48 protein-coding genes and 2 pseudogenes (1 of these 50 only partly in view) are annotated in these 57,671 nt (G+C 55.9%); 39 read left to right on the plus strand and 11 right to left on the minus strand.

Features of this window, described 5'->3' with window-relative positions; translation table 11 throughout:
* Nucleotides 1-386 precede the first annotated feature (386 nt).
* Nucleotides 387-1,154 carry a class I SAM-dependent methyltransferase gene (locus tag ACOBR2_RS16075; protein WP_420236166.1) on the minus strand — a complete coding sequence of 256 codons (768 nt, stop codon included), beginning with the start codon at nucleotides 1,152-1,154 and terminating at the stop codon, nucleotides 387-389.
* Between the two features lie 60 nt (nucleotides 1,155-1,214).
* On the opposite strand from ACOBR2_RS16075, the gene ACOBR2_RS16080 reads away from it, so the two are divergent.
* The 20 genes from ACOBR2_RS16080 (at nucleotide 1,215) to ACOBR2_RS16175 (ending at nucleotide 23,702) form a co-directional block, all read left to right on the plus strand.
* Nucleotides 1,215-2,024 (plus strand): helix-turn-helix transcriptional regulator, encoded by an 810-nt coding sequence (locus ACOBR2_RS16080; RefSeq protein ID WP_420237122.1) that lies wholly within the window; start codon nucleotides 1,215-1,217, stop codon nucleotides 2,022-2,024.
* Nucleotides 2,025-2,297: 273 nt separating this feature from the next.
* Nucleotides 2,298-2,597: a hypothetical protein gene (locus tag ACOBR2_RS16085; RefSeq protein WP_420240024.1), complete on the plus strand. Its 300-nt coding sequence runs from the start codon at nucleotides 2,298-2,300 to the stop codon at nucleotides 2,595-2,597.
* A gap of 9 nt (nucleotides 2,598-2,606) precedes the next feature.
* The gene (locus tag ACOBR2_RS16090) at nucleotides 2,607-2,870 is read left to right on the plus strand and encodes a VirB3 family type IV secretion system protein (RefSeq protein WP_420237123.1); all 264 of its coding nucleotides are present in this window, start codon (nucleotides 2,607-2,609) and stop codon (nucleotides 2,868-2,870) included.
* Entirely contained in the window at nucleotides 2,851-5,220 is a 2,370-nt protein-coding gene (locus ACOBR2_RS16095; RefSeq protein WP_420237124.1) for a VirB4 family type IV secretion system protein, read from the plus strand. Before ACOBR2_RS16090 ends, ACOBR2_RS16095 begins: the two co-directional genes overlap by 20 nt.
* Before the next feature lie 33 nt (nucleotides 5,221-5,253).
* Nucleotides 5,254-6,087 (plus strand): TrbG/VirB9 family P-type conjugative transfer protein, encoded by an 834-nt coding sequence (locus ACOBR2_RS16100; RefSeq protein WP_420237125.1) that lies wholly within the window; start codon nucleotides 5,254-5,256, stop codon nucleotides 6,085-6,087.
* Between the two features lie 2 nt (nucleotides 6,088-6,089).
* A complete protein-coding gene (locus tag ACOBR2_RS16105) occupies nucleotides 6,090-7,418 on the plus strand; it encodes a TrbI/VirB10 family protein (protein ID WP_420237126.1) in 1,329 nt (442 codons plus the stop codon).
* Nucleotides 7,419-7,433: 15 nt separating this feature from the next.
* On the plus strand, nucleotides 7,434-7,694 hold the full coding sequence (locus tag ACOBR2_RS16110) for a hypothetical protein (protein WP_420237127.1): 261 nt from the start codon (nucleotides 7,434-7,436) through the stop codon (nucleotides 7,692-7,694).
* A gap of 62 nt (nucleotides 7,695-7,756) precedes the next feature.
* Nucleotides 7,757-8,542, plus strand: a complete 786-nt coding sequence (locus ACOBR2_RS16115; RefSeq protein ID WP_420237128.1) for a hypothetical protein — start codon at nucleotides 7,757-7,759, stop codon at nucleotides 8,540-8,542.
* 63 nt (nucleotides 8,543-8,605) lie between these two features.
* On the plus strand, nucleotides 8,606-9,520 hold the full coding sequence (locus ACOBR2_RS16120; RefSeq protein ID WP_420237129.1) for a type IV secretion system protein: 915 nt from the start codon (nucleotides 8,606-8,608) through the stop codon (nucleotides 9,518-9,520).
* Between the two features lie 170 nt (nucleotides 9,521-9,690).
* Nucleotides 9,691-10,464 (plus strand): VirB8/TrbF family protein, encoded by a 774-nt coding sequence (locus ACOBR2_RS16125; RefSeq protein WP_420237130.1) that lies wholly within the window; start codon nucleotides 9,691-9,693, stop codon nucleotides 10,462-10,464.
* Nucleotides 10,461-11,438, plus strand: coding sequence for a CpaF family protein (locus ACOBR2_RS16130; RefSeq protein WP_420237131.1), 978 nt, complete (start codon nucleotides 10,461-10,463; stop codon nucleotides 11,436-11,438). The genes ACOBR2_RS16125 and ACOBR2_RS16130 overlap by 4 nt, the downstream gene beginning before the upstream one ends.
* Before the next feature lie 502 nt (nucleotides 11,439-11,940).
* Entirely contained in the window at nucleotides 11,941-13,134 is a 1,194-nt protein-coding gene (locus ACOBR2_RS16135) for a tyrosine-type recombinase/integrase (RefSeq protein ID WP_420236292.1), read from the plus strand.
* Entirely contained in the window at nucleotides 13,131-15,344 is a 2,214-nt protein-coding gene (locus tag ACOBR2_RS16140) for a tyrosine-type recombinase/integrase (protein WP_420236291.1), read from the plus strand. Before ACOBR2_RS16135 ends, ACOBR2_RS16140 begins: the two co-directional genes overlap by 4 nt.
* The gene (locus ACOBR2_RS16145) at nucleotides 15,338-15,838 is read left to right on the plus strand and encodes a single-stranded DNA-binding protein (RefSeq protein WP_420237132.1); all 501 of its coding nucleotides are present in this window, start codon (nucleotides 15,338-15,340) and stop codon (nucleotides 15,836-15,838) included. The genes ACOBR2_RS16140 and ACOBR2_RS16145 overlap by 7 nt, the downstream gene beginning before the upstream one ends.
* Before the next feature lie 88 nt (nucleotides 15,839-15,926).
* Complete coding sequence (locus ACOBR2_RS16150) at nucleotides 15,927-16,886, plus strand: DNA-primase RepB domain-containing protein (RefSeq protein WP_420237133.1); 960 nt, start codon at nucleotides 15,927-15,929, stop codon at nucleotides 16,884-16,886.
* A 23-nt stretch (nucleotides 16,887-16,909) separates the two neighbouring features.
* Nucleotides 16,910-17,236: a hypothetical protein gene (locus ACOBR2_RS16155; protein WP_420237134.1), complete on the plus strand. Its 327-nt coding sequence runs from the start codon at nucleotides 16,910-16,912 to the stop codon at nucleotides 17,234-17,236.
* A 169-nt stretch (nucleotides 17,237-17,405) separates the two neighbouring features.
* Complete coding sequence (locus ACOBR2_RS16160) at nucleotides 17,406-17,771, plus strand: hypothetical protein (RefSeq protein ID WP_420237135.1); 366 nt, start codon at nucleotides 17,406-17,408, stop codon at nucleotides 17,769-17,771.
* Between the two features lie 4 nt (nucleotides 17,772-17,775).
* Nucleotides 17,776-19,773 carry a type IV secretion system DNA-binding domain-containing protein gene (locus tag ACOBR2_RS16165; RefSeq protein WP_420237136.1) on the plus strand — a complete coding sequence of 666 codons (1,998 nt, stop codon included), beginning with the start codon at nucleotides 17,776-17,778 and terminating at the stop codon, nucleotides 19,771-19,773.
* Between the two features lie 9 nt (nucleotides 19,774-19,782).
* A complete protein-coding gene (gene mobF / locus ACOBR2_RS16170) occupies nucleotides 19,783-22,518 on the plus strand; it encodes a MobF family relaxase (RefSeq protein WP_420237137.1) in 2,736 nt (911 codons plus the stop codon).
* A gap of 80 nt (nucleotides 22,519-22,598) precedes the next feature.
* Entirely contained in the window at nucleotides 22,599-23,702 is a 1,104-nt protein-coding gene (locus ACOBR2_RS16175) for a PDDEXK nuclease domain-containing protein (protein ID WP_420237138.1), read from the plus strand.
* Nucleotides 23,703-23,777: 75 nt separating this feature from the next.
* Here the strand turns inward: ACOBR2_RS16175 and ACOBR2_RS16180 are convergent, their stop codons facing one another.
* Together ACOBR2_RS16180 and ACOBR2_RS16185 are read right to left on the minus strand one after the other, a co-directional pair.
* Complete coding sequence (locus tag ACOBR2_RS16180) at nucleotides 23,778-24,986, minus strand: XRE family transcriptional regulator (protein WP_420237139.1); 1,209 nt, start codon at nucleotides 24,984-24,986, stop codon at nucleotides 23,778-23,780.
* Nucleotides 24,983-25,636, minus strand: coding sequence for a hypothetical protein (locus ACOBR2_RS16185; RefSeq protein WP_420237140.1), 654 nt, complete (start codon nucleotides 25,634-25,636; stop codon nucleotides 24,983-24,985). The genes ACOBR2_RS16180 and ACOBR2_RS16185 overlap by 4 nt, the downstream gene beginning before the upstream one ends.
* A gap of 518 nt (nucleotides 25,637-26,154) precedes the next feature.
* Here ACOBR2_RS16185 and ACOBR2_RS16190 point away from each other — a divergent pair.
* The 8 genes from ACOBR2_RS16190 (at nucleotide 26,155) to nikR (ending at nucleotide 39,625) form a co-directional block, all read left to right on the plus strand.
* Nucleotides 26,155-29,073, plus strand: a complete 2,919-nt coding sequence (locus ACOBR2_RS16190; protein WP_420237141.1) for an SNF2-related protein — start codon at nucleotides 26,155-26,157, stop codon at nucleotides 29,071-29,073.
* Nucleotides 29,074-29,174: 101 nt separating this feature from the next.
* Entirely contained in the window at nucleotides 29,175-30,890 is a 1,716-nt protein-coding gene (locus tag ACOBR2_RS16195) for a DUF262 domain-containing protein (RefSeq protein ID WP_420237142.1), read from the plus strand.
* 13 nt (nucleotides 30,891-30,903) lie between these two features.
* Nucleotides 30,904-32,739 (plus strand): site-specific DNA-methyltransferase, encoded by a 1,836-nt coding sequence (locus ACOBR2_RS16200; RefSeq protein ID WP_420237143.1) that lies wholly within the window; start codon nucleotides 30,904-30,906, stop codon nucleotides 32,737-32,739.
* On the plus strand, nucleotides 32,736-35,420 hold the full coding sequence (locus ACOBR2_RS16205) for a DEAD/DEAH box helicase family protein (protein ID WP_420237144.1): 2,685 nt from the start codon (nucleotides 32,736-32,738) through the stop codon (nucleotides 35,418-35,420). Before ACOBR2_RS16200 ends, ACOBR2_RS16205 begins: the two co-directional genes overlap by 4 nt.
* A gap of 439 nt (nucleotides 35,421-35,859) precedes the next feature.
* The gene (locus ACOBR2_RS16210) at nucleotides 35,860-36,846 is read left to right on the plus strand and encodes an ArdC family protein (protein ID WP_420237145.1); all 987 of its coding nucleotides are present in this window, start codon (nucleotides 35,860-35,862) and stop codon (nucleotides 36,844-36,846) included.
* A complete protein-coding gene (locus tag ACOBR2_RS16215) occupies nucleotides 36,846-37,265 on the plus strand; it encodes a DUF6908 domain-containing protein (protein ID WP_420237146.1) in 420 nt (139 codons plus the stop codon). Before ACOBR2_RS16210 ends, ACOBR2_RS16215 begins: the two co-directional genes overlap by 1 nt.
* Before the next feature lie 87 nt (nucleotides 37,266-37,352).
* Nucleotides 37,353-38,975: a ParB/RepB/Spo0J family partition protein gene (locus ACOBR2_RS16220; RefSeq protein WP_420237147.1), complete on the plus strand. Its 1,623-nt coding sequence runs from the start codon at nucleotides 37,353-37,355 to the stop codon at nucleotides 38,973-38,975.
* 185 nt (nucleotides 38,976-39,160) lie between these two features.
* On the plus strand, nucleotides 39,161-39,625 hold the full coding sequence (gene nikR, locus ACOBR2_RS16225) for a nickel-responsive transcriptional regulator NikR (RefSeq protein WP_420237148.1): 465 nt from the start codon (nucleotides 39,161-39,163) through the stop codon (nucleotides 39,623-39,625).
* A gap of 60 nt (nucleotides 39,626-39,685) precedes the next feature.
* Here nikR and ACOBR2_RS16230 read toward each other — a convergent pair whose 3' ends face one another.
* Both ACOBR2_RS16230 and ACOBR2_RS16235 read right to left on the minus strand, forming a co-directional pair.
* Nucleotides 39,686-42,172, minus strand: coding sequence for a TonB-dependent receptor (locus ACOBR2_RS16230; protein ID WP_420237149.1), 2,487 nt, complete (start codon nucleotides 42,170-42,172; stop codon nucleotides 39,686-39,688).
* A 226-nt stretch (nucleotides 42,173-42,398) separates the two neighbouring features.
* Nucleotides 42,399-43,331: a LysR family transcriptional regulator gene (locus ACOBR2_RS16235; protein WP_420237150.1), complete on the minus strand. Its 933-nt coding sequence runs from the start codon at nucleotides 43,329-43,331 to the stop codon at nucleotides 42,399-42,401.
* Nucleotides 43,332-43,795: 464 nt separating this feature from the next.
* Between ACOBR2_RS16235 and ACOBR2_RS16240 the strand changes: the two genes are divergently transcribed.
* From ACOBR2_RS16240 to ACOBR2_RS16250, 3 genes are all read left to right on the plus strand, one after another.
* Nucleotides 43,796-44,035: a helix-turn-helix transcriptional regulator gene (locus ACOBR2_RS16240; protein WP_420237151.1), complete on the plus strand. Its 240-nt coding sequence runs from the start codon at nucleotides 43,796-43,798 to the stop codon at nucleotides 44,033-44,035.
* Between the two features lie 45 nt (nucleotides 44,036-44,080).
* Nucleotides 44,081-45,454, plus strand: coding sequence for a site-specific integrase (locus tag ACOBR2_RS16245; protein ID WP_420237152.1), 1,374 nt, complete (start codon nucleotides 44,081-44,083; stop codon nucleotides 45,452-45,454).
* A gap of 300 nt (nucleotides 45,455-45,754) precedes the next feature.
* Complete coding sequence (locus tag ACOBR2_RS16250) at nucleotides 45,755-46,138, plus strand: hypothetical protein (protein WP_420237153.1); 384 nt, start codon at nucleotides 45,755-45,757, stop codon at nucleotides 46,136-46,138.
* Nucleotides 46,139-46,142: 4 nt separating this feature from the next.
* Here the strand turns inward: ACOBR2_RS16250 and ACOBR2_RS16255 are convergent.
* A pseudogene (locus ACOBR2_RS16255) lies at nucleotides 46,143-46,405 on the minus strand (type VI secretion protein); the annotation flags it as partial.
* A gap of 233 nt (nucleotides 46,406-46,638) precedes the next feature.
* Between ACOBR2_RS16255 and ACOBR2_RS16260 the strand changes: the two are divergent.
* Both ACOBR2_RS16260 and ACOBR2_RS16265 read left to right on the plus strand, forming a co-directional pair.
* Nucleotides 46,639-47,238, plus strand: a complete 600-nt coding sequence (locus ACOBR2_RS16260) for a DUF6088 family protein (protein ID WP_420240025.1) — start codon at nucleotides 46,639-46,641, stop codon at nucleotides 47,236-47,238.
* A complete protein-coding gene (locus ACOBR2_RS16265) occupies nucleotides 47,235-48,248 on the plus strand; it encodes a nucleotidyl transferase AbiEii/AbiGii toxin family protein (protein WP_420237154.1) in 1,014 nt (337 codons plus the stop codon). Before ACOBR2_RS16260 ends, ACOBR2_RS16265 begins: the two co-directional genes overlap by 4 nt.
* On the opposite strand, the gene ACOBR2_RS16270 is transcribed toward ACOBR2_RS16265, so the two are convergent.
* Nucleotides 48,214-48,600 (minus strand): hypothetical protein, encoded by a 387-nt coding sequence (locus ACOBR2_RS16270; protein ID WP_420237155.1) that lies wholly within the window; start codon nucleotides 48,598-48,600, stop codon nucleotides 48,214-48,216. The genes ACOBR2_RS16265 and ACOBR2_RS16270 overlap by 35 nt on opposite strands.
* A 203-nt stretch (nucleotides 48,601-48,803) precedes the next feature.
* On the opposite strand from ACOBR2_RS16270, the pseudogene ACOBR2_RS16275 reads away from it, so the two are divergent.
* Nucleotides 48,804-49,732 (plus strand): annotated as a pseudogene (locus tag ACOBR2_RS16275) (IS3 family transposase); the annotation flags it as partial.
* 194 nt (nucleotides 49,733-49,926) lie between these two features.
* Here the strand turns inward: ACOBR2_RS16275 and ACOBR2_RS16280 are convergent.
* The 3 genes from ACOBR2_RS16280 to ACOBR2_RS16290 form a co-directional block, all read right to left on the minus strand.
* Nucleotides 49,927-50,361: a DUF6691 family protein gene (locus ACOBR2_RS16280; RefSeq protein ID WP_420237156.1), complete on the minus strand. Its 435-nt coding sequence runs from the start codon at nucleotides 50,359-50,361 to the stop codon at nucleotides 49,927-49,929.
* A 95-nt stretch (nucleotides 50,362-50,456) separates the two neighbouring features.
* Nucleotides 50,457-51,020 carry a YeeE/YedE family protein gene (locus tag ACOBR2_RS16285; protein ID WP_420237157.1) on the minus strand — a complete coding sequence of 188 codons (564 nt, stop codon included), beginning with the start codon at nucleotides 51,018-51,020 and terminating at the stop codon, nucleotides 50,457-50,459.
* A 24-nt stretch (nucleotides 51,021-51,044) separates the two neighbouring features.
* Nucleotides 51,045-52,307, minus strand: coding sequence for an OmpP1/FadL family transporter (locus ACOBR2_RS16290; RefSeq protein WP_420237158.1), 1,263 nt, complete (start codon nucleotides 52,305-52,307; stop codon nucleotides 51,045-51,047).
* A gap of 624 nt (nucleotides 52,308-52,931) precedes the next feature.
* On the opposite strand from ACOBR2_RS16290, the gene ACOBR2_RS16295 reads away from it, so the two are divergent.
* The 5 genes from ACOBR2_RS16295 to moeB all read left to right on the plus strand — a co-directional run bounded on the left by ACOBR2_RS16295 (nucleotide 52,932) and on the right by moeB (nucleotide 56,628).
* Complete coding sequence (locus ACOBR2_RS16295; RefSeq protein WP_420237159.1) at nucleotides 52,932-53,222, plus strand: hypothetical protein; 291 nt, start codon at nucleotides 52,932-52,934, stop codon at nucleotides 53,220-53,222.
* 454 nt (nucleotides 53,223-53,676) lie between these two features.
* A complete protein-coding gene (locus ACOBR2_RS16300) occupies nucleotides 53,677-54,579 on the plus strand; it encodes a PLP-dependent cysteine synthase family protein (protein ID WP_420237160.1) in 903 nt (300 codons plus the stop codon).
* Nucleotides 54,576-55,019: a Mov34/MPN/PAD-1 family protein gene (locus ACOBR2_RS16305; RefSeq protein WP_420237161.1), complete on the plus strand. Its 444-nt coding sequence runs from the start codon at nucleotides 54,576-54,578 to the stop codon at nucleotides 55,017-55,019. The genes ACOBR2_RS16300 and ACOBR2_RS16305 overlap by 4 nt, the downstream gene beginning before the upstream one ends.
* A 78-nt stretch (nucleotides 55,020-55,097) precedes the next feature.
* Nucleotides 55,098-55,373 (plus strand): MoaD/ThiS family protein, encoded by a 276-nt coding sequence (locus tag ACOBR2_RS16310; protein ID WP_420237162.1) that lies wholly within the window; start codon nucleotides 55,098-55,100, stop codon nucleotides 55,371-55,373.
* 73 nt (nucleotides 55,374-55,446) lie between these two features.
* Nucleotides 55,447-56,628: a molybdopterin-synthase adenylyltransferase MoeB gene (gene moeB / locus ACOBR2_RS16315; RefSeq protein WP_420237163.1), complete on the plus strand. Its 1,182-nt coding sequence runs from the start codon at nucleotides 55,447-55,449 to the stop codon at nucleotides 56,626-56,628.
* A 589-nt stretch (nucleotides 56,629-57,217) separates the two neighbouring features.
* Here moeB and ACOBR2_RS16320 read toward each other — a convergent pair.
* Nucleotides 57,218-57,671, minus strand: partial view of a virulence RhuM family protein gene (locus tag ACOBR2_RS16320; RefSeq protein ID WP_420237164.1) — the 3' end only. The gene runs 587 nt beyond the window's last position; only the last 454 of its 1,041 coding nucleotides appear in the window; the start codon falls outside the window, past its right edge — the gene reads right to left on this strand; it ends in the stop codon at nucleotides 57,218-57,220.

The following is a 57,671-nucleotide window of genomic DNA, read 5'->3' on the forward strand; positions in this document are numbered from 1 at the left end:
GCGTCCGAAGAATTTTGACATAGTCCTAGCGAGAGTGTATCCGTGTTGCTCATGATCTCGCAAAACGCAGCAGCCGAGCCCCAGTCTATTGCTGAAAGTGGAGGAATACCCTTTTTCCGCATACGCGGCGCTATCTGGTTCATGCCTGCCGATTCTACGCTCGAATCAGAGCCGAATAGGGCGGCAGATAGAGCAGGCTTGCTCCTGTCGCCTCGATTCTTTCTCGCACAGAGGGGGACCATCCTGGCTTGAAAATTATCCAGACAATGTCTGGATAATTGGCCTTAGCGTGATCGAGTAATTAGGCCACAAAGAGTGCCGAATCCCGTTCTACGGAAGCTGACAGCGACGCAGGATTTGGCAATGCAAGGTGTTTGGAATCCAGCTCAACCTCTCACGCAAGGTATCAGCATCGTGTCGATACAGAAACTGCCATCAGCTTCAAAATCAAAATGCTGCGAGACTGGCGAAGGAGCCAACTGTTGCAGGGCACGAATAGCTTCGACTTGCAACGGAGGAGTGCTCATGCGAGCGATCCACGCAGTGAAATCCAGGCGACCACGGTACAGTGTCTCCGTGCCCAGACTAAATCCAGCTTCCTTCAGTTTAGTTTTCCATTCCGCCGCACTGTAATCGCGCACATGAGAGGGATCGCGCAACAACTCCAGGCTCTGTAGCCATGTATCCGAAAGAGGATGTGCAGGAGCAACGACATCGCTCACCAGCAAAGTGCCCCCAGGGCGCAGCACACGATGCATTTCAGCCAGCGCGGCAGGCAGATTCTCCCAATGATGGGCACTATAGCGCGTGACTACAACATCGAAGCTGTTTGCGGGAAAAGGCAGCGAACAGACTTCGCCAACGCAGGTTTGCAGGTGCTGAAAACCGTGCCGATCAGCTTCGTCAGCCACTGTTTGCAGCATAGCTGGAGAAAGGTCAAATGCAACCACATCCTGAGCCACACGCGCCAGCAGGTAGGACGCATGGCCTCCGCCGCAGCCCACATCCAGAGCGCGTACCGGGCGCAATGGCGTGAGAATACATTCCATCTCTACGAGGTCTGGACCCGAGGCATGAACAGCGCTGCGCAGGTACGCATCGGAGTGCGGACTAAACTGGCGTTCGATCAGTTGTTGCTGAGAATAGGTCGTCATTCTTGGATACTCCAGAGGTGGGATACCTTCAGCGTAGAGGCGAATTAAAACTGGTACAAGATGTCAATTTATCCTAGTATAAAAAGCAGTATGATTGATTACACTCCAAGCCACGCCCTTGGTGCATTTCTTCGCGCACACCGTGAAAAGCTGACGCCTTTGGCAACGACAACCGCCCGTCGTAGACGTACACCTGGCTGGCGGCGTGAGGAACTCGCTGAGGCTTGTGGTGTCAGCTCCACCTGGATCACATGGCTGGAACAGGGCAGAGCTGTTTCAGCATCACCAGCGGCTTTGGCTAGACTGGCTGAAGTTCTTGAGCTGACACTTGCGGAGCGATCCTATCTGTTTACTTTGGCAGGTAAGTTCGATCCGGCAGCTTTGCCCATTCCGCAAACGCAAATCCCGAATGACCTGTTAGATCTGCCACAGCGGATGAATATACCTGCCTATTTGTTGGATTACACTTGGACGGCGCGCTCCTGGAACCACCCTGCCGAAATGCTCTTTTCTGGCTGGCTTGATGCAGGCAGCGAGCGTAATCAGCTTCGCTACATATTTCTTGCGCCGCAGGCACAGCGATTGATCCATGCGTGGCAGGAGCGTGCACGACGCGTGGTGGCAGAGTTTCGCGCTGACTTCAGCCGTCGTCCACTCGATCCGACCCTGCAGGTCCTTCTTGATGAATTGACCCATCTCAGCCCGCTATTTCAACGGCTATGGCACGAGCAGGCCGTATTGGAGCGGGAAGGCGGGAAGCGTGGTTTTCATCTGCCGGAGCAAGGTCTTCGCTTCTACCAACAAACAACGCTGCAACCCGCCATGCACCTCGAATGCAAATTGGTCTGTTTGACACCTCTGGACACGTAGTCCTCCAACGGGTGATTGATCGCTAAGGACTCGCTATTACAATTGCTAATCTCCCGAGAAATCGATCTATGCGTGGCGGGAATACCTGCATTCCTAAAAAGCATTGGACGCGGACTCAAAACAGCCATAACTTTGCGCCATAGCTGACGCCCAAGTCAGCGGAGGTGCAAAGTGAATCGATTCCGCCGTCTCCTCCGATTCGACACTGCTCGCAATCGGCAGTCTGCGCCGCCCGCCACCCAGCGGACGGCAAGCTCCCTCCGTACAACCTGCTTGTCGGCCATCCGCACGATGGCTCCCACCCTCGTTGCACTCTCGTTCGCAGGCGTGGCCCATGCCCAGGGCACGATGGACTTCTCTGGCGCGACCACGTTGATGACCACCTTCAAAACCTTCGCCATCTATGCGGGCGCAGTCATCTGCTTCGGCGGACTGATCTTCGCCGGAATTCGCATGATGTCGGGGCGGTTCCAGGACGCCATCCCCGGACTCTTTGGCGCGCTCTTCGGCGCTGGAGTCCTCGGCTGGGGTGCTGGCTGGATTGGCTCGCTCACCGGGCAGACGATGCAGTAGGAGGCGACCATGACCAAGCGAGGAGAGCCGTTACCGATCAATCAGGCGCTCAACAGGCCACGAGCCAAGCTCGGATTGGACCTCAGCGCATGGATGGCGATTGTCTTCGTCTGCGTAACGGTTTTCCTCGTTGGGTTCCGCGTCGTGGCACTGATCGCCTTCCCGTCACTCGCCGTGAGCGCATGGGTGATCGTCCGCAAACATCCGAAGATGTTCGAGCTTTGGGGCTTGAGTTTGAGCCAGAGGTCCTACTATGACCCGCGTAAACACTGAGCAACAGAGATACACACCATGGTTTGCCAAAGCAGGGGCCGCGTGCAGCATCGTTCCGATTGCACGCTTCGTCAATGACCGCATCTTTGCGCTGAAGGGCGGCGGCTATGGCTGCCTGTTCTCGCTCTCCGGCATCGACGAAGAGGGATTAACCGACCAGGAGCTTGATGCGCAGATGCGTTCGATTGAAGGCGCTCTCCGGGGATTGCCAGAAGGGTCATGCCTGCATCAGTACACGTGCGTCATGTCCGGCTTCAATCTGCCAAGGAAGGCGCAGTACTGCAACGCTATCACGCAGGTCTTCGTCGATGACAGATTGAGTTTTCTGGACAAATCTGCTGGCTTCCGCCGCATCGACCTGCACTGGTGTTTGACGCTGGAACCACCAAAGGCCACAGCCTTTGCGCGCAAGCCCAAGGAGCACGATGCCGATACGACGCGGATGCTGGCCGATCTTGAAAAGACAGCCACACTGCTTGAAGGCCATCTCGGCAGTGCGCTCGGGTTGAAGCTACTCGAAAAGAACGCAGTCTTCCAGTTCTTCAGTCATCTTTTCAATCTTGAAGAGTGGGCTTCCGCCTACACATTGGCCGCTGATGACGGCGTGGACCGCCAGATCGTGCAAAACCCGGTGGCCTGGCACAGCGACCATCTGACGATTGGCCGCCGTTACGTCCAGATGTTTTCGTTGAAGACAACGCCGGAGGCATCCCGGCCCTGCCTGTTCTCGGGACTCATGGCACTCGATTGCGACAGCGTCCTTTGCACGACGTGGAGGCCAAAGTCCGCCACCGCAGCGCGCAGCGAAATCGATGCGCAGGAAAAGTTCATTTCATTTTTCAAAGTCGGAGTTCTTACTCGCGTAATGAGCGGGCACGACACGGCCTCGCTTGAAACCGGCGCTGGCGCACGCGCGGCCAATACACAGGTCGATGACTTGGGCGATGTTATTCGTTCACTCGACAAGAAAGCTCAGTGCGAGTTCTCGCTTCGCTTCCTTGTGGCCGCACGCAGCCTGAATGAGCTGCGCGGCATTGCTCCCGCCGTGCATCGTGTCTTCGTCGATGCACGGGCGCAGGTCATGGAAGAGACGCTGGGCAACCTTTCGGCGTTCTATGCCATGTTTCCCGGTAATGGAAAGTTCAATGTCTTCCCTATGTGGCTGGCGGAAGACCACCATGCGCGACTGTCCTCGGTTTTCGCACCCAATCTCGGCCATCCGTATTCGGAAGACCTCGACAATGAGTACCTGAACATCTTCGAGACGCGCACACGAACGCCGTACTTTCAGGATGCGTATGTGGACGGCGTGCGTGTCATGCTGATCCTCGGGCCGACTGGCACCGGCAAAAGCGTCCACGGCAACATGGCCATCGCGCATGAACAGAAGTATGGCGGATTCACCTACATCTTCGACATCGGCGGCAGCTACGAGAGTGTCGTCGAGCTGTACGGTGGGCGCGTTGACCACATCGGCAAAGATGGTCCGCGCGTGAATCCCTTTCGGCTGGAGCCAACCGAGAGCAACATTGCTTTCCTCTATTCGTTCGTCAAGCTCCTGCTGATGAACGGCGGTGCTGAACTGGAGCCGGAAGACGATGACGTGATTCACAAGGCGGTGCGTGACATCTACCTGCTAGATGCTGAAAACCGCCGTCTCTCAAATCTCTTTCTACCAAAGAAGCTCGACAGGTATCTCTCGAAGTGGGTTGGCAAAGGCGTCTATGCTGCCATCTTCGACAACGTCGAAGACAGCCTGTCACTCTCGCGCCTGCAATGCTTCGACTTCCAGGGCGTGAACAACGAGCAGTACGCCGACCTGATCGAGCCGCTGATGGTGTGGCTGCTACGGCGCATCAATGACGTGCTCTACAACCCGGCCAATCTCGGCGTGCCCAAGCACATTCTCATCGAAGAGATCTTCTCTTCGATGAAGAACCGGCAGTTGCTCGAAGGCGCGCTCGCTTCAATCAAGACGGTGCGCAAAAATCTGGGCGGCGTCACCATGATCGGCCAGTCGGCAGAAGACCTCGGCGCGAACGCTGACAGTATCGTGAACTCCTGCACGTCATTTCTGTTCTTGAAGGACGCCACCTTCAACCGGAAGCGGTACACGGAACTCTTCAAGATGAACGAGCAGCAGATTGCGCTCTTCGAGAGCTTGCAGGACCGCGAAGGTCTGTACATGCGCCGCGACGGATTGACCAAGGTCGTGAAGCTCAATCTCGACAACCGCAGTTACGCAGTCTTTTCGACAAAGCCGAAAGACCGCGTGCGCCGGACCAGGCTTATCGCCAAGTACGGACTCGCCGAGGGCATCACACGATTCGCCCAGGGCGAGACAGAATAACCCAAACCACACCGCAGAAAGGACTCAACTGCTATGCGCCCCACCCTTTTTGTCTCATTTTCCCTGTGCGTGATGCTGGCCACGGGCCTTCTTCATGCCTCAACCGAAACGCATCCGCTCCAACCTGTTGCGCCACGTACTGTCTCCGTGTCTGAAGCAGAGACGCCGCCACAGATTCGCGCCGGTCTCTTGCAATCGACGCTCATTGTTTTGCCTGCCGAGGAGAAGGTCGCCAATGTCTTCGCTGGCGACACGGTGAACTGGATCTTTGACGGTGGTCATGTAGCTTCGCGCTTCATCAGCGTGAAGCCCAAAACAGCGAATGCCGCCACTGACATTCACATTGTCTCCGACCATGGCAACGAATACACCCTTCAGTTGCGCGAGGTATCGAATGATTCTGATCCCCACTTCGATTCCAAAATTTTCGTTACTCCCGGCGACCAAGCTGCCAAGGACCGGTTGGTGCAGCTTCCGGTCTTTGTGCCGGTGGCCGATTTGGACAAAGCGAAACAGGAAGCTGTTGCCGCGAAGGCAGCTCAGGAAGTGATGCTCAAGGCGGAACAGACAAAAGCCGAGCAGTATCGGAGTGAATACCCCGGCTCACTGCACTTCGACTTTGTGTGGGATGAGCACAAAGGCAAAGAACTCGGCCTCCAGCAAATTTGGCATGACGACAAGTTCACCTATCTGCGCGGCCAGTTCCAGGAGACGCCCGCGCTCTACGAGGTGAAGGACAAGAAGCCGTCTCTCATCAACTTTGATTTCAATGCCGGGCTTTACACCGTGCCGAAGCAGCTCGATAACGGGTATCTCGCCATCGGCAAGCAGAAGGTCGAATTCCATCGTGTGGGAGGTACGAAATAGCCATGACCGAACAGACACCCAACACTCCCGCAACCATCCCCGAGCAGCCAGAGGCCAAGCCGCCCCTCAAGAAAGGTATGCCGGTGGTCATTGCACTGGTGGCGATTCTGGCCATACTTGGCATCGCCAACGTAACCAGCCTACTGCATGGCAACAAAAAGACGGCTCCGACGAGCACGTTACCGATGCGCCCGGTTTCATCGAGCGCCCAACAGGTAACGAGCTTTGAGGAACAGCAGAAGTTGCAGGCGCAGCATGACGCCGAAGAAAAGCAGCGTCAACAGCAGCTAATCGCAGCCATGCAGCAGTTTCAATCTGCCGAAGATGTTCCCGGTCCCGAGTCCTCCAACGTCGCACCGATGACGGCGGCGCAAAAGGACACGCTCTATGGATCGAGTCCTAATGCGCCTCAGCACACTTCCAATGTCTCGGAAGCACATGCCCAAGCAAAGCAACAGGCGCTAGCGCACGAAAAAGAGAAGCAAGACGCGATCAACAGCGGGACCGTGGCAATTGATTTTGCGCACCCGACAGAGATTGCGCCTGCTACACCACGGAATCCACAGACTACAGCTGTACTTGCGGAACGGACGGAAGCGCCTACTTCCGTGAATTCGGAAGAACTTGGAACCGCTGGCGCTACCCCATCGAAGAAGAATGAACGCACGGCATCAACTTCAGAACAATCGCCAGCGGTGAACGCCAAGGCCGATCCGAAGGGTCCGTATCCATTCGACCAGTATCAAGGCCGTCTCTATCGAATCTTCGAGGGAACGGTACTTGAAGGCGTCGTCACCAACCATATTGACGGCGGATTCAGTGGGCCGATTCTGGTTATGCTGACCACCGACTACTACTCGCATGACCATCAGCAGTTGCTCATGCCGCAGGGTACGCGCCTGATCGGCACCGTGCAGAGCGTGGGCAGCGCCCAGCAGCGCAAAATGTTCGTCACCTTCCACCGGGCCGTCTGCCCGGATGGTTTCTCGCTCGACTTCGACAAGTACATCGGTCTTGACCCGATTGGAACGACTGGCCTCGCCACCAAAGTCGATCACGGATACCTGATGGCCTTTGGCGCGGCGGCAGCCATTGGCGGACTCGGCGGACTCACACAGATCGGCAATAACGGCAGCACTCTTTCCGCTTCGACTGAGATTCGCAATGGCATCTCCGAGCAATCGGCAGCGGAAGGCGAACAAGTCTTGAATCACTTCCTCAATCGCCTGCCCGTTATCACCCTCAAGGAAGGCTCGCGCGCCCGTGTCTACGTGGGCCGCGATATCTTGATCCCGTCCTATGCAGAACACCGCATGGACCCAACCTTGTAATCGCGGAGGCCGGTCATGATTGAGCAAAGCGAGCATTCAAGATACCAGCTCAATACGGTGCGCTACGCGGCGCAGCATGGCCGCTGCGCCTGGACTGAGTTGTCCGACTGCGACAGAGTGGCCGTGGCGCTTGCGCTCGATCATGCCGACTGGCTTGAAGAGTTCGGCTACACCCTTGCGGAAGCCGTCGAGCAGGCAGGTACGGAGTGGATTGCAATCATTCCACAGATCGCACGGCAACTTGCCGAGGAAGAGGCGGGATGCCGCGCGTCGTGAGTTGACGCTAAGCCAGTCCACTTGACCTCACGTTAACCCATCTCATACCAAGAGGAGGAAGTATGCCAATCCAGCAAAGAAAACGCCGCAAGTGGCTCGTCGTTGGAGCCGCCGTGCTTTTGACCGCAACGCCCGGTTTTGCGCTCTTCGGAATCGGAGACGTGGTTTTTGATCCGACCAGCTACGCAAGTCTTGTCTCCCAGCTCACCACGCTGGAGACGCAGTACAAAATGCTCAAAAACAACATCACCCATTTCTCGTTCAAGCAGCAGTGGCAGACGACACTGCATACGCTGGAAAACGTGAATGTCGCCAACATGTTTGGTGAGACGGCGGGAATCAAAATCGCACTCAATAGCAATTCGCCGTCTACATCGACAACAGCTTGGAAGACGGCCACGGTTTCTATGAACAGCGGAGCCAACAGCTACCTGCAAGGGCAGTCACTTGGCAGCTCCCGCATCTCGCAGCTTGCGATGGTTGAGACCTCGGATTCCATCTCCCCAGATTGCCTGACCGCCGTTGGGCAATACCGCACCAGCAGGACAGAGAACGCTACGGCAAACAGTTCACTGGTTTCGTCTCAGCTTGATTCTTCCGACGGCTCCAATAGCGAAGTGCAGCAGCTCAACCTATTGAACGCCGCCGAGGCGCAGAAGCTGAGCGAGATGCAGGCGCAAGGAACCCTTCATGCCTGCCTCGCCGGGCAGATGACTGTCGCCAACATGGAACGGCGCAATGCCGCTGTCGAAGACATCAATACAGCGGCATTCGTGCAGCAACAACGCGCAACAAACGATGCCAGCGCCGCCAGTGAAAGCAATACCTGGCAGACCTACCTTCCATGATCCAAACAACGCGGCGCAGGCAGCTATAGCCCGCGCCGCAATCCCCGCATTGAGGTGACGACCATGATTTCACCGACGTTGCTGGCCCAGGCATTACCGAGCGCAAGCTCTGGTGTGGATTGGCTCTACCAGTTCACCAACAATCTGACGAATCTGACCACGCAAAACGGCGGCGCATTGACGCAGCTTGGACTGACTGAGTTGAGTTGCATTGCCCTGTTTACGCTCATCAGCATGGTCATCAACTGGAACACCTCCAGCATGACACTTCGATTTCACATGCACCCGGTCCGCGCTGGCGATCTTACGCACTTTCTCTTGCGACTGATCGTTTGCTGCTTGCTCATCAATTACTGGGTAAATCCGCTGCCCGGCGCGAGCTTCGGCCTTAACCATTTCTTCAGCTATATCGCCCAGGTAATGGTGGCCGCATTCGATCAGAGTTCGCTCGACAATCTGCTCCAGCTATTGAAGACGGCTGGAGACAATACGTCGATGCCTTCGCTGACTGCTCCAGTGCAGATCCTCTGCTACTTCGCAGTGCAGGGTCTGCTCGGACTGGCATCGGCGATTCTCTTCTTGATCAACTGCTCTTCGTTCATACTCTACGGCGTCACGGCGCTCTTCGGTCCAGTGTTCATTCCACTGCTGATGACTCGAACATTTCGGTCGAAGTTCTACCACTTCCTTGACGTGCTGCTCAGCTTCGCGATGATCCGCGCCGTGGCTGCCGCATTCATCTTCGTGTGGGCAGGTTTTCTGAACACCTTCATTCAGCAAACCTTCAATGGAACCTACTCGATGGAGATGTGGCTTGCCAATCTCATTCCCTGCACGATGGTCTTCATCGCCTTCATCATCAACCTGCTCTTTATCCCAAGCATGACGCAGGCGATCTTCGGCGGAACAGCAGGCATGGCAGACAGTGTTTCCAAGGTTGGAGGAGCCGTCGCATCTCTGGCTATGATGGCTGGATAGGAGGTGTCGCATGTGGACATATATCTTCAGCTTTCTGTTTCTACGTCAGCTTGGCAGATCCAGGCCATTGCGTCGGACATTGCTCACCATCCTGGCCATACTGTTCATCGTTTCGATGATCTACACGGCCAATCTCTTTCTCACCCTTTCTGAAAGGACGAGTCGACACCATGAGCACACGCACAGTCCCCACTGAATCGCTGCTGAAGCCGGAGCAGGCGCTTCTCGTTGACCACATCGGCAACGAGGTCTATTCGTCCCACTACGCCGAGCGGAAAGCATACCGGCTTATCCTCGGCTGTGGCACTGTCATGCTGCTTGCTTCGCTCGGCATGAACCTGATGCTGGCACGCCGCCCAGTTGCGAATCGCTATATCCGCATCGATGAGATGGGCCGCGCTCAGGCGATTCAGTATTCGGATTTGGACTACAGCCCCCGCGAAGGCGAAGTCCGTACCTATCTGACTGACTGGGCCAACTACCGTTACACCGTCAACCGGGACGTGATTGCCAAAAAATACCCACTCAATTACTACTTTCTTTCGCAGGCATTGGCTTCGCGCTTGATGGGCGAGGACAATGCCAATCACCTTGTTTCTCAGGTCGCGGCAGGGCAGATCGAGTCAAGCGACGTGCAGGTTCAGAACGTGACCATTACAACGATGTCTGAGGAGATGCTACAGGGCGCGCGCATCGCCCGTGGAACGGCCTTAATGGCCGTTGATCGATTCTACTCCGCACAGAGTTCGCATGAGCCGCGCACAGAGCATTGGATGCTCAGTGTGACCTATTACCTGAACCCCAAGCAGGTCAGCGATCAGTCCCGCGTCTATCCGCAATATGAGTTCATCAATCCGCTGGGATTGACCATCACCGAGTTTCACGAAAACCGCGTTTCTGTCGATCCAATCAAGCCTGTCGCAGTAGCAGGAACCACACGATGAGCTTCGACCTGATACTGCCGTTCTTCCCAGAGGAATTGCGCGGGCTTCTGCTCGATCCATCGATCTCCGATCTGATGATCAATGGGACGAGCGGTGTCTTTGCAGATCGCAATGGCGTGGTCGAGCAAATCGCGCTCTCGCAGCCATACACGAACGAACGCTTGCAGGCAGCTATTGAGCGCGTTGCGCGCATCCTCGGGCAGGACTTGACCAGTCAGAATCCGATCCTCAATACGCGCTTGCCCGATGGCTCGCGTGTGGCTGTCGTCGGCTCGCCCTCTTCAATCAATGGACCGACCTTTACTGTTCGCAAGTTCAACCGCTGGTTTACCTCGGATGAGTTGGTCAAGGCTGGCAGCTTGGCTGCTGAAGTTCGGGATGCGGTTGTGCAGCTTATCGAGGCTCGGAAGAACGGCATAATTGCTGGTGGAACTGGCTCGGGAAAGACCACGCTGATGAAGGCGCTGCTCGATCATGTTCCGCTCCGTGAGCGGCTGATCGTGATCGAGCAACCAGCGGAGCTGAAAGTCGCCCATCCCAATGCCGTTCGATGGGAGGCAGTCGCGGCAATTCCTGGTCAAGTTGCCGTCACTCCAAGCCAGCTTGTAGCCGCAGCTTTGCGGCACCGTCCCGACCGCATTATCATGGGCGAAATCCGTGACGAATGCGGCTACGACCTGTTGCAGGCCATGAACACTGGCCACGGCGGAACGCTCTCGACATTGCACGCGGATTCCGCCCTCGATGCATTGGACCGGCTGGCGGATATGGCGCTCAGCGCCCGGACCAATCTCGACCAGCAATTCATCCGGTCACAGACCGGAAAGGCAGTGGGTTTTGTTCTCTACTGCGAGCGCGATTCCACGGGCCGACGCCGGGTACGCGAGCTGATCACCGTGAAGGGATACAGCCATGCTGACCAGTCCTTCGAGACAGAGGAAATCTACCGGGCTTCCTCCACGGCGGCGGCTTAGATACAGCGCGGACCTCATGGATGAAACGCGAATCGGTGGCACGGCCATGAAAAGCCTTCTTGGGCACGGTGAGGCAATCAGAATCTCGCCCTTGTTGTGCGCTCTTGAGCGTGGCCGCGCCGAACAGCAAACCCGCGATATCGGATGTGAGATGCGGCTCTTTGTCTTGCGGTCGGGTCCAGAGGTCAGGCGGCGAGAAGGATGGAACTGGTGTTACCGGTCATTGGATCGATGGCATCGCCAGGAAGTGGGAGAAGCATTGTTCTTCAGCGTGTCTCCCAGTTCCATTCCTCACTTGCTCGGTCACTGCTTCGGGGCCTATGCGACGCCCGGCGGCAGGCTCGCTCTTCTGCTTCGATTGCATCGCCCTGCGGGTTACGGTTTCCATCTGCGATGGACCCTCCGTAAATGCCGAGCTTCGGCCTTGGGAGTCGCGCCCACTCGCATAGCTTCGCAAAGTGTGACCCGAGCAGATCGGGAATTCAAAAACGGAGACACGACCATGTATCTGACAGTTATGTGGAATTGGGTGTCGCTTTTCCGGCGCGTTTCGGGCCGCGGCCACTCGCCGGTGGCGAGAGTCCACCGGCGCGGGTGCAAGGATGAAATGGCGGCCGGTGCCCAGTTCCTCAGGCTCGCACCGTCCGCACATCTCAGCGCCACGGAGAAGAGGATGAAGTCGAGCCAACTTGTCAGTGAGATCCGATGGGATCGCATACCGTTCGTCGCAGGCCACAGAGATGCCCGCGCCTGGCTTAGCTTTCAGGCGTGCCGAGGTCTTGCCCTCAACACGCTGGATGCCTACGGCCGCAACCTGGAGCGATACCTGCGATTCCTAAGCGCCGAAGGCAAGCAACCGCACGAGATCAGGCAGGAAACCGTGGGCGCCTGTCTTCGGAATCTGGTAAAGCCATCGTCTACCGAAGGAGAACCGGACCTCCGGATGGCGAACGCGACCATCCAGCAGCATCTGGCGGTGCTTCGGATGTTCTACGACTTCCTTGTGGAAGAGGAGCGCTGCACAAGAAACCCGTTCCGCCGGGGAGAAGGTCGTTCGGCGCGGTCTCTGGTGCAACGAGAGCATCGGCTTCCCACGATTCCAACCGAGGAAGAATGGTGCCGGATTCTCTCCGAGGCTGCAAAGGAACCAATCCGCAACCGCCTGATGTTGGCGATGAGCTACGATGCCGGTCTTCGCCGGGAGGAACTGTGCCTGCTCGAAACATCGGACATCGATCCATCGCGGCGCACGATCCGCGTGCGCGCAGAGACCACCAAGAACCGGAGGTCGCGTGTCCTGCCATATTCGGTTACGACCGATGAGTTGTATGGCCAGTACCTGGAACACCGCCGCACTCTGAGCCGGCAGCGCGGGCGGCTGTTCCTTTCGCAGTCACCGCGCAACCGCGCACAACCCGTCTCGATGTGGGCGTGGTCCAAGGTCGTCACCGCCATCGCGAAACGCGCGGTGGCTCCAGCCTTCACGCCGCATACTCTACGACACCTCTGTCTGACCGATCTCGCGCGAGCGGACTGGGACATCCACGAAATCGCGACCTTCGCCGGTCATCGCAACATCGAGACCACGATGATTTATGTGCATCTCAGCGCACGCGATCTGGCGGCCAGGTTCAACTCCACGATAAAGCAGTTGCATCAGCAGCGGCTGGAAGCAATGGGGAGGCTGTTTCAATGAGTGCGAAGAAAACAACCGACACGTGGAGCTGGCCCGTCGACGCAACAAAATACGATCGGGCACACAGCCTGACTGCCAGGGAGCGCCACTTCCTCGCAGTGGAACTGCCGTTGCGGAGCAAATTCAGTAAGACTAGGCAGCCGTCGCTCGATGTTGTCCACCGGCTTGTACGTCCCTTGCACGACGTCTTCGATCATATCGAGTACAAGGGACAAAAACGTCGTTCTCTCGTCTTTTACCTGCTGGAAGAGATGGGGCGCCGTAATCGTGCTCTGTGGGCCTGGACAGACGAGGAGTGGATCGAGATCGTTGAATCGCGTCGACATAACGGCAATCACATCGTCGCAGCGGCCTTCCTGCTGCGGGGTTTTGATGCGCTGGCGAGCTTCCCCAAACGGCGGCATGTTTTTTCATGTCTGGCGCGCCGGGTCTTCGGGTTCAAGGTTGTTGCGGAGGCTGAGAGGCAAATCAAAGCTGGACTGCGCGATCTTGGCTACCGCGCCCGCACGCTGCGGATAGCGCCGCTCACTCTGGCGCAGTTGTTGCTCATCGTGCACTCTCCGCGCATAGAAGACATTACGGAGAGCGCACTGCTCCAGATACAAGAACAAGGCGGCACTGTTGCTTTGGAGCAGTGCATAATCGCGCTGTCACGTCTGCTGGTATCGAAAGGGATCATCGAGAGCCCGATTCGCCGTCTGGGATTACGACCTTCACTGATGCTTGGCACTCCCGAGGTCATCCTTGCGAATGTTCCTGACGAATGGGCGCGTCTGGCTCGGTACTGGCATGACACATCAACGCTGACCCCCAACTGTCGGCTTCGCCATTACTATCGAATCCTTACAGTGGGTCGATGGATGCAAGCGACGTATCCTCAGCTGACAAGTCCGGCAGAGTGGACACGTTCTATGGCCGCCGAAGCCGTTGCCATGTGTCTCCAGCAGAAGAGCGGTGAATGGGCACATCGTCCTGTGGCAGAAGTGCGTAACGCCGGCCGTCTCATGGCCGCACACACTCGTATCCACTCGCTATCCACGCTGCGGAGGTTCTTCAGCGACCTGCAACAATGGGAAGTCATTCCGCGCCGTTTCGATCCGTACGGTGCGTTTCGAGCACCTCGATCCCTGCAATCACTTGTCGACCGCAATCCCCGCATCCTGTCCGACGATGTATGGGCCAAACTGATCTGGGCCGGACTGAATATCGCAGCGGCGGATCTGTCGGCCCAAGGCCGCGGCGCGGCGCACTACTATCCCTTGCCCCTGGTGCGGGCGTTATCCGTCGTGTGGCTATTCGCGGGTCTGCGCTGGGACGAAATCCGGCGGCTTCGACTGGGCTGCATACGATGGCAGCAAGATGCTCCAGGGGAGCGCGTCTGCTTGTTGTCGGTTCCGGTCAACAAGACCAGCACTGCGTTCACAAAGCCCGTGGATGCAACCGTTGGTGAAATGATCGAAGTATGGGAAAAAGAGCGACCCGCGCAAGCGAAACTGACGGATCGCAAGACTGGTGAGCAGGTTGATTACCTGTTTGCGCATCGTTCCAAAACACTGGGCGATAACTACCTCAACGGTGTTCTGATCCCCTCGCTGTGCATCAAGGCTGGTGTCCCACACGAGGATGTCCGTGGCCCCATAACCAGTCACCGAGCACGCAGCACGATCGCCACTCAGCTCTTCAATGCGCGCGAGCCGATGTCGCTTTTCGAAATCCAGGAGTGGCTGGGGCACAAGCATCCATCTTCCACGCAGCATTACGCAAAGATCAATCCGTCGAAGCTGACCAAATCGTTTCAGAAGGCTGGCTACTTCGAACGGAACATCCGGGCGATCGAAGTGCTGATCGACCAGGATGTGGTTCGCAAGGGGCTGGCGACCGAAGAGGCGTGGAAGTTCTTCGATCTGGGCCACGGATACTGCACCTACGACTTCTTCGATCAATGCCCGCATCGTATGGCCTGCGCCCAATGTTCGTTCTACGTTGCAAAAGAATCTACGCGGGCTCAGGTTCTGGAGGCCACGGCCAATCTCCTCCGGTTGCGGCAAGAGATCCCTCTTTCCGAACCTGAACTGGAGGCGGTCGAGCAGGGCCTGGCAGCCTACGAAACGCTCATCGGGAAGCTTGCCGATGTTCCGACACCTGACCGCCTATATCAAATCGAGACCGCGCCTGCTCTCCAGGCACGCAATGGTGACAACAAATGCTAATCGCAACTATCTTCAAATCACACCCACCCGCGCCGGTGGACTCCCACCACCGGCGAGTGGCCGCGGTCCGAAACGCGCCGGAAAAGCGGCCCCAATTCCACATAAAGAACAAAGCTATCCTCATCGGCTTCCTCGGCGGCGACGCCGAAGCGCGCACCGGCAAGAACAACCAGAAGTTCACCACCTTCTCGCTCGCAACCAAGACCTCGTACAAGGACAAAGAGTCCGGCGAATACATCTCGCATACCGAATGGCATCGCTGCATCGTCTTCGGTAAGTTCGGCGAGTTCGCGGCCACACTCAAGAAGGGCGCGCACGTGCAGATCGAGGGCGAGATTCGCCACACCGAGTACACGCCCAAGAAGGCCAAGAAGCCGGTGCGCACCGACAGCATTCGCGTCAACTCCATCCTTAAGCTCGACCGCGCGGAGAAGGCCGCCGCAGAAGAGCAGGAAGTCGAGCAGGAAATCCCCTTCGAGGAAGCGGCTGCGTAGGCCGTATCCCTTCACGGTGAAAGCCCGGCACAGGCCGGGCTTTCCTACTGACCATGCCCGTGGAATCGCGCTCTTGAGAGGTCAACTTATGAACCGAGTTGCAGCCAACTTTCTCACCCGTTCCTTCGCTTCCTGCGAAACTGTTGCGCTTCTATTGCGCCGGGACAATACAACTCTGCCACAGCAGCGCATTGTCAAGGTTGAACAGCTACTTGCGCCGCGCTATCTGGCATGGCTCGGCTATGAGAATGACAATGGCTCGAACGTCTATGTTTCAGCCAATCCTCTTCACCCAGGCAGCCGCAAGCGCACCAAGGAATGTGTTGCTTCCGTTCGCCATCTGTACATAGATATTGATGACGACGGCGACGCCCGGCTCGCTACGCTACGGGCATCGGATCGGTTGCCCACGCCAACCGCGATCATCTCGACATCGCCGGGCAAATATCAGGCTCTCTGGCACGTGGCAGGCTTTGACTTTGAGCATCAGGAAGAGATGCTCAAGCTGATCGCCCAGGCCTTCGGCGGCGATCCTGCTTGCACCGACCGGAATCGGGTGCTGCGCGTCCCCGGTTTCATGAACAGAAAGTATTCTCCCGCTCATCCTGTCGCGGTCGAATACCCGGCGGATGCGATCTACACTCCCGCCGACTTCAGGCTCGATGACGCTGTCTGTTCTTCCGTGCTGCCGCTATGCGAGAACGCACGGAAGCCGCCTGTAAATTCCACCCACTTGAAGCACTCGCATTCAGAGGATGACTGGGGATGGGTTTGTGCCCGGCTTGCTCATGGACAGGACGCCTCAAAGCTGACCCATGAGCTTGCTGCACGCCGTTCTGACAAATCCGATCCACTCTACTACGCCCAACGCACCGTCGATGTCGCCTCGGCCCGCCTTTGGCTGGCCGATGGCATCCCCATCGACGACATAATCACCATGCTTGAAGTTCGCAGAAGCTTTGAGATTCCCGCCGCACTTTGCTCCGCTCGTGCGCGGGAAATTGCGGCCACGGCTCAGCGCATGATTGCCCGTCAGAAGACGGCCTGATTCCACAGCCAAAGGAGATCGATATGCCACTGCTTGAAGTCACCCAAACCCGCCACATCAGCGCATCCATTCGGCTCACTGATACGACCGCTTTGCAGGTCGATCAGTATGCCGCATTCATCCATGCTTCCGCCGACGATGTCGTCGAGCAGGCGCTGGCCTATGTCTTCTCGAAAGACCGTGACTTTCAGGAGTATCTGAAGTCGTCAGAAGCCCAGCGCATCACGCCGACTCTGCGCATCCGTCGCGCGCCCGCTCCTGATGCCGTCGAGCTACCCGCGAAGAAGCCAGCATCGGCAGCTTCTTCGGCTACAGCAGCGGGTGCAATGGCAGGGGGAACGAAGGCATGATCTGCCTTCGTTCCCCGGTCAGCACCACTGCGGTGCTTCGCACCGGCAGAATTTTCGACACTCCACCCCTGAAAGGTTCATGCAAGTGCACCACGGTGCACTTGTTTTGAACTCAACCACATAGCGTTTTCAGGTGCACCAGGGTGCACCCGATAAAAAAGAGGTTCTGATGCCCATTCTCAAGAATGAAATTACAAGGAAATCAGAAGCTGATCGGGATGCTCTGCGCATCTATCCGGTCACGACCAAGCTGACGAAAATGGAGCGCAATGCCGTAACGGAATTGGCTTACAAGCACGGTGTTGCACGTGGCCAGTGGATTCGTGATGTGATCCTGGCTCAAATCAAAGAAGACTCCAATCGCAACTATGTCCTCGCAGAAGCTCTTGGCATCCGCCTGTTGCTGGTCAACGTCCTCCGTCCACTCGCCACCGGGCAGAGAGTTTCAACCGAAACCTTCGACAAGTTGCTCGACGAAATCAGCACTGCCAAGCATGAATTGGCTGCAAAGATCGCGTCCGAACCGAGGAGGTAATCATATGCAGAAATCTACCTGGGGCCGCAAGGAATCGCTCATCTGGCCATACCAGATTCCGATCTATGCCTATGGCATCCTCTTCCTTGCGGCTGTATTCACTTTCTTCTTTGTCTGTGGTTGGATTCACTTTGCGCTGAAGCCACTGCAACGCTATTACCTGCCGCTTTACGAGCGCACTTCGGCGTTTGCGGCCTTCAGCAAGACGCACCGCAGCAACTATCGATTGCTCTTTATTGTCGGGCCGGATCACAGGCTGCGCCCTGCGTTGAATGATGACCTTGTGCTCGGCAGAACGCTCGACTCCTCGGGCGCGATCCTGCCCTTGGCGCTCTCGCCACAGGCAAAGGCACAGGGAGATCTGCTGATCTTTCATGGAAGTTTGCGTAGCTTTTCCGATGCTGCTTTGCACACTTACCTGAAGGACTCGATCTATGGAAAAGCCAGTTTGTTTTTCCTTTTCCGTACCCCGCTGATTGCTGGCGCGGTCCTGCTGATGGGGCTGCTTCCATTTGCTGTACTCAAGGATACGGAGCGGTTCAAGCAGCTCCGTTATGGACGGCGATTGAAGGGGCCGGAGATGTTGACGGCACGTCAGTTCAACCGCATCGTCAAGGGCAGCGGCATCGGTTTCAAAATCGACGGAATGCGTGAGCTTCTGCGCATTCCAGCACGCGCCGAGGCACAGCACATGCAGATCATCGGTGATACCGGCGCAGGCAAAAGCTCTCTGCTCTTTCAGGTGCTCAGGCAGGTGCGCAGTCGTAATGACTCCGCCATCGTCTACGACCCGGCCCGTGAGTATGTGAAGCGATTTTACGACCCAGCCAAGGGAGACATCATCCTCAATCCGCTCGATAAACGCTGCCCCTATTGGGGGCCAGCCGAAGACCTGCGCACCCGCTCCGAAGCAAAGGCTCTGGCTGTCTCCCTGTTTCAGCCGCCACAGGACAGAAAAGGCGAGTTCTTCATCGAATCGCCGCAGAAGATCTTTGCCTTTCTGATGGCCTATGGGCCGACGCCGGAGCAACTGATTCAGTGGATGTCGAACCCGGAGGAGATCGACCGCAGGCTGAAAGGCACCGAGCACGCGCACCTGATTGATCCCCATGCGCACCAGCAGCGGGCCGGTGTACTGGCCTCGCTGGGCCTGATTGCCGATAGCCTTCGCCTGCTGCCGCAAAAGAGTCAAGCCAACGGCGCATGGACTGCAACAGAATGGGCGGAGAAACGCCGAGGCTGGATCTTTTTGACCTCGCTTCCGGCGGAGCGTGAGGCATTGCGACCCCTGCAAAGTCTCTGGATTGACTGGCTGGTTCTGCGTCTGCTCAATGAACCAGCCTCGCCTCAGAAGCGCGTCTGGTTCGTGATCGACGAACTGGCCAGCTTGCAGAAACTTCCACAGCTTCACACCGCCATCACAGAAGCCCGCAAGAGCAATAACCCAGTGGTACTCGGCTTTCAGGGCAAGGCCCAGCTTGAGTACCTATATGGCCACTTGGCCGAGGTCATGCTTTCGCAGCCAGCGACCAGCGTTTGGCTTACAACCAAAGAGCCGAAGGCAGGTCAGTGGGTCAGCGAATTCATCGGCAAGGTAGAGATCGAAAGATTGCGTGAAACGCACTTCGACGGATCGCGCGGAGGCCGCAACTTCTCTCTTGACCGGCAGGTTGAGCCGCTGGTCATGGAGTCAGAAATTGCGGGACTCGCCGACCTGCACGCCTACATGAAGTACCAGAACTACGTCACACACTTTTCCTTTCCGTACCTCGATATGCCGGAGATCGCCGAGGGCTTCGAATTGCGGGAACGCCCAAACGAAAAGCTGCCCTACGATCCGCTGCACGTGCAGGGTGCGGAGCCGAATCCAGAGTTAAAGCAGGCCCCAGAAGATGCGCCCGCCTCACAGCCCAACAACCTGCCCATCGTGCAGCAGATTGAGCCAGGAGCTGCTATTGAGCCTGACATTGACGAACAACAGAGCCTCATCTTCAGAGGATAAGGAGACTGTATGCTGACCATCTCTAAGCCGCTTTCGGCAGGGCAAGCGCAGAGCTATCACTCCAAGGAGTTCACTTCGCCCGATCAGAGTTATTGGAGTCGCGGAGAGACCGTGCGCGGCGAATGGCAAGGTAGGCTTGCCGAAGAGTATGGCATCTCTGGCTCTGTCGGAGCCGAGGAGTTTGCCCGGCTCTCCGAAGGCCAGCATCCTGCGACTGGCAAGCAGCTAGTCAAGCATCACCAGTCGCACCAATACCAAACCGCAGACGGCAAGACGGTAAAGTCCGTCGAGCACCGAGCCGGATGGGATGCGACATTCTCCGCGCCCAAATCTGTTTCGCTCACAGCGCTGGTTGGTGGCGATGAGCGTGTGCGCAATGCTCATCGCGAAGCTGTCACCGTGGCGCTTTCGGAGTTGGAGCATTATACCCAGGCGCGGATCGGCGGCAATCATCCAGCCGAAACCACCGGGCGGTTTGTCGCTGCCAAATTCGAGCACGACACCGCCCGCCCAGTGAATGGCTACGCCGCTCCGCAGCTTCACACGCACGCCGTCGTCTTCAATATGACCGAGCGCGCAGATGGAAGCTCGCGGGCGCTCCAGCCACAGAGCCTCTTCGAGTCACAGCAGTATGCGACGGCGGTTTACCAGTCGGAGTTGATGTACCGGCTTCGCCGTCTTGGCTATGAAATTGAACCCGGCAAGAGTGGTGCGCCGGAGATCAAAGGCTACACGCAGGAGTACCTCGACGCATCCAGCCCACGCAGCCAACAGATCCGCGCCTACATGGAACAGAATGGCGTTCAGGGCCATGAGTCCGCACAGATTGCCGCGCACTCCACGCGCGACAAGAAAGAGATTCTCTCGCCCAAAGAGGTTCTTGATGCGCATCGACGGCTGGCTGCCGAGTTCGGCAACCAGCCTGATGCGGTCGTCAGCTCGGCGCGGGAGCAACTCCAAAACAAGATTCAACCAGCAATCTCCGATAGCCGCGTGCAGGAATCTCTCACCTTCTCCCGCGACAAGAACTTCGAGCGCGAGGCCGTCATCGACGAGCGCGCCCTGATCCGCGATGGACTGCGGCGCGGCATGGGCGAAGTCACCTATGCAGAGGTCCGCACCAACCTCAACGCGCGTCTGAACTCTGGGGAATTCCGCGTTGTTGAGAACGGTAAGAACACTCCGGCGCGTCAATTCACAACAGCCAAGACAGTTGCGGCAGAACAGGAGATTGTGAGCCGTGTTGGCGAAGGACAGAACCAGGTCGAGCCGGTTCTGTCACGCCAACAGGCCATCGCTGTTGCCGATCAGCAGGCACATCTGAACCGGGCACAACGAACCGTCGTCGAAGACGTATTGAGCCTGCCCGACCGCATCCAAGGGATTCAGGGATACGCAGGAGCGGGAAAGACAACAACACTTTCAGTGATTCGCGGCGCGGCGGAAGCGGAAGGCTACACCGTGCGTGGTTTTGCCCCAACCTCCCGTGCTGCCCGCCAACTCAACGAAGCCGGAGTCGAGTCCGAAACGCTGCAAAAGTTCCTTGCCCGTTCTGTGGATGGAAATGCCGCGGGACAGCGGAACTTCTACTTCGTCGATGAATCAAGCCTTGCGAGCACCAATCAGATGCGGGATTTCCTTGCCCGCCTTGGTTCACAGGACCGGGTTCTTCTGATCGGCGACGTGCGTCAGCACCAGGGCGTCGAAGCTGGTCGGCCCTTCGAGCAGTTGCAGGAGGCTGGAATGCGCACCGCCAAGCTCGACGAGATCGTTCGCCAGAAAGACCCGGCGCTGAAAACTGCCGTCGAACAGTTGGCCAAAGGAGAGGTCTCCGCCGCGCTCGATTCGCTCCGCCAGCAAGGCCGCGTCCGGGAGATTCCGGACGCCGGGGAGCGTGTCCGCGCTATCGCCCAGGCTTATGCGGCTTCACCTGAAAACACCTTGATCGTCTCGCCCGACAATGCTTCGCGCAGGGCCTTGAACGTTGCCGTGCGTGAGGAATTGAAGGCCAAAGGCACACTTGCACCGGACGATCAGCCCTTCCGCGTACTCGTTCCGCGCCAGGACATGACCGGCGCGGAACGCACTTGGGCCAGCCGCTACGAGACCGGAGACACGGTTCGCTACTCGCGTGGCAGCAAGGCCGTTGGCATCGAGGCCGGGAGCTACGGCACAGTCGTCGGCATGAATTCCGCCAACAACCTTCTCACCGTCAAAAAGGCTACCGGGGAGCTTGCCACCTACGATCCACGCCGCCTTTCCGGCGTCAGCGTCTACCGAGAAATAGGCAGGGAGTTTTCCATAGGCGACCGCATCCAGTTCACAGCACCCGATAAGGCGTTGAATGTTGCCAATCGCGATCTGGCCGTGATCGACGCCATTGCGCCTGATGGCCGTGGCAATGCTCGCATCAAGGCCCGCCTCGATTCCGGTCGCGCGGTTGAATTCGATCCGACAGAGCATCGCCACTTCGACCACGGTTACGCCGTGACCAGCCACAGTTCCCAAGGACTCACCGCCGAGCGCGTCCTCGTCAACGCCGATACTGGCGTTCACCCGGACCTCGTAAACTCGCGTTTCGGCTATGTCTCTGTCTCCCGCGCCAGCCACGATGCAACGGTCTTCACCGACCACTTTGCAAAGCTCGCTCCGCAGCTCAACGCCGACATTTCCAAGACCTCCGCACTCAAGATCGCCCCAGCGGCATCTGTTGGCCAAGGGGTTGGTCTGGGCATCAGCCGCTGAAGAATGTTCGATAGAATGGAGGCGTCACCAGCCTCCACAGCCCGCGTTCACTACGCGGCCACAAGCACGGAGGATTTAAGATGACCGACCTGACCACCATGCCTGAGAACTACGAAAATATCCGCTCTGGAATCGTCGAGCTGCTCAAAGCTGCCCGATCCGCTGCCGCCCGGAATGTCAATTCGATCATGACTGCGACCTATTGGGAGATTGGGCGAAGGATCGTCCACTCTGAGCAGGCCGGAGAGAAAAGAGCGGAGTATGGAGCAACGCTGATTCCGCGTTTGTCAGAAGACCTTTCCGCCGTGTTCGGCAAAGGCTTCGGTGCCCGAAATCTTGCTCAAATGAGGAGCTTCTTCCTGGCATGGCCAGAAGAGAAGATTTTGCAGACACCGTCTGCAAAATCTCCCAATGCCTTGCAGAACAATGAGTTGCACGCGGCTTCACTGTCTACCCCGACTCTTGCTTCATGTTTTTCCTTGCCCTGGTCCGCGTATGTCCGACTGCTCTCCGTCAAGAATCCAGATGCCAGAGTGTTCTACGAAGCTGAGGCCCTTCGATCTGGCTGGTCCGTTCGCCAGCTCGACCGCCAGATTGGCAGCCAGTTCTACGAGCGCATTGCCCTTTCCAAGAACAAAGCCGCCATGCTGGAGAAGGCGCAAACGCCCGAATCATCCGATACAATTACGCCCGAAGAAGCCATCAAAGATCCATTCGTACTGGAATTTCTGGACCTCAAGGACGAGTATTCCGAGTCGGATTTGGAGGAGGCGCTCATCCGGCATCTCACCGATTTCTTGCTGGAGTTGGGCGACGACTTCGCCTTCGTTGGCCGTCAGCGGCGACTTCGTATCGACGACAACTGGTTCCGCGTCGATCTCGTCTTCTTCCATCGCCGTCTGCGGTGCCTACTCCTGGCCGACCTTAAGATTGGAAAATTTAGCTATAACGACGCAGGCCAGATGCACATGTACCTCAACTACGCCCGCGAGCACTGGACCAAGCCCGGTGAAAACCCACCGGTCGGTCTGATCCTATGCGCCGAGAAGGGTGCCGCAGAGGCGCATTATGCCCTCGACAACCTGCCCAACAAGATTCTCGCTGCCGAGTATCAGACCGTCTTGCCAGACGAAAAGATCATTGCAGAGGAACTGGAACGCTCTCGCCGGGAACTGGAACATTGATGCCTGTTGTGGCTCACCAGACGAACATTTAGATGCGTAAGGCGGAAATGATTCCGCCCTGCGCTCCTCATAAAGTTACTGCTTAGATGACTGGCGAAAAGGAACCAGCACATTGCCACTATCATTTTTCCGTGTAAAGGGCATTGACGATTTCAACCGCGCAAACTGCACGATATTGTCGGATTTTCCTTTGAAATACCCTTCGGGCAATCCGGCAAGCATTTCTACGTCTGAATCGGAAAGCCCAACATGTTTCGGAATTGATTCAAGCGGCATAACCTTTTCATCGACCAGCAAGTCAATCGTGCGTTTCAGCAATCGAGGCTGCTCGGGCACACGATCATGGTCTCCCGGTTCAGACTTTGCCCCCCATTTGTAAGAACGGCTCTTCAATAGCGCCAGCTTACCAGCATCATCCAGCAACTCAATCGCGTATAGGCGCATGATAATCGCCCCGACTGAAACACCACATCGATGTTTAAGAAGCAGCAAGTCATCTAGTGTTGGAGGGATGCGGACATCTCGGGCAAGCGTATCCGCTGGCAACAGTAGCGCACCCGAGAAGCGGTGGGCCTGTTGCTCAAGCATCTTGAATCTCTCCGGCTCTGTCGGGCGCTTTATGTGCCGATGAAGAACGAGATGTCCTAGCTCATGAGCCAAATCGAATCTGCTCCGATAGCCGTTATCCTTGTCAGCCGAAAGCAATACTAACGGCCTGCTAAGGCAGTCGCTCCACGTAGAGAGACCCTCAATCTGGGCAACTCCTGTTTCTTCGCGAATAAGAATGACACCAGCACTTTCGGCGGCGAGTGCCAAGTCTTGGATATAGGCACGCCCCAGTCGCCAGAGTTCCCGACACTCACACGCGGCCTGTTCAATCTCCTCCGTAGTAATCTCTTCAGGATTCTCATAATTCCGTACGGGCAAATTGAGCTCTGGGAAATCCACAAAATCCGAAAGAGCAACAGCTACGTCCTCGGCCCATTCAATTCGAGCAGAAAGCATGTTTCGCGCAGCAACATGCGCAGAGGCATTGCTGCGAAATAAGGTCATCGATGTTCTTGGCACAACAGGCCGCGTAAACCACTCTGGCGAGACGTTCACAACGTTTGCGAGGCGGTCCAGAGCTTCGCGTTCAGGAGGCTGAACGCCAGTGCGCCATTTGCTGATTGTGGCTGGTGAAACACCCACCATAGCTGCAAGTTGAGTCTGACTCAAACGACGAGCAGCGAGAATCTGGTCTAGGCGACCAGTTTGAAAACCTTGAACTCCGATCCTACTCATTTTCCTGTACCATCATTCCGTTGCTGCTGATCGGCGATCTTTTTCAATCTGGGTACAGCAAGATCACGCTGTACATCTTGCGCACGATTGTACCGTTCAAGGAACGAAGAAATAGGCTCTCTAAAGAGCCAGCTCTTCATTTGACTATCGGGGACGGCAATTTGGATTGAGGTAGGGGCTTCAGGGCTAATGCGCAGCGAACCCGCAAAGACCGCAACAAAAAACACAACGGCCTTAGTTGCAGGTGTATAGCTGGAAAAGAGTTCCGGCTGCACCAAGGGTTCAATAGACCTATTGGCCTCAGACAACTGCTTACGCGTGAGGCTCCGCCTGTAGTTCGTCCAATAGCCTTCATGGATATTGAATCGCGCCACAGAAAAAATGCCTGCTTGTCCTACCACAACTTTGTTTCCGCGCAAGGGCGAAGGATTCGCATGATTAACAGCAAGTGCTCTGTGAAAAGTTTCGTTCATATGGAAATGGCGGAGTTGTCCTACGACGGTGGGGAGATGGCCCTCTTCCATGCCCCGTGCCGCAGCATAGGCGCGCTGCGCACCAACAGGGAAACCTTCCTCTATGCTGGTAATAAGGTCAATGGACAGCGAACTAACCAGTAGTTCAGGAATCGTAGTATCGATCTGGAAGGCCACGAAGCAACTCCGTACGAAGATTTCGCTAATTAGGAATATATGCTTAAATAATTTCGTTATCAACATTTATTTCGAGCAAACAGACCTTTTTCTCGATTCTCAGAGGTTTTGGCCGTGCGAACCGGCCTTGATGGGGAGGGCAAGGGTAAAATCTTGCCGACCGTCGCCATACAGCCCGCCGTCGGGTGGGCGCAGCGGCTTCGTTGGTAATCAAAAGCCCGAGCGCAACACCGCCAACAAATGCGATCTCATCTAGGACGGGAGCGAGTTGCCGAAGTTCACCACTTTCTGTTCATACGTGGCCGATTCTTCCTCGCAACTGGCAGGAGCGAATAATTTCTCGCATCGCCCTTTGGCTCCGATTTTCCACCCTTGTCGGCACCTTGAGCTGCCGCCCTCATTTATCATGATGGGCAACGTGGATTCTTTGATTCTGAAGATCTTAGGTGTGCACCCTCTCCGTTACACGAACGGAATAGAGAACGCAACTTATTGTTTTTCTGCGTTTTACATGACAAATGAAGCTGACGCCCTATCACGCTCGGTATTTTGCCCACGAACTGACCAAACGGTCCAGTTCGGCGTCAATTGATAGTTTGACATCGGCTCTGGCAGACGCCCAAGTTGATCTGAATCCCCACCAGGTCGAAGCTGCGCTCTTTGCCTTCAGGTCACCGCTCTCTCGTGGTGCCATCCTCGCGGATGAGGTTGGCCTCGGCAAGACCATCGAAGCAGGCATTCTGCTTTCCCAGCGCTGGGCGGAACGCCGTCGTCGTCTGCTTGTCATCTGCCCCGCCAACCTGCGCAAGCAGTGGGGCCAGGAACTGGCCGACAAGTTTTTTCTCCCCTCCGCGATTCTCGAATCCAAGACCTTCAATGAGGAGATCAAAAGCGGCAACCTCAATCCATTCGACCAGCCCAAGATTATTCTGTGTTCCTTCCAGTTCGCCAGAACCAAAGATGCCTACGTCCGCCAGACTCCTTGGGATCTGGTTGTCATTGATGAAGCGCATCGCCTACGAAACGTGTACAAGGCCAGCAACAAAATCGCCAACGCCATCAAGACTGCAATTGGTGATCGACAAAAGGCGCTCCTTACAGCGACGCCGCTTCAGAACTCTCTCCTTGAGCTGTACGGCCTTGTCAGCATTATTGACGAGTTTACCTTCGGCGACCTGAAGAGCTTCCGAAGCCAGTTTTCGCGTATGAACACACCGGACGACTATCGCGCACTGCGAGAGCGCATCCGTCCTGTCTGTCAGCGCACTCTTCGCAGGCAGGTTCTCCCTTACGTCAACTACACCAATCGCCATGCGCTGGTACAAGAATTCATTCCGAACGACGACGAACAGCGGCTCTATACCCTCGTCTCCGAGTATCTGCAATCACTGCATCTCTATGCTCTTCCTGCCAGCCAGCGTCAGTTGATGACACTCATCCTCCGAAAGTTGCTGGCATCTTCCACCTATGCCATCTCCGACACCTTGCTGGGGCTTGCCAACAAACTTGAAGCCGTCGAGAAGGCACAAGCATCTCTTGATGCGCCGCCAGAGGAACTCGCTGAGAACTTCGATGCTCTTCAGGAAATCGAAGATGAATGGCTGGAAGACGAACCTGAAGAAGGCTCCGCCCCGCCCAATGTTGCGCAGCAACTTTCTCCAGAGCAGCGCGAGGAACTGCGCCTCGAAAAAGAAAAGCTCCGCGAGTTTCATGAGTTGGCGAAAAGCATTCATAAAAACTCGAAGGGAGAGGTGCTGCTCACCGCACTCCGCAAGGGATTCGAAGCAGCCAGCAAAGCCCGTGCTAGTCAGAACAATGGCGTCCTTCAACAAAAAGCCATCATCTTCACCGAGTCTCGCCGCACCCAGGAATATCTCTACCGACTACTGGAATCCTCCGATTTTGCAGGGAAAGTGGTCCTTTTCAATGGCACTAACAATGATGCCAAAAGCGCGGAGATTTACCGCGAATGGCTCAAGCGCAACGCCAATACAGACCGTGCCACTGGATCACCTACCGCAGACAAGCGCGCAGCCATCGTAGAGTATTTCCGTGATGAAGCGAGCATTATGATTGCAACGGAGGCCGCTGCCGAAGGCATCAACCTCCAATTCTGCAATCTTGTCGTCAACTACGACATGCCCTGGAATCCGCAGCGTATCGAGCAGCGAATTGGTCGCTGCCATCGCTATGGACAGAAGTATGACGTGGTTGTCGTCAACTTCCTTAACCGCTCCAATGCCGCCGATGTGCGCATCTATCAGCTCCTCGACCAAAAGTTTCGCCTCTTTGACGGCGTCTTCGGAGCCTCCGATGAAGTGCTTGGGGCCATTCAGTCCGGCGTCGATTTTGAGAAACGTATTGTCGGCATCTATCAGCAATGCCGTACTCCAGAGCAAATCGTTTTCCAATTCGACAAGCTCCAAGAAGAACTTGGTTCCGAGATCACCGAGGCCAAGGCCGTTGCACAGGAGCAGCTTCTCAATAACTTTGACCAAGAGGTTATCGAAAAGGTTCGCATTGAAGCCAACAACTCTCGCAACCGTTTCGAGGAGCTACTCTGGCGGGCGACCAGCTTTTACCTGGCCCCTTATGCGCGGTTCGATTCCACAGGGTATGGATTTCAACTCGAACGGAACCCGTTCCCCGTCTCTGTCAATCAGGCCGAGACCATCCATCCTGGCCCATACCGCATGGGCCGCAACGTGGAGGATGCCAACACCTACCGCGTTGGCCACCCGTTAGCGCAGCGCGTTTTGGAACAATGCCTCTCCTTGGAAACGCCGCCTGTGGAGTTGCGCTTCAACCTCAGTCAGAGCGGCAAGCGGCTCGCTATTCTGGAGCCGCACTCTGGCCAATCTGGCTGGCTCCTTTGTACGAAGTTCTCCGTCGAAGCCTTCGAGGTCGAAGACCACATCCTTTTCGCGGGAGTTCGAGACGACGGAACATTCCTCGATTCTGATACCTGTAAGCGTCTTTTCGACCTGCCTGCTGAGGCTGGCCAACCGATACTTTCTTTGCCTCTGACTCATCTTGATGAGCAGATCCTTGAGAATCGAATTAAGGCCCAGCAGCGTGAGATTCTCGATGACATAGGTCTACGCAATACGCACTGGCTCGATCAGGAAGTCACCAAACTCGACCGCTGGAGCGAAGATCTCAAACTTGGTCTGGAACAGGAGATCAAAGACCTTGACCAGGATATTCGCGAGGCCAAGCGCACCTCTTCCTCTGCCGCGTCACTTGCAGACAAACTTGTCCACCAGCGCGCGATCAAGGCTCTCCAAACGACCAGGAACCAAAAGCGCAAGGATCTCTTCGTTGCCCAGGATGAAGTTGAAGCCCGCCGCGATGGGCTGATTGCGGATATTGAAGCGCGCATGGCTCAGGGCCAGCAACAAATAGAGATATTCAGGATTCGCTGGAGGCTGGCATGAGCAAATGAAACTATGCCGTAAAATCGAATAATGGCATAAATGCAGGATTTACCCCAGAGTAGCCATTAGATTGGCATCTAAGATCGAACTACGGAGGCAGCATGGCGGCTACAAACTTCAAAACAGAGAACAACACTTTTCGTAAGCTGATTGGTAACGGCCTTACCTACCGTATTCCACGCTTCCAGCGTGACTACAGCTGGACGGACGATGAGTGGGAAGACCTGTGGGCTGACATTCTTGGAACATTGAAAGATGACGGTGATGCATCGCATTACATGGGCTACCTAGTTCTTCAATCCGCGGACGATAAGACATTTGACGTTATCGACGGTCAGCAGCGTCTGACAACTATTAGTCTTATTGTGCTGGCTGTTCTCAAAAATATCCAGCGTCTTATAGATGGCGGCAATGAATCAGAAGCAAATGCCAGACGACTCAACCAGATTCGGCAGACATACGTTGGGTATCTCGATCCTGTTACATTAATTTCCCGATCCAAGCTGACGCTCAACCGCAACAACGATAACTATTTTCAAACTTACTTGGTGCCGCTCGGACATTTACCTCAGCGAGGTTTTCGAGCCTCGGAGCATTTGCTTCGCAAGGCGTTTGATTGGTTTGACAGGCAGGTTGCTGCCTATCTGAAAGCCAGCACTGGCGATGCAGGGATGCGGCTTGCGCAATTCGTTGAAGACATCAGTGACCGCTTGTTCTTTACTGTGATTACTGTTACAGATGAACTTAATGCGTATAAGGTATTCGAAACGCTCAATGCACGAGGAGTCCGACTTTCCGCAACTGATCTTCTTAAGAACTATTTGTTTTCAGTTTTAGATCGTGGAGGTGAAACAGACCATGAGTTGCGCAATCTGGAGGATCGTTGGGAAGACATTGTAGGCCGTCTGCAATCAGAGAACTTTCCAGACTTTCTGCGAGTACATTGGAATAGCCGAAACTCTTTTGCAAGGCAAGCTGATCTCTTCAAGACTATTCGTGCCAAGGTGGTGAATCGGGATTCTGTGTTTCAATTGCTCAGGGGCATGGAGGAAGATCTTGACACTTATCTGGCGCTCTCCTCACCAGAAGCTTCGGAATGGTCTCAAGAAGACAAACAGCTTGTAGGCGTTCTGAAGACGTTTCGTGTCAAGCAGCCGTTCCCAGTATTGCTGGCGGCGCGACGTACATTGGATGCTGCCGATTTTACTGGTCTACTGAAAGCAACAATTGTTATTTCATTGCGTTATAACGTCATCGGCGCATACAGTACTGCTGAGCAGGAGCGTACGTACAATACGATTGCCGGGAAGATTGCTAAAGGAGACCTGAGTCATCTTGGCCCATTATTGCAAGCCATGCGCGGCATCTATATCGAAGACAGATTATTTCGTGCCGCATTTTCAGAAAAAATAATTCGCACTACGGATTCGCGTAACAACCGCGTGGTCCGCTTCATTCTCTGTGCGCTGGAAAAGCACCTGAGTGGACAGGATTTTAGCTTCACCAGTGATGCCTACAATATTGAGCACGTTCTGCCTCAAAATGCACCGGATGGTTGGGGCGGTTTCAGCAATGAAGAAGCCAGTAGCCTAATCTATCGATTGGGCAATATGACATTGCTGCAATCAGGTGTCAATCGCGATATTGGCACTGCAGAATATGCGGCCAAACGATCCTGCTATGAACAAAGCGGCTTTGCTGTTACGCGCAAAATGGCACAAGACAGCGCCGAATGGACTCCGGAACGGATAGCTGCGTGGCAAAATTGGATGGCGAATCAGGCCATCTCCATTTGGCGTATTTCGCAACTGAGTTGAACGGAAAATCTCAATGAACAAAAAGCAGAAATTGGAATTGACGTGGATTGGCAAGGAGAACCGGCCGAAGCTGGAGCCGCGGATTTTGCTGGAAGACCCGGAGAAGAGCTACCACGCCAAGCAGCGTGTCAGCGACAAGGACATCTTCGATAACCGGCTCATCTTCGGCGACAACCTGCTCGCGCTCAAGGCGCTGGAGCAGGAGTTTGCCGGCAAGGTGAAGTGCGTCTTTATCGATCCACCGTTCAATACTGGCGGTGCATTTGAGCACTATGATGACGGTGTTGAACACTCTCTTTGGCTTAGCCTCATGCATCAACGCCTGACAATTCTTCAACGTCTTTTAACTCCAGACGGTGGAATTGTTGTCAATTTGGACGATACAGAGGCCGCGTATTGCAAAGTTATGATGGACGAGGTATTTGGTAGGTCAAATTATATCGCTACTGTCATTGTTGAAGGGGCAACAGCTTCCAGCTTCAAAACTGTAAATGTAGGACCGACTCAAGTCGCTCAGTATCTTTTGATGTACGCCAAGGACAAGCCTGCCTTCAATTACCGGCAGCAGTACATCCCAATCTACGAAATAGATCTTCAGCATTTCTCTCGCTTCATTGCGAATCCACAGAGTCCTGCGAGTGAATGGGAATTTCAAAGCATCAACGATCACATTTTAGAGCAGCTTGGTTTCTCAGGGAGTACACCTAACGCTAAATGGGCAATGGCAAAGAGAGAACTTGGTGTTGAAGAAGCTCAACTCCTAGTTCGAGAAAAAGCCTTGGAATTTGCTCTCATCAATTGCGACAGAGTATTTGAGACGAAGACCCTTCAAAAGCCATCGCGTTGGTTGCATGAACATCTGCGCAGGTCCTTGGAGGTTGATTATGTAATTGCCTTAGAGCGAGACGGGTTAGATACCCTCTACTTGTATAGAGGTCGTCAAGTATATTTCTTGGGAAAAGGTGTCCAAGAAGTTGATGGAGAGCGTGTTGTCACTCAGCCCGTCACAAACATCTGGACTGACATCCCAACGAATAACTTGAAGGATGAAGGAGGTGTAGACTTCCCATCGGGGAAGAAGCCTGAATTCCTGATTCGTCGCGTGATACAAATGATTTCCCCGAACCGTGGAGAAATAGTTCTAGATTCCTTTGGAGGTTCAGGAACAACCGGCGCAGTTGCCCACAAAATGGGCCGTCGCTGGATAATGGTCGAATTGGGAGAACACTGTCACACGCACATTATTCCGCGCTTGAAGAAGGTTATTGATGGCGAAGACGACGGAGGCATCACCAAAGCGGTTGATTGGAAGGGCGGCGGCGGCTTCCGTTATTACCATATTGCTCCGACGCTGATTGAAAAAGACGCATTTGATATGCCTGTCATCAGCAAGCAGTACAACGCTGCCATGCTGGCTGAGGCACTGTGCAAGCTGATGGGCTTCGTTTATGAACCCGGCGAGCAGTACTGGCAGCAAGGCCACTCCACGGAGAATGACTTCATCTACGTGACGACACAGACCATGACTCGCGATCACCTGGCATCGTTGAGTGAAGAGGTTGGCAAGAAGCGCTCGCTGCTGGTTTGCTGTGCTGCCTTTCGAGGCAAGGACGACGCTTTTCCAAATCTCACGCTGAAAAAGATTCCTTTGGCCGTCTTGCAGAAATGCGAATGGGGTCACGACGACTACAGCCTCAACGTCGCCAATCTTCCCCAGGCAGCGGAGCCAGTTCCCGCGCTGATACGGGAAGAAGTGCCTCTCGAACCGAAACACGCGCGCAAGCGCCGGGCAAAAACCGAGACCATGCCAAGCCTCTTTGGAAATGAAGACAACGGAGGTGCGGAATGAGCGGTAATGCAAAGCAGCAACTCTGGGCCATCGCCAACCGCTTGAGCCTCCGCGCTCCGCAGCGGGAATCGCTAGAGATTCTCGATCGACTTTGCGAACTTCTCCCGCTGGCCAAGGATACGGATATAACGCAGGCTCTGGAAGCCATTCGTAGCGTCTTTCCTTCGGTCACGGATTTTGGCGAGCGCGATTTTGCATCGTTATGCTTTGCCATCGCCACGGGTGTAGGCAAGACACGGCTGATGGGAGCATTCATCGCCTACCTTAACCAAGCATGGGGTATCCGGCACTTCTTTGTACTTGCCCCGAACCTGACCATCTACAACAAACTCACTGCCGATTTCACGCAGGGATCGCCGAAGTATGTCTTTCAGGGGCTTTCGGATTTTGCCATCAATCCCCCCGAAATCATTACCGGCGACAACTATGAAAATGGGCGTGGCATCCGTTCCGCCGACCTCTTTGGCGATACCGGCATTCATGTCAACATCTTCAACATCTCGAAGATTAACGCCGAGGTGCGCGGCGACAAGGAACCGCGCATCAAGCGGCTGCAGGAGTACATCGGCGAAAGCTATTTTGAATACCTGTCAAAACTCGATGATCTTGTCCTGCTGATGGATGAATCGCACCGCTATCGCGGCAAGGCCGGAATGCGGGCGATCAACGAGTTGAAACCGATCCTCGGTCTGGAGTTGACGGCGACGCCTCAAATTGAAGCGGGAAGCAAAACTACTGACTTCAAGAATGTGATCTACAGCTACCCGCTGGCCTCAGCCCTGCACGATGGCTTCGTCAAAGAGCCATCCGTTGCGACGCGCGAGAACTTCCGCGCAGAAAACTACGACGAGGGCGGACTGGAAACGATCAAGCTGCAAGACGGCATCCGCGTCCACGAACATACCAAGGTTCAACTCGACATCTATGCAAGGAATACGGGAAGGCCGCTGGTCAAGCCGTTCATGCTGGTTGTCGCCAAGGATACAAGCCACGCAGGCGACCTGCTGAAGAAGATCGAGGCGGACGACTTCTTCGAGGGGCGCTACAAAGGGCGCGTCATTACCGTTCACTCGAACCAGAGCGGCGAGGAGAAGGATGAGACAGTTCAGCAATTGCTCAGCGTGGAAGATCCGGCCAATCCGACCGAGATCGTGATCCACGTGAACATGCTGAAAGAGGGATGGGATGTAACCAACCTCTACACGATTGTTCCGCTGCGCGCGGCAAACTCGAAGACGCTGGTTGAGCAATCCATCGGGCGCGGCCTTCGCTTGCCCTACGGAAAGCGCACAGGCGTACCCGATGTAGATCGGCTCACGATTGTGTCCCATGATCGATTCCAGGAGATTGTCGATCATGCCAACGATCCCGCTTCGATTATTCGAACCGGCGTGGTGATCGGCAGGGACATTCCCGACACGCCGACGCAAGCCGTGACGATTACGCCGACGATTCTATCCGTGCTGGGCATTGCGCCGCCGCCAACCCCAGTTGACGGTTCCCAGGCCGCAGTCGCTGTTCAGAAACCACTCTTTGCGACGGAACCAGAACGAAGGGTTGCTGAGGCAACTCTTCAAGTGATTCACCGGGAATTCGAGCGGCTTCGGCGCTCGGAAGATCTGAAGGCTCCCGAAGTTCAGCAGAAGATCATCGCCAAAGTCATGGAAGAAATTCGTCCTGTGCAGGGAGAGTTGGCGGGCATCGTTGAACAGGTTGATGTTTCTGCAATCGTGACCACTACGACGAACGCGTATGTCGAGAACACAATCGACATACCTCTGATTACGGTGGTTCCTTCCGGCGAGGTCACTGTTGGCTACAAGGATTTCGACCTTGACTGTAGCAGCGTTCATTACCCGCCCGTGGCAAGGGATTTGCTCATACAGCGGCTCACGGATAATCAGCGATTCCGCATTGTCAGTGGTGATGGAGTAGTTCAGGAGCCACATCTGGAAAACTACATCGTTCGTGGTCTGATCGATCAGGACGACATCAGCTATGACGACCATGCGCAGTTGCTTTACAAGCTAGCTGGCCAACTTGTCCGGCACATCAAGTCGTATCTATCGAATGAGGATGATGTTCGGAATGTCCTTCAATATAACCAAAGCGAGCTTGTTCGTCTGGTTCACACACAGATGAACCAGCACTACATGGAAAAGGCTACGGAATATCAAGTCACAGTGGCAAGAGGTTTCCAGCGTCTCAGTTCCAGCAGCGCTGAGGTTGAGCTTGGCAAGAACGCGCAGAACTTCCGTCAGCCTGTGGAGGACAAGCTGTACATTCGCAGCATTGTCTTCGGCGGTTTCACGAAGTGCTTGTATCCAGCCGTTAAGTTCGACTCTGACCCTGAAAGACGCTTTGCCACGATCCTTGAAGACGATGGGGATGTGGTCAAGTGGCTCAAGCCGCCCAAGGACCTGCTGAAGATTCAGTATGCAGAGGAAGACAACTATAACCCCGACTTCATCGTTGAGACAAAAGACGCGCGCTTTCTCTGCGAGATTAAGCGGGCAAGTGAAATGGAAGCGTCCAACGTCCAGAAGAAGGCAAAAGCCGCGATACAGTGGTGCGAGCGTGCAACAGGTGTCAGCGACAAGCCGTGGCGTTATTCGTTGATCCCCCACGATATGGTTCAGATCAATCGAACCTTTTCCAGCCTAATTCAGCAATTTCGATAGAAAAGAATAACCGGTTCGACTTATATCAGATTCAATGACGCTTTCTCCGCGAGTGGTTCAGTTTTTCCATTCGCGGGGAAGGAGCACCTTCCCTCGCTTCAGCCGCAGATAGTGCCAGCGTCTTGCGCTACCCATCCCAGCGGGGCCGTTCCTTCCCCGCAACTCCCCTCCCCAAGTCCATTCGGAAGAGAACCTAATTTCTTCTTTCGTTAAGTGCCCCCGCTTCATGCGGCTTTATGGCAGAGGCGGTCGGAACCCGTCAAGGGTCTCCGCTGCGCTTCGATAAACGCGAAAAACCGCGCCCTTGACAGAACCCTCCGCGCCCCTGCCCGCCGCGCAAGACATGAAGCGGGGGCACTCAACAAAAGAAATTTGGTTTGAGGCAAGCGCCCTCCTTCAGAATCTCGCCCCACGCGGGCAACACAGGAGAGCGAACATCATGCCATACGCCAGCAGCAACACCGCCAACACCGCGCCGCACAGTAAAAATGCGGCGATGCCGAGCGAATCCCCTTACCAGCAGCGCACCACGCAGCGCGACAACCCCACGCAGCAACTTATAAAGCAAGCCGTGGACTACCTGCTCCAGCAGCTTGAAGCGGGCAAGAGCGAAACTCTGACCGCTTATCTCGCAGCGATGGCCCGTTTCCATAATTACTCTTTCGGCAACATCATGAGCATTGCACGGCAGCGCCCATCGGCGACCCACGTTGCCGGATTCCATACATGGAAAGAGCTTGGCCGCTTCGTGAAACGTGGCGAAAAAGGAATTCAGATTCTCGCCCCGATGGTCGGCAAACGGCGCACAAAGGACGACGGCAACCAGCGCAGCAAACAGGACGACAGCGCCAAGGCCGCGCCCGTGCTGATTGGTTTCCGCGCCGTGTACGTCTTCGATGTGGCGCAGACCGAAGGCGCGGACCTGCCCGAGTTTGAGCACAACATTACCGGCGAAGTGGGCGAACACCGCAACCGTCTGATTGCCTTTCTTGACTCACAGAACATCGCCCTTGAATACAACGAAAATATTGCGCCCGCTCTTGGCGTGAGCTACGGCGGAAAGATTGCCATTCTACCCGGCCAGACACCCGCCGAGGATCTGGTTTGTCTGGTCCATGAAACGGCGCATGAGCTTTTGCACAAGAGCGACCGCCGCACCATGACCACCGCCACCGTGCGCGAGACAGAAGCCGAGGCCGTGGCTTTCATCGTTGGCCAAGCTATCGGCCTTGAGATGGGCAAAGCCTCTTCGGACTATATCCAGATGTACGCCGGAAATGCGGCATTGCTGGCCGAAAGTCTTGAAGTCATCCAGCGCACCTCCGCCGTGATCCTTGAAGCCATCACCGAGGAATCAACCAGCAAACACGCGACACATGCAGCCGCGACGCCAGAGACGCGGGACGAACTCGCGGAGGTGGCGTAATGAAAACCATTCTTTGCGTTCTTGAGCGGGCCGGAGGTTTCCGGCCCACGCTCTACCTCAAGATCGAGAATCCGCCATTCATGGCCCTTGTGATTGAAGCCACACCAGAGCCGGGACCGTGCGGATTGCCCGCAATCTCAATAGCGCACTACGGCAAGCAGAACGGCGACCCAATGCGCGACCCGGAAATGTGCTTCGAGTTGGTGAGACCGCCTCTTGGCGCTTTGAGCCTCTCGAGCTTCTATTTCCGGAACGACTACCTCGGCATCGAGCAGTATTCACGATATGTGAGCGAGAAAGATTGCATCGTCTTGTCTGACCTGCACAGAGAGCACGAGCAATTCGCCCGCCAGTGGGACCGCAATATCCACGCGCAAGGATTCCTCGAAGCCTTTAACGACAAATCGATTCGCGGCTAGTCCGCTCCCTGCGGAGCGGATTATAGGCTCAACGTGTATCCGCTCCGCGTGCCTTCACTTTTCAACCGCTCGAAAGGAGCTTTCATCATGGAACAGACTGTCATCAATGCCACTGAATACCGCGAGATTTCGCTTTCCTTGCTGAACGAATCAAAGACCAACCCCCGCCGCGCTTTTGACGAGACGAGCCTTAAAGAACTGGCCGACTCCATCCGCAGCCAGGGCGTTCTGTCGCCCTTGCTTGTCCGGCCACTCACCGAAAACGGCTTCGAGATCGTGGCCGGTGCGCGGCGCTATCGCGCCGCACAGATGGCCGAACAGCAAACCGTGCCGGTACGCATCAAACAGATGAGTGACGCCGAGACATTGGAGGCGCAGCTCGTCGAGAACTTGATTCGCGCCGAAATTCACCCGATGGAAGAAGCCGAAGGCTTCGCGCGGCTTTTGGCATTGGACGAGCCAAAGTACAGCATTGAGCAAATCGCCGCCAAGGTGGGAAAGCACCCTTCGTTTGTCGCTTCGAGGCTGAAAATGACTGACCTCACAAAGCCTGTCGTCGATGCTTTCTATGCCAATGAGATTGGCGTAGGCCATGCGCTACTACTTGCGAAGCTGCCCGCTGACCAGCAGCTACAGGCCCTTTCTGCTTGCTTCAAAGAAGTCTATAACGGCGGCACGAATCCGGCTCGGATTCTTCTGCCTGTGCGCAATCTGCAATTCTGGATTGAGACGAATGTTCTCCTCATCCTGAAAGACGCGCCGTTCGACAAACGCGACGCGCAACTTGTCGCCACAGTGGGCAGTTGCGCCGACTGCCCCAAGCGCACCGGCCACAATAAACTGCTTTTCGGTGATGACCTCGGCAAGCAGGGCGACCGCTGCACCGATCCCCACTGTTTCAATGCGAAACTCTCAGCACACGTTGCCAAGGCCGTTGCCGCCAAGCCCAGCCTTGTGCAGATCAGCACGGCCTACGGTGGGCAGAAAGAAGGCAGTCCAGTATTGCCGCGCAACAAGTACACGGCGATCCGCGACGACAAGCCCCAAAAGAAAGAAGATGCCCAGAGCCCGGAATTCAAAGTGTGCAAGTATGCCGCCGATGCCATCATCACCGAAGGCAGCGACATCGGCACCATTCACAAGGTGTGCGCGAATCCCGATTGCCCCATTCACCACGCCAGCAAGCAACGGCCCGCGACCGACACGACCTTCAAGGCAGAGCAGGAGAAGCGTCGCCGCGAGGAGGCCATCGCCCAAGCGACCGGCCTTCGCGTCCTGAAAGCAACCAGCGACGCGGTTCCCGTCCGCCTGATGAAGCGCGACCTGCTCTTTGTCACCGAGCGCCTAGCCGCCGCGTTGGACGAGCGCCGTCTGGCGGTCATCTTTCGCCTTCACGGCATCGGCAAGGTCAACGGAACCGGAGACGCCCCGGCTAAGTTACTTGCGTCCTTTCTTCGCAAGGCCGACGAGAGCACCCTTGGCCGGGTATTGGTGGCAATCGCCGTTCTGCAATCGACGCACAGTTCCAATGAATCCGCGAAAGCCCTGCGCGAAGCCGCCGAGTTCTACAAGGTGGAGGTGGGCGCGATCACGACCAAGGTCAAGCAGGAGTTCGCTGCCAAGGAGAAAGCGCAAACCACGCGGAAGGCAACGGACAAAGTGAAGCTGCCCCAGCAACGTATAGCAGCAAAGAAGGCCAAGGCTGCATAGAGTCAAATCAGGGAACCTTGAATCACAGCGGGGTCCGGCGTGCCGGACCCCATTTTTCATCGGACGCGCCCGTCTTCCCGCCCAGTGAGGTGCTGTCGCTGCGCGTCAGGCTCTTTGGCCCACCCAGACGGGCGTATCCGGGGTAATCTATTGTTTGCAGGCATTTGATTTGAAATGGAGCGAAGATGGGCGTATTGAATCGTATCGGTATTGCGATTGATTCTGAGTTGCTGGAGAGATTTGACCGCTCCCTAGAGCGCAGCGGTTATACCAATCGCTCGGAAGCTTTTCGTGATTTGATCCGTGACCGGTTGGTCAGCGAACAGACTGCTGCGCCCAGTTCCATTGTTGTGGGAACCGTTACCCTGATCTACGACCACCATGCGCACGGAGTCGGTGAAAAGCTTACGGAATTACAGCACGCCTACCATCATCTGGTAGTCTCCACAACGCACGCCCACCTGGATCACGATTCCTGTCTGGAAGTCCTCATTGTGCATGGCAAATCGTCTGAAGTGGACCAGTTTTCGGACCGATTAATTGGCCTCAAAGGAGTACAACACGGCAGGCTTGTAAAAACCGTGCCTGCTCAGGGGGTGGATAAAAGCAAGAAGACACCTCATAAGCATACGCACAAGCATTCACTCTAAGACAGCGCGACTTGCTCATGACAGGCATCACAAGCAGGTCGCACGAGTAGGGGCGCATTCTTAGAAGTGTCTTGTTAATCCAAATCGAATCTGAAACGGTTCGACAGGATGTGCAACACGAGTAAATGTCGATGCGTGAGCCGGAATTCCTATCGAGGTCAGACCGGGAAGCACCCTCGACTCGTAGGCGTAATCAATATCGCTGTCCGCGCGGTCCAGCATATTCAGGAATTCCGCTGAAGCGTGCCACTTTTTGCCGAATTTATAGCCGAGTTCACCATTGAGCAGCACGGTTTGTTTCGAGCGGAAGATGCCGTCCGAGGTCAGGTCGCGAGGCCCGAAGTAGCGCAGTCGCATACTCGACGAAAACCCATTCCAGTCGTGTAACGTGACTCCAGATGCAATCACGAGTCCGACGGCCTCGGGAACGTGCTTGCCGCCGTCGCTATTCGGTGCCGCATCGTCTCCGTCCACTTGTGTGAAAAGGGCTCTGGAATTGGCAATATCGAAATCGATGGCCAGATGCTCCCAAGGCGTATAGTAGTTGGCCCACTCAAAACCATAGCGATTACTGGGCTGTTCTGAAGCGGAAGTGCCGCCGGTGTCTCCGTCCTGCATCAGTTCAGAATTGCTATGCAGATACCAGAGAGAAACTGTGCTTTGCAGATGAGGGACGGCTACGGTGCGTACACCAATCTCTCCACCTTTGGTTTGCACCAAGGGCGGTGTCTTCGGTGCAGGCGTGTTGGGATAAGGATCGTCCGCAGAGATTGGCTCTACCGTTTGCGTTGTGCCACGGCCATCATTGGAATGGAAACTGAATCCGCCTTGAGCATAGAACTCCGTATTGGCCCACGGGCCGAAGACCAAACTGGCTTTGGGACTGGGTAGAAACTTGGTCGCTGAGCCGGAGTTGGCAGCGTTGACTGTGGCCGAGTAGGCGAGGCTATGAACGATGAATTTCTCATCATCGCCACGCAGCGCCACGGCGGAGCGGAATTTGCTCATCCACTGCATCTTGTTCTCGGCATAAAAACTTCCAATGGTGTCAGTGAAGCGATCCCGCTCTCTGGTTGCAGGCAGTGTCACAGGAATTCCATCGTCCGTATTGTAGTCAGTCTTCTGCATGCGTACACGGTTCTTGGCTGCATAGAGACCGTTATTGATCCAGTCATTGCGCAGTTGCAGGCCGATGGTGTTTTCCATCTTGCGGCCTGCCCATTGGCTAAAGACCGTGTGATGCGCCTCGAATCCTGTTACCCAGCGCCTGTCCTGCTGTTCGAACTGGTCGCCATGAACCGGATCTACCAGGTAATAGGTGAAATTGGAGAAGAGATCGAGATCGTAGTAGAAGAGATAGGTAGAGATTCTGGTCACAGAATTTGCGTTCTGCCGATGCCACTCAGGCTGCAAGCTGTATCGCTGCGAGTGCCCTCCATCGCTCGGGTCCAGCGTGCCGTATAGACCAACCAGTGAAACGGCACTCACAGGAATCTGATCGCTCGAATGCCATCTTCCGTGGTAGCCACGGGCAGTAATGCCGAGGCCATTGGCATCGTCTCCCTGGCTGTAGGTGAGCAGACCGTTCAGCTTTGTAAAGGCATCGGGATGCGTCCATGGTCCGTTGTCGTAATACAACTCTCCGCCATACAGCAGGTTGCCTTCGCCCAGTTTGTGCGATGCGCCAAAGACGGCCCGCCCGTAGTCGTACGTTCCGCCTTCTACCTGAAAAAAGTTTTTAGGAAGAGTCTTGAAGTATTCCACGTGGGCCGCACCAGTCGAACCAAAGTTGCCGATATTGGCGTAATAAGGCCCCTTTTCAAAGTTCACGCGTTTCACAAACTCAGGAATGACGATATTCATGTCCGAGTAGCCTTCGCCGTGCGCGTGCGAGGGCAGATTCAGCGGCATATCGTCGATGAAGATGGCCAGATCGGTTCCATGATCTAGACTGAAGCCGCGTAGATAATATTGGTTGGCCTTACCACCGCCAGCGTGTTGCGTAATGATGAGGCCGGGAACGGCTTCCAGAACTTCGCCAGAACGCAGAATTGGGCGATCTTGCAGTTCGACAGCGCCAACTGTACCCTGGGTTCCTGAATCGGCAATTCCGATGAGGTCGTCCGCGCGGCCCTGCACGTTCACTGTTGTGCTGACTGTATGCACAGCCAGCGAGATGCGGATCGGAGTCATCGCTCCTGGGTTCCCGACAGAGATGGACATTTCTCTGGTTTCAAAATCGGCACTCGATACGACAAGCTGATAATTTCCTGCCGGAAGACCGGGAATCATGAAGATGCCGCTTTTGTCTGTTTGTGCCGATTTTTGAAGAGAACCATTCTTGCTCTGGACATGAACAGTTGCCCCGCTAATCACTGCACCAGATGTGTCAACGACAGTTCCTGATAACCGTGACAGTGCAGATCTTTCACTCGTGTCAGGCGATTGACTCTGTGAATCAGGTGTCCGTGCGCCAATCGCGGTCTGTGTGGAAAGCAGCGAAGCCACGGTTAGCAGGGCAACAAGAATCGTTCTGTGGATAGGCATCTATACAGGCTCCAGAAAGGATTGGGCGTTCCATTTTGCTTGCCAAGTCTCTGGTCAATTGCCGAAGCGACGGCATCTTGGGCGGAAGTTTCCTTCCGAAACGGCAAGCAGAATTCCCCCTGATGACCATTGTTGCACTGGTAGCACGAAAATAGTATTAGTATGCGGCATAATAATATAAAAAACGTATGCCGCTTAGTCTGAGATACCTTTATGGCTTTGGCCGTCACGCCGGGAACAGAGATGGCGCGATGGCCGCATTCTCCTTGTACTTGCGGTGGTACGCTCTGACAAACGCATTGACGAGTTTGGAATCGTCGCCTCTTCTGATCGCAGTATGGGTATCCAGGACAAGCTGGTCATGAATGAGTGGACGGCAGACAATGCCGGGAGCATGTACACTGCGCGCCAGCGCCTGCGTGGAAAACGAAATGCCGATTCCAGACCCGACCATGTGCACCACTTCCTGCGGGGTCAGTATGTGGTGCAATTCACGAATCAAAATCCCCAGCGACTTCGCCTGATTCATCAGGGTCCGGTAGAAAACCGGATGCGCGCTTTCTTGAAAGACGATCCAGGAGTCTTGCGCAAAGTCATCAAGTGAAACGCTTGCCTTGTCCGCCGCCGGATGATGGTCCGGCATGACTGCGTGAAGAGGTGCCTCAGACAAGAAAGTGTAGAGGACTGTTTCCATCTCCGTGGGGCGGGCGACAAACGCGAGATTGATTGCGCCATCCAGCAGCTTCTGCACCAGCACTGGCGCGAAATTTGTGTCCGTCTCCACGCGGAACTTAGGGAATTGCGGCAGACGAATCTCAAACAGCAGCGACAGTAGATGCGGATCGATATAGGGAGAGTGCCCGATCAGCAGGATGTGCTCTTTGCCTTCATGAGCCATTTGGCCGCGATGAACTCCCAGCTTGATATGCTGCGCGGCGCGGCGAAATGCATCGACAAGTTCCTGCCCGGCCTCCGTAAAGATTACGTGGCGGCTGCTGCGGTCGCAGATGGGGAATCTGACAATCTCTTCGAGCTGCTCAATCTGTCGGCTGAGGCTGGATTGCCCCAGATTTAATCTTGTCGCGGCCCGCGTGAAGCTAAGCTCCTCGGCCAGGGCCAGGATTGCCTGAATGTGGCGCGTCTCAATAGGGGCAGGCATAGCGCACTCCTGGTTGGGGGATGAACCAAGACTGGCGAACTGCATGTACTGCAAGTCAGTTTGCGATCTTCAGCAGAATGGTCAACTCCTCTGCGTACACGACCGCAACGTCACCTTTCTATAGATAGGAGCACCCAGGATGCCAAACTCTTTCTCTCCAGTTACGGGATTGATTTTCTTGCAGATACACGAATTTTGCTCAGGTATTTGCAGGATCGCGTGGGCGGGAAATATTTACACTGTCCTGCAAAACTTACCTAGCCATTTTTGATCTATGCGCGCGGGGAATACCTGCATTCCGGATAAGCATTGGACTTTCAGAGCGGCATCGGGCATTTTGACTTCATTGCCCAGTCTCTGGAACCACGTTGCCGTGGACTATGAGCTTTGGAACAGGCCAATTCTTCGATAGAGACAAAACTGCTGAATCTCTTGGTTGAACCCATGAAGGAGGTAGCGACTCGATGAATTTCATGCCGACAACGCAATTGGATGAGCTGGCTGATCCGCTTCTGACCGCCGAGGATGTTGCTGCGAAGTTGAAGGTCAGCACGGATTGGGTCTGGGATCACTCCTCACGAAAACGCCCTTATCTGCCGGTCATTCGCATGAGCAACGGTGTGCTGCGCTACCGTGCCAGCGGGATCGAAGAATTTCTGCGAGAGCGGGAACTGGCCTCCAATTTGCGGCGCAAACGCCAGTAAAATGGAGGCAGCCCGTTTTCCTCCCACACAGAAATCGAGGAAGCGATGGGTAAATCGCACCAGAAGGGATGGGTGTCGGTTCGCGGCAAGAAGTGGTACGGATACTTCCGTCGTACGGTCATCGATCCCAAAACAAAGCAACCCAAAAACGTCTCGACTCCGGTTGCGCTCGGGCTGAAATCCGAGATGACCAAATACGAGGCGCGCGAGAAGCTGGAAGTTGAAATCAAGAGACTTACCGGCCATGTCACAGAAGATGGCGTTGTAAAGAATGGCAGCGTTACCTTCGAGTGGTTTGTCCAAAACCGCTACCTGCCACTGAAGGAGGCGGACTGGAAGGAAGAGACGGCCAAGACGAAGCGGTTTCTCATTCAGGCTGATCTCGTCAATGCGTTCAAGGATGTACGGCTCGAACACATCGACAAACTTGCTCTCCAGACCCACCTCAACCGGATGGCCAAAACCCGGTCCAAGGACAGAGTCTTGCAGGCCAGAGCGTACATGCGGGCGATCTTCGCCGAGGCAGTCGATCAGGACTTCCTGCCGAAAGACCCGGCACGTTCGATCAAAGTGCCTTCGGTGTTGTTGGAGACCGACAAGACAACGCTGACCTGGGATCAAATGCGGAAGGCACTGTCCATTCTTCCACTGCGGGACCGGATCGTGCTCAAGCTTGATATGTCGAACGCCCTGCGTCCCGGAGAGTTGTTCGGATTGCGCTGGGGATGCTTTGATCCCAAGCTTTGCCAGATCGAGATCAGGGAGACGGTCTACAAGGGAAAGATTCGTCCCTGGGGCAAGACCAAAGGCAGTCTCACCAAAATCCCGATTGCCACGCAGCTTGCGGAAGAATTGCAAGCCTGGCGTAGGCAAAGTCTGGAAGAGCAGCGGCACCAGAAGACCTGGCATGGGCCGATGGCGGATTCACCGGAAGCCTTCATTTTTGCAGGGCGTAACGGCGGGTTCATCGATGCAACGAACTATCGGAACCGGGTACTGCACAAGCTGGCCGAGCAACTGGGCTTGCCGAAGCTGACCTTTCAGGTCATTCGGCGCACGATTGCCACGCTGGCCAAGGACAAGGGCCACGTCAAGGACATTCAGGGGATGATGCGTCACTCCCGGCTGGCCACGACGACCGAAGTCTATATGCAGTCTCTTGAAGAGGGCGTCCGTTCAACGGTGAATTCGATCTACGAGGAACTCAGTGACACGGGGACCTTTGGATCGGGTCCGGCGCGAACAACTCGCATCAACCAGCGAGGGCAGGAACAAGTATCCGAGCTGACGAATGCCGCGCTGGAAACAACAACAACGCAAACAGAGAATTCCTGTGCGAAGCCGGTTCGAGGAGTGGTTTTGGAGTTTGCGACAAGATTGCGACAAAGTCGAGAGAGGAGGGAGCTTCTAAATGATTGATTTAATTGGTGGACCTGATCGGGATCGAACCGATGACCTCTTCCATGCCATGTTGTGGGCAAAAGCCCATATTATTGATCTAATGAGACTTATGAGACGGATAAACCGGCAAAACCGGCCCAATCGGCGGTATTTGCTACCAAAATGCTACCAAATCTTCAACCAGTGGGAAGCGGGTCAACCGGTGGGGAGTTGATCCGCAGAACGCCTCTATTCGGTCCTTTACATGCCATAGCTTCAAATGAACTGGAAGTCGTAGGCTTTTAGCCGGATCTTTGCCCTGGCGTGAAGGAGGCAGGTATGAGAGTCACAATTATGGTTACCGACGTGATTGTCCGATTTCGATTGGCAGCCATTGAACATGCATCTCATGAGCCGCAGGCGTGGCAACTTGAGGTGATGACCATAGAGGAAGTGGCGCACATTCTCGTGTCCCTCGGTTTTCTCAGTCAGGATGATGCTGCGCAACTTACCAAAGCCAGCACGACCATCACCCCGCAACAGGGCATCACGACATTTCCCTTCGCCGATTTAGCGGAAGTGGCAGCGCTCGTTCATCCAGAGGACGAACCACCAAGCCTCGAAGCATTACAGTCCCACGTCCTGATCGCCAAAGGCGAAACGACAGAAGAGGCGCTGGCCGCAGCCGGCTTTGTGTTGAGAGTCGATGGTCCGCTGCAATGATGGCATATGCGTCCTGGAAGAACGGCGTCCGCATCTCGAAGACGTTCAGGTATTCGTTATCCAAGTCCTCCGAATACGCGTGCCCGAGATGCGGCGCGAACACGATGGAAGGACGCGCGTGATGGTCCTCGGCCAGCCACATGGGAAAGACGTCGAACTTCTGGTTGCCGGGAAACACGGCGTAGAACGCGGACATGTTTTCCAGAGTTTCTTCCATCACCTGAGCCGTGCATAGACGAAGACACGATGCACGGCGAGTGCGATGCTGCGCCTGCAGGGTTCATCCTCTACCGAGCGTGATCTATTGAGCTAACCCATGTGAGGTTGACCGAAGTGACGCGGAATACCCCATTCGGAAGACTTTGAAGTGGCCGGGGGCGGCACAAAGGGAAGCCCGAGGGAGTGCCGAAGTTGGTCCAGGATTGAATGTGCCTTTGTCAGTATTAAGAAAAAGAGGTATAGTTTTTCTTAACAGAGAAGAGAGGTGTCGCGTGGAATCCATGCGGGATCAGATAGTTGAACGGGTTGAACGACTTGGCGAGGGAAAAGTCTTCTCGGCAAAGGATTTCCTCGACATTGCCAGCCGAACGACTATCGACGTGACTCTGGCGGAATTAGCGCACAAGGGCACGGTACGCCGTATCCGCCGAGGTCTCTATGACATGCCGCGCGTTAATCCCGCCCTCGGTGGAACGCTCAGCCCTGACATCGACGAAGCCGCGCGCGCAATTGCGCGGCGACAACGTTGGAAGATCGTGCCGGACGGAGCGTGGGCGGCAAACCTGTTGGGACTTTCAACACAGGTGCCGTCGAAAATCATCTACCTGACCGACGGACCAAACAATGAAGTACCCATTGGGCGGCGTAGCATTGTATTCAAACACGCTCGTCCAAAGGTGCTCGCCGGGTTTGAGGGGAAGATCGCTCTCGTCGTCCAGGCATTGCGTCATCTGGGCAAAGAAAACGTTGGGACGCACGAGATGGAAGTGCTGCGGGCGGCGCTCACGCCGTCCGAGAGGAAGAAATTCGTCCGGGATGCCCGATTCGGCGTGGATTGGATTTATGAAGTTGCGAGCCGGATTGCAGAGGAGACCGCGTGAACAAAGTTGCACGAATGACGAAACGTGACCGCGCGGATTTGTTCGCCGAAACGGCGGAGAGACGGGACCTTTCCGAAGCTGTCGTTGAAAAGGACTTCTGGGTCTGCTGGACGCTGAAACAGTTGTTTGCGATTGATGCCCTGAGAGATCGCCTGCTTTTTAAGGGCGGCACATCGTTGTCGAAAATCTATCACGCGATCAACCGCTTTTCGGAAGACATCGATCTGGCCGTGGATTACGTCGCCCTTGGATTCATAGGCGATCGCGATCCGCGCCGGGAAGGACTGTCGAAAACTAAGCGCGCCGCTATTCTGGCGGAAATGATGGCCGCCTGTCAGCAGTACATCGGCAGTGAATTTATCGAAGTTCTTCGGGTCCGCTGCGAAGAGATTCTCGGCAATGGAGAAGATTGGACTCTGGCAGTTAGCGCGCAGGACAGGAATATAGTCCGCTTTCAGTATCCGTCTGCCGCGCCGACGCTCGACTACATCAAGCCCCAAGTCATTCTTGAGCTCGGCACCCATGCTGAATTCGTGCCGCGCGGCAGCTTTACAGTGCGCGCCTTTGCAGCGGAAGAGTTCCCCGCCTTGTTCGAAGAATCCGACGTTCCCGTAACTTCGCTTCTTGCGAAACGCACCTTTTGGGAAAAGGCGACCATCCTCCATGCCGAGTTCTTTCGACCGGCAGAGAAGGCGCTGCCGGAACGCTATTCGCGGCACTATTACGATCTTGCGATGCTGGCGCAAAGCCCGGTTCGTGGCGATGCTCTGGCAGACATAGCTCTCCTGGATCAGGTCGTGCGCCATAAGCAAGCCTTCTATCCGTCCGGCTGGGCAAAATATGACCTGGCACGCGTCGGGAGCTTACATCTCGTTCCGACCGAGGAGCGACGCGCGGCGTTGGAGAGGGACTACCGCAGTATGAGCGTGATGATCTTCGGGAATCCCCCGCCATTTGGCAAAATTATCGAAGTCCTCACTGCGTTGGAGCAAGAGATAAACCAGAAGTGAACGTGGATGCCTTCGGTGGTTCCAGTGTCAGGCACCAGTGCAAATCTATGCGTCGAAAGCCTGCCGTCTTTTCAAGAAAGCCCAGCCGGTCTTCAACGAAAACCTGTGTGACTGTATTGCCGTACTGCGATTTCCTTGGCAGATCGAAGCCGGACATGACGCTCGTGTACTGGTACAAGCACGATCCTTCGGGTAGACCGCACAGTGCGCCTTCAATCGAGCGCATCTCGGCTTCGAGTTCCTGGTCGGTCAAACCTTCTTCGTCGAGTCCAGCAAGAGAGAACAGGCATCCATACCCGGCGCTTGCGTTTTTCGAGAAGGAGAGCCAGACCATTGGCGGATTCGGTCGCAACGACCGCTTCTCTTATGCCCAGCGTTTTGGTGGACCGGGTGAAGTCGCCGGGAGCGTCTTTCTCGAAGCCGGGACGGCAAGTGGCCGCGAGCCTACAAGCGTTGTTGACCTGCGTTCCTATATAGGCCAGTTCCTGGAAGTGGAGTGCCCGTTCTTTTCTGTACCAGTTAAGTTGAGAGAAACTGGACTGAGAGGAGCGTTGTATGGCACGAGGCAAGAAGCATACTCCGGAGCAAATTGTGAGTTTGTTGCGGCAGGTTGAGGTCGCAGTGGCGAATGGTAAGTCGACCGCGCAGGCCAGCAAAGAGGCTTTGATCACCGAGCAGACGTACTACCGTTGGCGCAAGGAATATGGTGGTCTGCAGGTGGATCAGGCGCGGCGACTGAAAGAGCTTGAGCAGGAGAACTCTAAGCTCAAGCGTCTGGTGGCCGATTTGAGCTTGGACAAACTGGTGCTGAAGGACATCGCCTCGGGAAACTTCTAAGCCCTGAGCGACGGCGTTGTGCCGTCGGCTATGCCTGCGAACAAGGCATGAGTGAACGGCGAGCGTGCCAACTGGTGAAGCAGCCACGCGGCACGCAACGCTATCAGCCGACACAACGCGAAGACGAAGATCGACTCACCCAGGCCATCATCGTGCTGGCCAGCAAATATGGCCGCTACGGATACCGGCGCATCACCGCTCTGTTGAAGCGCGCAGGCTGGAAGGTTGGCAAGGATCGGGTAGAGAGAATCTGGCGTCGCGAGGGGCTTAAGGTTCCGCAGAAGCAGAAGCCGCGTGGTCGGTTGTGGCTCAACGATGGATCCTGTGTGCGCCTGCGGCCGGAGCGCAGAAATCACGTATGGAGCTACGATTTCGTGAGCGCTAAGACGCATGACGGGCGCACGGCGCGGATGCTGAACCTGATTGATGAACACACCAGGGAGTGCCTAATGATTCGTTGCGAGCGAAGTTGGACGAGCGCCAAGGTGATCAGCGCATTGGCCGATGTGATGGTGATGAAGGGCGTTCCAGAACATCTTCGCTCGGACAATGGTCCGGAATTCGTGGCCAAGGATCTGCGAAGATGGCTGGCTGCAACCGGAGCAAAGACGGCCTATATCGAACCCGGTTCTCCCTGGGAGAACGGCCCTCGTCGAAGCATTGTGGGATCTGCGCCATGGACGCAACCCTGGCCTCGTCTAAGGCAAGTTACTCACCCTTCAACACAAGAATGCCTGCCCGGATGAGGCTGGCATTCTTTTATGCAAAACGGCAGCAATTCTAGAACAGCATTCTTTTGCCGAAGCGCTCTCGCCTGCGGCAAGCCTTGGTGCGTCGCAGGTTAATGCGGCAAATGCGGCCTCAACCATCCATAGAGCCATGTGCCTGCCAAAGCGCTGGCAATCGCCACTAGCAATACGCTCACGCCGCTGCCCACCAGCGAGAACAGCGGCCCAGGGCAAGCGCCTGTCAGCGCCCACCCAAGGCCAAAAATCGTCCCTCCGGCCGCGTAGCGGATTCCCTTCCCAAGCGGCTTGTCCGGGATTGAGATTGGCTCGCCATTCGCAGCGCGCACCCCCAGCCGCTTCAGCACCGCAATAGAGAGCGCGGCGGTAACAACCGCCGAACCGATGATGCCGAGCATGCGGAAAGACTCGAAATGGAACATCTCCTGGATGCGAAACCACGAAACCACCTCAGCCCGCGTCAGGACAAATCCAAACGCAATACCCAGCGCCAGATATACCGGCAGAAAACGCGCGCTCGGCGCTGCCAACGGTGCTTCTCCGCCACAACCTTCAAATTGCACCGGTTGTTGTATGGCCCCACCGCAACCTTCGAACCGTCCCGGCGGCTGAATCGTTTGCTCGCTCATCGCGCCCCCAACAACAACGGCAGAAGCAGCCAGCTTCCCGCCAGTCCACCGGCAAAGAAACCGATCACGGCAATCAGCGAGGCAGGTTGAAGATTTGCCAATCCGCTGATGGCATGACCCGAGGTGCAGCCCGCCGCATACGCTGTGCCAAGACCGACCAGAAATCCGCCCACCACTATCGGCACAAAGCCTCGCACCGTCAGCAGCGCGTGCCAGTTGAAGATCTCCTGGGGAGCAAATCCCGACAAGTCGTGAATGCCCAGTTGCGCTATCGTGTTGCGAGCCGCAGGCGACAGCTCAACATCGTGCGCGCCAAAATGCGCTGCCAGAAAACCTCCCACCACAACTCCCGCCAGGAACACAAGATTCCACGACCCCACGCGTCGCCAGTCATAGCGAAAATACTCGATCTTGCCAGGCACAACAGCAGCGCAAATATGGCTCAGACTCGCGGAAACGCCAAACACCTTATTGCCCACAAGCAGCAATGCGGGCACAAAGAGACCAATCAACGGGCCAGCCACGTACCACGGCCATTCGCTGTGCAGAAATGCATGCATTGTGCGCCCTCCTTCCAGACGTTTCTATTTCCTGATCCACCCAAGGCCTATCTGGAAGCTGTTCTGATACATCGTCAGGTTGGCATTGCCGCCGCCTGCTGACGACGGAATCGATCCCGAGCCATTCATGGTATTCGCAAATGCATGGACATAGGCAAACGACACTTCCTTGTTGCTGGCAAATTTCCAGGTCGCGCCAAAATGCAGGTGATCTTTGGTGACGGCCGGCGCCAGCAGGTTGAAGAATGTCTGCGATGCATCGAACGGCGCGCCGCCGTGATTGTAGCCCGCGCGCAGCACCAAGTCGCGGCTTGCCTTCACATCTACGCCAGTCTTCACCACGTTGATGCTATGCCATCCGAATCCAGGGCCGTTCGCCGATCCCAGCAACGCCTGATTGGCGTCCGAGTTGGCAATCGACTTCACCGAGCTGTAAAAGATCCGCTCCAGGTCAGCCGAGACGGTTGCCCTCGAGCCCACATGCACGGCCACACCACCTGCTACATTTGCCGGAACGTCGAACTTGCCGTCCTCCGCAAACAATCCCCTGTAGCGGTCGAACGCCGTTGCCCAGGTGCGTGTCTGGTAGGTTGCGCCAACGCTGACTACATCGTTCAACTCTCCGATCCAACCCACGCGCAAGCCGCCGCCATACGAATTCGAATGACCTGTGTTCGTCACATGCGTGGGGTCCGACGAAGAATTCGACGTGGCAAAGTTCTGCAGGCCCTCGACAGAGACGCGCTGGTAAGCGATGTTGGCCGCAATACCTACCGCATTCCGTTTGCCCAGCTTGTAGGAAAGCGCCGGCGAGAGGAAGAACTGATCCAAGTCAACGCCGCCGCGTGTAGAGCCCAGCAGCAGAATTGGATTCCTGAACGACGTGTTCAAACCGCCATTGCCGTAAAGAGCCACACCCACTGCGAGCTTTGGCTTCACCGTGCGGCTGTAGCCAAACTCAGGCAATTCGAAATTCACCACGCGGTTTGCATCGTAGTTGCCGTTTACATTCGGATAGCCCACGGGCAACACATTGCCGACGATCGTACCCGAGCGGATTGGTCTGAACACCGTCAAGCCCACATCCACGCGATTACCTGCGGCAAACAGGCCGGCTGGATTTATTGCCGGTGCCAGAGCATCGGCGGGCGCGGCGACACCGGCGCCGCCCTTACCCTGTTGCTTGGTTCCGAACCCGGTCACGAAATATCCATCCGTAGCAAACAGTGTGTGCGCCGTCAGAAATACGACAGCGAGCAGGACTCCACGTGCAATGAGTTTGAACAAAACAATCTCCTGTGGATACAGCATCGCTGGCTGGTCGCGCACCACTGCACGCTACCAACTGGACCGTATCGGTTGCAGCCTATGCTGTTCCGCCGTGGGACAAGGAGAAGTACTCGCTAGAAATGCGAAACCCACCAGCCTGAGCAGCATTGGCGGTGGGTTACGAATAACTCGACTTCGAATCGGGCTCTTAGGTTAAAAGGTTCCGATCTCCATCCGCCAGCGAATCTTTGGTCTGCGTACAAACGCAGGCGCTGGGCCGACAAGCAAAAGGCTGCTGGGTGGAAATCTTCATGAAGTTGAGATTAGGAGTGAATCGGTCCGATGTCAAGAATTTGTTCGCAAATAGAACGGGCAGTTCTAATTATGAATAAACATTCATATGCTTCGAACACTATTCCATTGAGTTTTCGAGCAAGGAGTATTACGCTTTGGCTTATGTACAGGCAGCTCCACAACACGATGCCGATGTTCTGCCGTTGTTATCGCGGACAATGGGTCATGTGGTCCTGCGTGTCGAGCTAGATATCGCGCCAGGATACATCCGAGCGACCCACGAGCAGTCGTGGGTTTTTCCGTCTTTGCACCTATCCCATTCCCCCCACGGGAGATATCGAGCATTCCATGAGCGAAACCACTCCCTATTCCATCGTCGCCGCCCAGGATGGGCATGGCACACGTCTCGGCTGGGTCTCATCCACAACTGGCATCACCTACTGCGGCGTCTGCCTCCGCTCGCCTCTCAAGCCTTGCGTGGGCGAGTTGTGTGAAAGCTGCGGCGCTTGCGTCGTCGGCGTCTTCGACCCGGCTGCGGGCACGCAGGCGATCCGCCATGCCTGGAGCCATGTTTCCTCGCCTGCCGCACCGCCGAATCATCTTCTTGATCCCGTGGAAGAGCGATGCAGCACGCACTGATTCTCTTGAATCGAATGCCAACCTGAACAATGCATACGCATCGCATCGGCGTCAGGTGCGACAAAGCCACGCGTGTGTGTTGTTCGGGTCAATTTCCAAGCACCGCGCAGGTTCAAGCGCCTTCGGTCAGATTCGCTGCCTCTTGTCTCCCGAGACCAGTCCCACCCACACGTTCTCTTTACAGCACCCTTCTCCTGTGAAAAACTATGTGTAGATGAGCCGAAATTGCCAGATCGCCATTGCTGTCTGCTGTTGTCGTTATGACAACGCGATCACTGGCGTCTGTACAATCGGCTTCTAGTCGGCCCGTACAAGGTACGAACCACCACAGCCCACACGCCAGCAACTCTTGGCGGTGGGCTTTTTCGTTTTTCTCTACAGACACAGAACCAGGGACAAGGTGGACTCAGCCATACACAATGCGCGCCCCAGTGTAACCGATCTAGGCGTCACCATGACCGATCGCATCGGCAACACACCATTGCTGCGCCTCGATCGGCTTGTGAGCGACCTGCACGGCATTACGCTGCTGGCCAAAGCCGAGTGGCTCAACCCCGGCGGCAGCGTCAAAGATCGTGCCGCTGCCTCCATGGTGCGCGATGCTCTCGAACGCGGAACTTTGCGCAAGGGCAAGACCATCCTCGACGCCACCAGCGGCAACACGGGCATTGCACTGGCCATGCTCGGTGCGGCGCTTGGGTTTCCAGTCACACTGGCCATGCCCGCCAATGTCTCTCCCGAACGCAAGCGTATTCTCCAGGCCTACGGTGCAGAGATCGAGTGGACCGATCCAGATCAGAGTTCCGACGGCGCCATTCGCCGCGCGCGTGCGCTGGCCGCCAGCGACCCCGAGCGCTTCTGCTACGTCGACCAGTACGGAAACAACGCCAACTGGCGCGCGCATTACGAAACCACCGGCGTTGAAATCTGGGAGCAAACCGTGGGCCACGTTACGCACTTCGTCGCTGGCCTTGGCACCAGCGGCACCTTCATGGGAACCACGCGCCGCCTCAAGGAATTCAACCCCTCCATCCAGGCCATCAGCATGCAGCCTGACTCGCCCTTCCACGGCCTCGAAGGTCTCAAGTTCATGGCCACCTCCATCGTGCCACCCATCTACGATCCCGCGCTTGCCGATCGCGCCGTGGAAGTGGAAACTGAATCTGCGTACGAGGTCGCACGCCGCATGGCCCGCGAAGTCGGTCTGCTGGTCGGCATCTCCGCCGCTGCTGCCGTCTCCGCAAGCCTCGATATCGCTCGCGAAGAAGCTGCCGCTGGCCGTTCCGCCGTCATCGTCACCGTGCTTCCCGACTCGGCCGATAAATACCTCAGCGAGCGTTTCTGGGAGGAGATATGAGCATCGTCCACCTCACCGCCGCTGTCTATGCGGAGATTCGTCAACACGGCGAGCACACTTACCCTTACGAGTGCTGCGGCGCATTGCTTGGCACGCCGTCCACCGGCGGATGGTCGGTCCTGGCGGCAGTGCCCGCCGGCAACACGCGTACCGACTCCGCTCACAATCGCTATCAAATCTCGCCCGTCGAGCTGATCAAAATCGAACGCGCGGCGCGCACCCAGGGCCTTAGCATTGCGGGCTTCTATCACTCGCATCCCGACCATCCCGCCCAGTGGTCGCAAACCGATCTGGCAGAAGCCCACTGGCTCGGTTGCGCCTACATCATCACCGCCATTGAAAAGGGCCACGCGGCAATCACCAACTCATTTCTGCTCGCCGGCGCAAGCGAAGAAGACAAGCGCTTCGAACCGCAGCAGATCGTCGTCGGAGATTCGTAGCGCCTCGTCTGAATCCTTCGCAAACAAACCCGCACTTCTGCCCCGCACTTCCGCATCGAACGAAAAGGAGCAACTTACGTGACCATCTTCATCCCCACGCCGCTACGCGGTTACACCGCCGGTAAAGACGCCGTCGAAGTCGAAGCCTCCACCGTGCGCGAGGCTCTCGACCAGCTCACCGCTTCCTTCGCCGATCTCCGCAAACACCTGTTCACCGCCGACGGAAAACTCCGCGCCTTCGTCAACCTCTACTTAAACGATGAAGACGTGCGCTATCTCCCCGCGAAGGAAGCCACAGAGGTCAAGCCCTCCGATACGCTCAGCATCATCCCTTCCATCGCCGGCGGCCGCTAACCATTGGCCGTTGACCACCAGCCGTTGACCGGCGCATAGAGCAGCAGCAAGAAAGTCCCGAGGCACACACATCATGTCCACTATCGACTCACTCCACGACCTTCCCGAGTTGACCGACGACGATCTCGCGCGCTACTCGCGCCACATCATCCTGCCCGAGGTAGGTATCGAGGGCCAGCGTCGCCTCAAGGGCGCAAAGGTCCTCTGCGTCGGCACCGGAGGCCTCGGCTCGCCGCTCGCACTCTATCTTGCGGCAGCCGGTATCGGCACACTCGGTCTGGTTGACTTCGATGTAGTCGATGCCAGCAACCTGCAGCGGCAGATCATCCACACCACGCCCGACATCGGTCGTAAAAAAATCGATTCCGCCGCCGAAAAACTCACCGCGCTCAATCCCGCGCTCAAAGTCATCAAGCACGAAACACGCCTCTCCAGCGCCAACGCGCTCGACATCCTCAAGGACTACGACGTCGTCGCCGACGGCACCGACAACTTCCCCACGCGCTATCTCGTCAACGACGCCTGCGTCCTGCTCGGCATTCCCAACGCCTACGGTTCCATCTTCCGCTTCGAAGGCCAGGCCAGCGTCTTCGCCGCGCCCGACGCGCCCTGCTATCGCTGCCTCTATCCCGAGCCGCCACCGCCCGGCCTCGTCCCCAGTTGCGCGGAAGGCGGAGTGCTCGGCATCCTGCCCGGCCTTGTCGGCGTCATCCAGGCCACTGAAGTCATCAAGCTCATCCTCGGCAAAGGCGAAACGCTCGCCGGGCGCTTATTATTGGTCGATGCGCTCAACATGCGCTTCCGTCAGCTCAAGCTGCGCAAGAATCCCGACTGCCCCATCTGCGGCACGCACCGCACCATCACCAAGCTCATCGACTACGAACAGTTCTGCGGCATCACGCCACCTGCGCCATCCAACGTACAAGAGATCAAGAACGGAGTCCCGCAGATCACGGTACAGCAGCTTAAAAAGCGCATCGATGCCGGAGAAGAAGTCTACATCCTCGACGTGCGCGAGCCCTTCGAGTACAAAATCGCCAATCTCGGCGGCCAGCTCATCCCGCTCGGCGAAGTCGCGCAGCGACTCTCCGAGATCGATCGCAGCCGCGAGGTCGTTGTGCAGTGCAAGGGCGGCGTACGCAGCCAGAAGGCCGCCGAGGTACTCAAGCAGAACGGCTTCGAACACGTCATCAACCTGGCTGGAGGCATCATCGCCTGGGCCTCGGAGGTCGACCCCACCATGAAGAAGTATTGAGGCAGAAAACTTTCCGGGTGTTCTCCTCCAGCGAGCCACCCGAAAGCTCTTCGGCTTTATTCGAATAATCCAATGCCGCAGATCAAGTATCGAATGCGATCCGTAAGGATACCGCTTTCGCTTCAATACAATCGCATCTGAAATACGCTGTCCTGAATGCCGCATCAGCAGCACAAGCGTCTTCAGTTGCTTCCGAATTCTTTCTGATGATTGCGTGTGAATCTCGCCATAGGCATCGAGTGCCCATAGGATCTTCTTCTATTCCCCTTGCGTGTGCGGCAAGGCGGGGCACTCGCGGCCATTATAGTTGCGCGCGGAAGAACGCGATGTTCGTCTGCTTGGTCTTTCATGAACAAAGGAGTCACAACTGTTTTTTTGTTCGCAGCGATTCCTGCCTCAACTCTCTTGCGGATTTGAAACGTAAGCGGTTGGCTCTACCTGTGCGCCAGAAGCTTCCAATTGACTTCTGGGAAGCCACCACATCGAAGGCCTGAACCCACCTGACCACAGCACCTTGAGCCGAAGGACAAGGACCGCCACAGCCACGGCATCGGATGTTGGTACTGCTGCTGTACATCAAATTGAATCTTCATGGCTTGCGCTTCCCTGAGGCTTTCTTAGCAAGAATCTTCTTTGCCGCCCGCTCAAAGTCGCTTTCAAAGCTGCGGTCTTGTGTCACGCGGAATTGTTCATACTGCTCTTCAACAAGTTTCAATGCCACCTCGTGCGAAATCTTTCCGGCATTGTTCAGCACCTCGTACTCGTTGAAGCGAAGAAACGCATCCAATTTTTCCACCCATTCGGCCATCTTCATGGGAATCTGTCGCGTCGCCTGATTCTCCGCATAGTCCAGATACATACTCACCACCCGCTCCAGAGCCTTGATCTCCGGCTCGGTCAGATAATTCTTTGCCACCGCAACGTCTGTCTTCAGAATCTTTCCGTGCGGCGCCTGCTTCCAGGTTTGCAGACCCATATTCGGATGGTCGGCACGCGCCCGCTCTGCAATCAACTCGGCTGCCGTTTTGCCGGTAATGGCCCAA

The sequence above is a fragment of the Telmatobacter bradus genome (assembly GCF_048629425.1).
GTDB lineage: Bacteria > Acidobacteriota > Terriglobia > Terriglobales > Acidobacteriaceae > Telmatobacter > Telmatobacter bradus.

Bases quoted from the DNA above. Each gene is read 5' to 3' on its own strand.
- ACOBR2_RS16090 (WP_420237123.1), top strand. From the start codon at position 2,607: ATGACCAAGCGAGGAGAGCCGTTACCGATCAATCAGGCGCTCAACAGG.
- ACOBR2_RS16240 (WP_420237151.1), top strand. From the start codon at position 43,796: ATGAATTTCATGCCGACAACGCAATTGGATGAGCTGGCTGATCCGCTT.
- ACOBR2_RS16105 (WP_420237126.1), top strand. From the start codon at position 6,090: ATGACCGAACAGACACCCAACACTCCCGCAACCATCCCCGAGCAGCCA.
- ACOBR2_RS16190 (WP_420237141.1), top strand. From the start codon at position 26,155: ATGAAGCTGACGCCCTATCACGCTCGGTATTTTGCCCACGAACTGACC.
- ACOBR2_RS16285 (WP_420237157.1), bottom strand. From the start codon at position 51,020: ATGCATGCATTTCTGCACAGCGAATGGCCGTGGTACGTGGCTGGCCCG.
- ACOBR2_RS16210 (WP_420237145.1), top strand. From the start codon at position 35,860: ATGCCATACGCCAGCAGCAACACCGCCAACACCGCGCCGCACAGTAAA.
- ACOBR2_RS16230 (WP_420237149.1), bottom strand. From the start codon at position 42,172: ATGCCTATCCACAGAACGATTCTTGTTGCCCTGCTAACCGTGGCTTCG.
- ACOBR2_RS16100 (WP_420237125.1), top strand. From the start codon at position 5,254: ATGCGCCCCACCCTTTTTGTCTCATTTTCCCTGTGCGTGATGCTGGCC.
- ACOBR2_RS16125 (WP_420237130.1), top strand. From the start codon at position 9,691: ATGAGCACACGCACAGTCCCCACTGAATCGCTGCTGAAGCCGGAGCAG.
- ACOBR2_RS16110 (WP_420237127.1), top strand. From the start codon at position 7,434: ATGATTGAGCAAAGCGAGCATTCAAGATACCAGCTCAATACGGTGCGC.
- ACOBR2_RS16235 (WP_420237150.1), bottom strand. From the start codon at position 43,331: ATGCCTGCCCCTATTGAGACGCGCCACATTCAGGCAATCCTGGCCCTG.
- ACOBR2_RS16220 (WP_420237147.1), top strand. From the start codon at position 37,353: ATGGAACAGACTGTCATCAATGCCACTGAATACCGCGAGATTTCGCTT.
- ACOBR2_RS16195 (WP_420237142.1), top strand. From the start codon at position 29,175: ATGGCGGCTACAAACTTCAAAACAGAGAACAACACTTTTCGTAAGCTG.
- ACOBR2_RS16075 (WP_420236166.1), bottom strand. From the start codon at position 1,154: ATGACGACCTATTCTCAGCAACAACTGATCGAACGCCAGTTTAGTCCG.
- ACOBR2_RS16215 (WP_420237146.1), top strand. From the start codon at position 36,846: ATGAAAACCATTCTTTGCGTTCTTGAGCGGGCCGGAGGTTTCCGGCCC.
- ACOBR2_RS16130 (WP_420237131.1), top strand. From the start codon at position 10,461: ATGAGCTTCGACCTGATACTGCCGTTCTTCCCAGAGGAATTGCGCGGG.
- mobF (WP_420237137.1), top strand. From the start codon at position 19,783: ATGCTGACCATCTCTAAGCCGCTTTCGGCAGGGCAAGCGCAGAGCTAT.
- ACOBR2_RS16305 (WP_420237161.1), top strand. From the start codon at position 54,576: ATGAGCATCGTCCACCTCACCGCCGCTGTCTATGCGGAGATTCGTCAA.
- ACOBR2_RS16300 (WP_420237160.1), top strand. From the start codon at position 53,677: ATGACCGATCGCATCGGCAACACACCATTGCTGCGCCTCGATCGGCTT.
- ACOBR2_RS16160 (WP_420237135.1), top strand. From the start codon at position 17,406: ATGCCCATTCTCAAGAATGAAATTACAAGGAAATCAGAAGCTGATCGG.
- ACOBR2_RS16180 (WP_420237139.1), bottom strand. From the start codon at position 24,986: ATGAGTAGGATCGGAGTTCAAGGTTTTCAAACTGGTCGCCTAGACCAG.
- nikR (WP_420237148.1), top strand. From the start codon at position 39,161: ATGGGCGTATTGAATCGTATCGGTATTGCGATTGATTCTGAGTTGCTG.
- ACOBR2_RS16135 (WP_420236292.1), top strand. From the start codon at position 11,941: ATGTATCTGACAGTTATGTGGAATTGGGTGTCGCTTTTCCGGCGCGTT.
- ACOBR2_RS16295 (WP_420237159.1), top strand. From the start codon at position 52,932: ATGAGCGAAACCACTCCCTATTCCATCGTCGCCGCCCAGGATGGGCAT.
- ACOBR2_RS16175 (WP_420237138.1), top strand. From the start codon at position 22,599: ATGACCGACCTGACCACCATGCCTGAGAACTACGAAAATATCCGCTCT.
- ACOBR2_RS16095 (WP_420237124.1), top strand. From the start codon at position 2,851: ATGACCCGCGTAAACACTGAGCAACAGAGATACACACCATGGTTTGCC.
- ACOBR2_RS16250 (WP_420237153.1), top strand. From the start codon at position 45,755: ATGAGAGTCACAATTATGGTTACCGACGTGATTGTCCGATTTCGATTG.
- ACOBR2_RS16080 (WP_420237122.1), top strand. From the start codon at position 1,215: ATGTCAATTTATCCTAGTATAAAAAGCAGTATGATTGATTACACTCCA.
- ACOBR2_RS16120 (WP_420237129.1), top strand. From the start codon at position 8,606: ATGATTTCACCGACGTTGCTGGCCCAGGCATTACCGAGCGCAAGCTCT.
- ACOBR2_RS16205 (WP_420237144.1), top strand. From the start codon at position 32,736: ATGAGCGGTAATGCAAAGCAGCAACTCTGGGCCATCGCCAACCGCTTG.
- ACOBR2_RS16145 (WP_420237132.1), top strand. From the start codon at position 15,338: ATGCTAATCGCAACTATCTTCAAATCACACCCACCCGCGCCGGTGGAC.
- moeB (WP_420237163.1), top strand. From the start codon at position 55,447: ATGTCCACTATCGACTCACTCCACGACCTTCCCGAGTTGACCGACGAC.
- ACOBR2_RS16245 (WP_420237152.1), top strand. From the start codon at position 44,081: ATGGGTAAATCGCACCAGAAGGGATGGGTGTCGGTTCGCGGCAAGAAG.
- ACOBR2_RS16115 (WP_420237128.1), top strand. From the start codon at position 7,757: ATGCCAATCCAGCAAAGAAAACGCCGCAAGTGGCTCGTCGTTGGAGCC.
- ACOBR2_RS16140 (WP_420236291.1), top strand. From the start codon at position 13,131: ATGAGTGCGAAGAAAACAACCGACACGTGGAGCTGGCCCGTCGACGCA.
- ACOBR2_RS16200 (WP_420237143.1), top strand. From the start codon at position 30,904: ATGAACAAAAAGCAGAAATTGGAATTGACGTGGATTGGCAAGGAGAAC.
- ACOBR2_RS16260 (WP_420240025.1), top strand. From the start codon at position 46,639: ATGCGGGATCAGATAGTTGAACGGGTTGAACGACTTGGCGAGGGAAAA.
- ACOBR2_RS16150 (WP_420237133.1), top strand. From the start codon at position 15,927: ATGAACCGAGTTGCAGCCAACTTTCTCACCCGTTCCTTCGCTTCCTGC.
- ACOBR2_RS16155 (WP_420237134.1), top strand. From the start codon at position 16,910: ATGCCACTGCTTGAAGTCACCCAAACCCGCCACATCAGCGCATCCATT.
- ACOBR2_RS16165 (WP_420237136.1), top strand. From the start codon at position 17,776: ATGCAGAAATCTACCTGGGGCCGCAAGGAATCGCTCATCTGGCCATAC.